The sequence below is a fragment of the Scytonema sp. PCC 10023 genome (assembly GCF_963920835.1).
Lineage (GTDB): Bacteria > Cyanobacteriota > Cyanobacteriia > Cyanobacteriales > Nostocaceae > Kalymmatonema.
On the sequence record NZ_CAWUDP010000018.1, the window covers coordinates 1 to 57,671 of the forward strand.

Below are 57,671 nucleotides of genomic sequence, written 5' to 3' on the forward strand. Positions count from 1 at the left end.
CCGCCTGCGCCGCCACCGAAGCCGCCTGCGCCGCCACCGAAGCCGCCTGCGCCGCCACCGAAGCCGCCGATGCTGCTAACATCAAATCCGCCTGCACCGCCACCGAAGTCGCCTGCGCCACCATTGAAGACGCTTTGACCGCCAGCCTGGCTAGCTTGGTTGCTCACGTTGTTACCAAAGCCAGGGTCAAACGGGTTGTTGCCACCAGAACCAAATGCTTGACTTGTGGGTAAGTAGTTCTCACCCAGTGCTTCTGTGAGCTCCCCGTTAACCTGGTTCTCAATACCAAACCTTATGTCCAATCCAGATGTCCCTGCATCACCAAACTGACTGCCACCGCTAGCGTCACTACCAGAAGTGTCGCCACCAGCGCTGCCGGAACTGCGAGTAACAGGCTGACTGCCACCGCTAGCACCACCAAAGCCGCCGGTGCTACCGCCACCAGAGGGAGCGCTGCCACCACCAGTGCCAATAGCAGCCCAAGGGTTGATACCACCAGTAAGCGGGCTGCCTTCGGCATTCGGGTTGCCAAAGTTAGTAAACGGACTACCGCTACCGGCACCACCAGCGCCACTGGGAGCGCCACCAGAGGTATCACCACCAGTGGCACTTCCAAAGCCTTGTAATACGGCGTCAGGAGAACCGGTTGTGTCGATCACGCGACCCCAGGGAGATCTCTCCAGCACACTCGCGCTACCAGTATCAGTAGTAGATTGGTTGCTAGTATCAATGTTTTCAGTTGCCATTACAAAGAATCCTCCGATTTTCAGGGTAAAAATTGCGTAAACACATGAAGAGAGAACAGACAAAAATAAGTCTGCTAGTTTACAATTCCTGGTTTATTGTTATTGCCAAAATTGATGCTGATTTCTTAGTTTAAGAAAGCCTATGCTTTGTCTCGTAAAGGCTATTCACCCTGTTTTTAGATGATGTATAGAGAACAAAATCAAACTGTAAACAACGCTACCTTTCTATATAAATATTAAGTAATTTCAAAGAGAAACTCAATACAGTTTCTTTTGATGTATTTGTCCAATTTTTAGATATGTTTATCTTTTTTGATAACAAAAAATACAATCTAACAAAAACAGTTAATATCAAATTTTGTAAAAATTTGTCAAGGGATTAAAACAGTGAACAGTACCAGCCGCAGTGACGCTTTCTCGGGCTGGTGTGGTTGTACTGACACCAACGCTTTCTGTGCTCTTGGTGTGGTGTTTCCCCCGGAGGATGAAACTGATAACTGGTAACTGATAACTGGTAACTGTTAATATCTATCCTACATTGAAAAATAATGGTGCTAGGTTTAAGTAATCTCAAATCTTGCACCATTATTATCATTTATCAACAAATAAATTTCCTAGGCGAGATCACGAAAACGCAAAGTCTATAACTAAACAGAAGCCACTAAACTAAGCTTCTCTGGCTCAGACCAGCGACCCACGACTTTGCCCAAAACTGACATTTCCTGAACCAAACGGTCAAACTTTTCAGGAGTTAGGGACTGTGGTCCATCAGATAGAGCTTTGGCAGGATTGGGGTGAACTTCAATCATTAATGAATCTGCACCTGCTGCGATAGACGCCAGTGCCATTGGTGTAACGTACTCAGATTTCCCTGTACCATGACTGGGGTCAATCATGATGGGTAAATGTGTCAGTTGTCTCAACACTGGAATAACAGATAAATCCAAAGTGTTGCGAACATATTTGGAATCAAAAGTTCTAATACCCCGCTCGCAAAGAATCACATTTGGATTTCCTGCTGCCAGAATATATTCTGCTGCCATGAGCCATTCATCAATCGTGGCGGACATCCCACGTTTGATCAGTACAGGCTTATCTTGAGCGCCCACCTTCTTGAGCAACGAGAAGTTTTGCATGTTCCTAGCTCCGATCTGGATCACGTCAGCAACCCTAGATAGTGCAGGTAAATCAGCAGCATCCATAAGCTCTGTGATGATGCCCAAACCAGTCGCTTCACGGGCTGCTGCTAACAAGTCTAATGCACTCTCACCATGTCCTTGAAACGCATACGGCGAGGAGCGAGGTTTGTAAGCGCCGCCACGCAGAAACTTGGCTCCAGCAGCTTTAACGCGCTTTGCCGTCTCCACAATCATGGCTTCATTTTCAACGGAACAAGGCCCAGCAACCAGCACCACAGGATGCTGTTCACCGATATAGACAGGACCGTTTGGTGTGGGAACAACAACCTCACTGCCTTCGCCATGACGGAATTCTCGACTAGCGCGCTTGAAAGGTCGTTCAATTCGCAATACTTGCTCAATCCAAGGGCTGTTATTCTGTATCTGCATTGGGTCTAAAGTGGCAGTGTCACCAATTAAGCCCAAAACGATTTTGTTCTGTCCGACACTTTTTTCCACAGTGACACCCCAAGTGTCACGCATTTCTTGGCTGATGCGAGTAATTTCATCAGCAGGTGTGCCATTCTTGACGATGATAATCATGCCTTTTACCTCTTGTGTTGTTTAGCTAGTAATCCGCTACGCCGCCGAGTCATTAATTATTAGTGATTAGTTATTAGTCATTGTAGAGACGCGCCATGGTGAGCCAGCGCTGCAGGACAGTATTCCTCGTGCCGGCTCTGGCGTCGCGTCTGTACATCTTTGTCATTAGTTATTAACAAGAAACTAATGACTCATTTGACTAATTACCGCAGAAATTCAGCGAGTTGTTCGAGCTTTTTCCAAGCTTCTCCACTTTGCAGAACTTCCTTGGCAATGCCAATACCTTTTACATAAGCCTCTTCTACAGTGTTGGTGTCATCAAGCACTTCACCAACATGAAGTGCTAGTGCTGCATTCAAAGCAACGACATCTTGTTGCGCCTGCGTACCTTTACCTTGTAGAACTGCTTTCAAAATTTCAGCGTTTTGTTGAACTTCTCCACCTTCTAACGCCGTAATTGGCGCAGGAGTTAGACCGAGTTCCTGAGGATTGAGTACGGCTGTGTGTACTTGTTGGTCTTTGACAACAGCTAAGTCACTTAAATCTGCCAATCCAGCTTCGTCTAACCGTTCGCGTCCGTACACGACAATTGCACGACGCGTTCCCAGTTGCGATAAAGCTTTAGCTATTGTTTCGACCAATAATGGGTCAGACACGCCAATAATTTGCCCTGTTGGTCGCATCGGATTCACCAATGGACCCAGCAGGTTGAAAACGGTACGGACTTTCAAAGTTTTGCGTAAATCGGCAACCGCTTTGAGTGCTGGATGCCATCCTGGAGCAAACAAAAAGGTGATACCGACTTGATCAACTGCGGTTTGAACTTTTTCAGGATTGGCGCTTAGATTAATACCCAAAGCTTCTAATACATCAGCGGAACCAGTCTTGCTAGACGCTGAACGATTGCCATGTTTAGCAACTTTTACCCCTGCGGCTGCGGCAACAAAGGCAACAGCTGTGGAAATATTAAACGTGGATGCTCCATCTCCACCTGTACCGCAAGTGTCTATTAAAGGAGGCGCAGAGGCTGGTTGTGAAGATACATCCGCGTGTCCTCCTGAGGACTGGGATTGTAAAACACCAGCCATACCCACCAGCTCTTCTGTGGACACTCCTTTGGATTGGATTGCTGCCAAAATTGCTCCCGATAGGGCTGGAGGAACTGTGTCTGTGAGCCAGCCCTGCATCAGATCCGCAGCTTGGGTAACAGAGAGCGATCGCCTATCCAACAATTGTTTGAGTAATCCAGACCAATCGTAAGATTTAAGAGTTTCGGCGGTGTTGTCAGTGCTTGCTTGAGTTACAGCTGTCATTTTCTCAACTGTTAATAATAGTAGTCACTAGCCATTAGTCACCAGTCATCAGTCAAAAGTCAAGAGTAGTTCTTTTAACCGCTTCGGGGTTCGCCCTTCGGGTTCGCCAGTTCCCTAGGTTGGGAGACCCGCCTTCTCCTAGCGGAGACGCTGCGCGAACAGGACTGGTCTCACCAGTCGCCTGCTGTCGGGAAACCCTCCAAAGGGCGCTGGCTCACTTTTGACTTTTAACTTTTGACTTTTGAGTTTGGACTAAGGATTGAGAACTTTAGCAACAGTTTGCACATCCTTGTCGCCTCTGCCAGAGCAGTTTATGACGATTCGGGGGCTACCATCCAACTGAGGACACAGCTTTTCTAAATAGGCGATCGCATGAGCGGTTTCCAAAGCTGGAATAATTCCTTCTAGTTGAGACAGACGCTGCAACGCCTCCAAAGCTTCAGTGTCTGTAACACTGTAGTACTCAGCCCGACCAAGTTCTTTGAGATAGCTATGCTCAGGACCGACGCCAGGATAGTCCAAACCAGCACTAATGGAATGTGCTTCGACAACCTGACCATCGTCATCTTGTAGTACATAACTCATAGCACCGTGCAACACCCCGATTCGTCCCAGCGTAAGGGTTGCTGCGTGCTTCTCGGTGTTAACACCTTCACCCGCCGCTTCAACTCCAATCAAGCGCACAGATTGCTCATCCACAAACTCATGGAACAGCCCAATTGCATTGGAACCACCACCCACACAAGCCAAGAGAATATCAGGTATTCCTCCCCATTTCTCTTGAGATTGCTCGCGAGTTTCTTTGCCAATCACAGCGTGGAAGTCGCGCACGATCATTGGGTAGGGATGAGGACCTGCAACAGAACCGAGGATGTAGTGAGTTGTTTCCACATTTGTCACCCAGTCCCGAATTGCTTCAGAAGTTGCATCCTTGAGGGTTCCAGTACCAGCTTCCACTGGACGAACTTCTGCCCCCATCAGCTTCATCCGAAACACGTTAAGGGCTTGGCGTTGCATATCATGGATGCCCATGTAAATCACGCATTGCAAACCAAAACGAGCGCACACGGTTGCAGTTGCTACCCCATGCTGACCGGCTCCGGTTTCAGCGATAATGCGCTGTTTGCCCATGCGCTTTGCCAGTAACACCTGACCCAACGCATTATTGATTTTATGTGCACCTGTATGGTTTAAATCTTCCCGCTTTAGATATATTTGCGGTCCTGTACCATCAGGTTTAGCGTAGTGTGCTGTGAGACGCTCGGCAAAATATAAGGGAGTGGAGCGTCCCACATAGTCCTTGAGTAAATTTTGTAACTCTTCTTGGAAACTTGTATCGTTGCGGTATTGTGCATAAGCTGCTTCTAGCTCACTTAATGCAGGCATTAAGGTTTCAGGAACATACTTACCGCCGAACTTGCCAAATCTCCCAAGGGAGTCTGGTCTTGCACTAGAAGATGCAATTTGATTGATATCTGAGATGCTGACCACCGATTCAAACCTCTTAGCTTGCTAGTAATTTTTTAGGAGTCTTAACAATTCTTCAGTTGTTTTTGACTGTTGACTGATGACTGTTAACTGTTAACTGTTGACTGATGACTGTTAACTGTTAACTGTTAACTGTATTTAACCCACCGTTTGAAGAGACGGGCGGGCGATCGCAGCTTTCAATTCTTGAGAAAGTTGTTCAATAGCTTGCAGTCCTTCAGCGGGACTACCATTTGCTAACCTTTGCACAAAGGCACTGCCAACAATGACGCCATCTGCGCCCCAATCCATTGCTTGACGCGCCTGTTCTGAGCCAGAGATGCCAAAGCCAAGACCAATTGGTTTATCAGTTATGGTTCGCATTTCGTTTAGCAAAGTCTTGACACGATCTTGCAATTGGGAGCGAACACCTGTCACACCAGTGACACTGACAAGGTAGATAAATCCTTGAGAAAACTTGGCGATCGCCTCAATCCGCTCTTTGGAGCTGGTAGGAGCGACAAGTAAAATGACTTCTATGCCAAATTCGGCAGCAGTGTTAATAACCTCTTCTGCTTCTTCTAAAGGCAAATCTGGAACAACTAATCCCTTGACCCCAACTTCGGCGATTTGTGCCAAAAACGACTTCACACCACGATTGAGGATTGGATTATAGTAAGTAAATAAAATAATCGGTGCTTGCAAGTTTGGGCTTTCTTGTGCAACTATCTCTAACACGTGCTCTAATTTAGTTCCCTTTTGCAAGGCACGAGTCGCTGCTGCTTGAATCACAGGACCATCTGCAAGTGGATCAGAGTAGGGAACACCCAATTCAATAAAGTCCGCACCATTGCGGTCTAAAATACGTAAAGCTTCTCTTGTAGTTTCTAAATCAGGATCGCCGGCTGTTACAAAGGGAATGAGAGCGCACTGGTTATTACTTCTTAAAGATTGAAAACGTTGGGAAATGGAAGTCATCAGATTCATGCACCTAAGTAATGGGTATTGAATTTGTCGTCAGGGCTTAAGCCCTAACTACGAGCCAGCAACTTGTACAACAATCTTACCGTGTACACCGACGCCCCCTTCCTCAAGTTTTTGATGAGCCTGAGCAACTTGATTGAGTGGAAAGGTCATTCCAACCACAGGTTTGATTTGACCCCGTTCAATCAGCTTTTTCAAAGCTTCGAGTTTAGGGCGGGCATTTTCTAAGTGTACAAAGTGAACTGTAATATTTTTGAAAGTAGCAGGGCTGAGGTCACCTTGGACGCCTGTGACAGTCACAGCGCGACCATCAACTTTAGTTACTGTCAGACTTCGGGCTAAAAGTTCGCCTGGTACGGTAGAAAAAGTGACATCGACTCCTTCGCCACCCGTTTCTTTCATGATGATGTCGATAAAGTTTTCGTTGCGGTAGTCAATAACTCTATCTGCACCGATAGACTTTACCAAATCAAAATCATAACTGCCGCAGGTTGTGTAAACATAAGCACCTGCTGCTTTGGCAATTTGGATGGCGAAAGAACCTACACCTCCTGCGCCACCGTGAATCAATACGGTTTCGCCTACTTTTATACTTGCTCTGTCAAACAAAGCAGCCCATGCCGTACCCCCAGCCACTGGCACACTCGCCGCTTCTGTATGCGACAAGTTTGCGGGTTTTTTAGCAACAATCAACTCATTTGCTACATTATATTCGGCATTTGCACCCTGACCATCCAGGAGCCCTATGGCGTAATAGACTTCGTCACCTACCTGAAAATCTCTGACGTTTTCTCCAATTGCCTCAACGACTCCTGAAACATCGTAGCCGAGAATTGCAGGTAGTTTTATTCTTGGTCCAAATAGTCCTCGACGTATCCCACAATCAGCAGGATTAACTGAAGTTGCATAAACCTTGACCAAAACTTCGTTTTTACCTGGTATCGGTTTATCCGCTTCTGTTTGAGCAAAAACTTCTGAACCTCCGAAGCCCGTTATCACCATAGCTTTCATGGCTGTTTTTCCTTTGTCACTGTGACTGCTAGGAGTTGAGTAGACTACGCACAGCCTGCTCTAAATTAGCTTGTTTCACTAATGACTCTCCTACCAGAACAGCACGGGCACCCGCCTCAGCCACAAGAGATAAATCTGCAGAGGTATATATACCAGATTCGCTGACGATGGTAATACCAAAGCTTTGCAAATGCGATCGCCGCTGTTCGAGTAGTTGCGCAGTCAGTCCAAGATCCACTGTAAAATCTTCGAGATTACGATTATTGATCCCCACCAAGCGCAAATCCTCAAGCTTTAGCACTCGATCCAGTTCCGCTAAGGTATGAACTTCTACCAAAGCTTTCATTCCCAAATCGTGAATCACGCGCAGAAAGTCTTGGAGTTCCTCATCGCTTAGGATAGCAGCAATCAGCAGTACAGCATCTGCACCTGCAACCCGTGCATAATAAATTTGGTAGATATCAATGATAAACTCTTTGCACAAAAGTGGGAGTGCAACTTGCTGCCTGATATTACGCAAGTTGTCAAAACTGCCTTGAAAGAACTTAGAGTCAGTCAGAACCGACAGACAAGCTGCGCCACCTTGTTCATATGCTTGGGCGATCGCCACTGGGTCAAAATCAGCCCGCAGAACTCCACGGCTTGGTGATGCTTTCTTGACCTCTGCAATCAGGCTTGGGTTATGAGGACTTTGCTTTAAAGCAGCCAGGAAATCTCGTACACTCGGAGCAGCAGTTAACTGTTCTTGCAAAGTCGCTAGTGGCAGTTCTTGCCGCATTTGTGCAACTTCTTGCTTTTTATACCACACAATCTCTTCGAGAATGTGGCGTGGACGGACATTTGCAGTAGCGCCTGAGTAACTCATAAGGTGGGGGAGATGAGGGAGGGAGGGAGTGAGGGAGTGAGCGAGCGAGGGAGAAATGATAATTTTTCACCCTTGACTCTTGACTATTGACTAATGACTAATGACTCTTCAGTTTGGGTGTACGCACGTACTACATTTTTAATAATTGCCAAACCAAGTTCTCCTGCTAGCGTCATGATGGATTCTGGATGAAACTGCACAGCCGCTACAGGAAGTGTTTGATGCTCAATTGCCATGATCACATCGTCATCTGAAATTGCTGTTACCTTCAGTTGTGCTGGCAATTTTTGCGGTAGGGCAAACAAGGAATGGTATCTACCGACAGAAAATGATTGTGGTAAATTCTTGAAGAGAACAGAATTTGAATCGCTGACAGAAATTCGTGAAGATTTACCGTGTTGAGGATAGTTGAGAACTCCTAGTTCTCCACCAAACGATTCAACAATGCCTTGTAGTCCCAAACAGACTCCAAAAATCGGAATTTGCCGACGCAAGCAAGCTTGTACAGTTTCTGGAACACGAAAATCACTCGGCTTACCAGGACCAGGAGAGAATACAACTAAGTCTGGGCGTTCTGCGTCAAACAACGATTCTGAGAAGCCATGACGTAGTGTGGTGACTTGAGCGCCAGTTTGGCGGATATAATTTGCGAGTGTGTGAACAAATGAGTCTTCGTAGTCAATGAGTAAGATCCGCTTACCAGACTCGACATTGGGAATGCAGGCGCTCAATTTTATTGGGCTGCATTCTTCCGGTTTTATCCCCTGATTCGTACGGCGAATTGTCTCAAATAAAGCTGCTCCTTTGGTCATTGTCTCTTGTTCTTCTGCTGAAGGCAAGGAGTCATACAGAATTGTCGCGCCAACTCTCACCTCGGCGATTGAGTCTTTTAGCCGAATTGTTCGCAAAATCAATCCAGTGTTAAAATCGCCATTAAAGCTTAAGTAACCAACGGCTCCACCATACCAGCGTCGAGGGCTACGTTCGTAGTTTTCGAGAAATTGCATCGCTGAGCGTTTGGGTGCGCCTGTCACTGTGACTGCCCAAGTATGGCTCAAAAATGCATCCAAAGCATCAAACTCAGGTCGTAGTAATCCCTCGACATGATCCACTGTGTGGATCAAATGGCTATACAATTCTATTTGGCGACGACCAATCACTTGTACTGAGCCAGGTTCGCAGATTCGCGATTTGTCATTGCGATCCACGTCGGTACACATAGTCAATTCTGCTTCTTCTTTACCAGAATTGAGCAGTTGACGAATTTGCTCCGCATCATCGAGAGCATCTTGTCCTCGACTAATCGTCCCACTGATTGGACAAGTCTCTACGCGCCTACCTTCTACTCGTACAAACATTTCTGGGGAGGCACCGATAATATACTCTCCACCTAAATTAAATATAAACCCATAAGGACTGGGATTGATTTGTTGTAATGTTTGAAATAGTGTGCTGGGTGGTTCAGAGCAGGATTCAAAGAAGCTTTGAGAAGGAACGACTTCAAATAAGTCTCCCCGACGGAAGTAATCTAGTGCGACTTCTACTTGGTTTCCATACTCTCCTGGCTTATGGTCAGATGCTTGAGCCGGAACACGGTGCTCTCCTTTATAATCAATAGACTCTCCTGTTCGTGGAAGATTTTTGGTAGTGCCGTGCGCTGTTTCAAACTCGTACTGTACACGATATGCTTGCTGTAAGTAGTAGTCAACAACTATCAGTTCGTCTGGTAAGTACAGTACCAAATCCCGCTGATCAACAGGACGTTCCAGACGCTGAGGAATTGGCTCAAATTGGAACACCAAGTCATATCCAAACGCTCCATACAGTCCTAAATGCTTGTCTTCATCACTAGAAAAAGCATGGAGAATATCGCGGATAACTGTAAATGCTGAGGGTTGCTTACTACGCTCTTCTTCTGCAAATAGTTGGACTGCTGGCTGCACAAAGCCAACGATGCAATCATTGTTTAACTTAACTTCCTGTAGTTGAGAATGCGCTGACAATCGGTTAAAAAGCACTGGTAGAAGCACTTTGCCTCTGTTGTTGAGCGCTCTTAGCGTGAAGGTTCTCTCGCGTGTTATTAATTCCAATGGTGGATTGACAAATCCAATCGCCCATCTTTTGTATCGCCCTGGATATTCATAGCTGCTTTTAAGCAAACCACCACGCTGGGAGTCCAAGTGAAACAAGATTTCATCTAGAGCCGTGTCCATCTGTACTTCGCTGATGGCGCGAGATACACCTATGCCGCCAAGAGTTGTGTACGAGTGAGAATCAACAATCATGGGCAATTTCTATGAAGTAGTCATGAGTCATGAGGAGCCAGTACTGCAGGAGGGTTTCCCGACCTAGGGCTCTGGCGTTCATCAGCCAATAGTCAAAAAGACCATTGACTTTCAATGAGTTTTGTGTTTCTATCAATTTCAATCACAAAAACTCGTAGTACAAAGATAATACAACAAAGAACTGGGAGCAAAAAGGAGGATACATAACTTGTCCCCAAGTGGCTCTTGTTGCAGTTATCTATTTCAATAAGAACCGTATTGCCAATAGAAAACGAACTAGCAAACCTGTTTTGATACCATCTTGCATTCAAACAGGTAACAGATTACCATCAACAGTCAAAACAGAACGGCAAACATTTAGATTTGAATGCTACTCGGTATGAGATTAGCGTATCTAAATGTTAAGCGTTGATACATGAACAATTTTTTGATAGTTGTGTCAATTTTTTTGGTTTTACTTTGATACTTAAGTATAATCCCTTGGAAAGGATGAAGGCGTTTTGCCGCTTCCACCTAGGGTTAGAAATTTTTCTTTCTTTGGAAGTAGATGAATCACCAGCTTGCAAAGCAAGTATTTATTATGATATTATAGGTGACATTTTATATAAGAACGATTCAGTATTGGGGATTAGCGATTGGCGACCTTTGAAAAATCCCATCTTTTTGGGTTCCTAGTGCCAAGAATACGGTGGGGTGAAATTCTCGTCCTTAATACTTCCCATTCGCCAGTTCCCAATCCCTAGTCCCCAGTCCCTGTTAAAGTTCTAGTCAACACCCCTTTCTCGCGGCTCGGGGCTTCTAGCCTCAGACCGATAGGATTAGTTGACCCGACGCGCGTACCTTGCGTACTACGTTATTGGTAAGCGTTTAAGTTCCTACCTACGGATGCGCTCTGGCCAGTCTGTAGCTCTAGAAATCGCGGATTAAACAGGTGTACAGTCTTTATGCCAGTGTCCTCGATATAGCACCGACCAATAACAAAGTCTCGGCTCACATTACCCCGAAAGGGAGGCTCTACGGAGCAACACCGTTATGCGTACAGGTGAGTCCAGTCCTGTTCGCGCAGCGTCTCCGCTAGGAGAAGGCGGGTTTCCCAACCTAGGGAACTGGCTCTCCCGTTGGGGTGAACGATTCGAGATGGTGAGCCAGTACTGAAGGAGGGTCTCCCTCCTTGGAGGTACATGGCGAACCCGTAAGGGTAATTGTCCCATCGAAAGTACACTACAAGAGTACACCGATTCAAGTAACCCCAAGGCGGTAATGGTTCATAAATATAAAGCCGTCAAACGAAGGACGGGGTTTCAGACCCAAATTTTCGATGAAGATGTTTGAGGATTAAATTACAAACATCTGTCGCTGCGATTGATTCAGACTCAAGCAACTGAGTTTGATGGGTCATAAACAACGGTCGATTTTCAGGAGCAGTAACGCAACCATGAGAACCGCGTACTAAGCTAGCATCTAAGGGAATAACATCCATTAAGTAGCGAAAACCAAGCTGCTTTTTCAGAAGTTTTAAACCGATTTTGAATTTGGGAAGTTTAATACGGGGATCAACGAATAATTCTACAGGATCATAGCCAGGCTTACGATGAATATCAACTGTTCTGGCAAAATCAGGAGCACGATTGTCATCGAGCCAGTAGTAATATGTAAACCAAGCATCTGGATTGGCGATCGCCACCAATTCTCCTGACCTTATGTGATTCAAACCATAACCTGGCTTTTCCTCTTCGCCTAAAACTTGAGCAACGCCTTGAGTGTCTTCTAAGAGCGATCGCACTTTGGGTATGTAAAATGGATCGTTGACATAAACATGAGCAATTTGATGGTCAGCGACAGCAAATGCCTTACTTGCTCCTGGATCAAGTAGTTCTCGCCCCAATTCCTCGCGCACCGTTAGCAAACCTTGTTCCCGCAGTACCCGATTGAGGTGGACGGGTTGCGAAACGGGTGTGATACCGTATTCTGACAAAACAATAACTTGAGCGCCGCGGTTTTCGTAGTATTGAATCAAATCGCCACAAACGGCATCAATTTCTTGTAAATCCTTGGTGACTCGGTTATCTTCAGGACCAAACTTTTGCAAGCAGTAATCTAGATGAGGTAAATAAATCAGTGTCAGCGTCGGGTTGGAACGTTCTTCCACCCACTTAGCTGAAGAAGCGATCCACTGGGTAGAAGCAATGGATGTGTTGGGACCCCAGAAATTGAACAAAGGAAACTGACCTAGTTCGGATTGTAAGGGCGATCGCCATTCTTGTGGCTGTGTATAAATATCGGGTAATTTTCTACCATCAGCCGGATACATTGGTCGCGGGGTCACTGTATAATGCGCCGACGAGTACATATTGTACCACCAGAACAAATTGGCGCAGGTAAAGGATGGGTCTAGCGATCGCGCCATATCCCACACTTTAGGAGCTTGTACAAGTTTATTAGACTGTCGCCAAAATTTCACTTCACACTCGTCGCGAAAATACCAGCCATTAGCAACAATCCCATGTTCATTTGGCAACTTCCCTGTGAGATAAGTTGCTTGAGCTGTGCAAGTGACAGCAGGTAACACGGGTGCAACTGGAACGACTTTCCCAGAAGCCGCCCAACTTGACAGCGACGGTGTATGCTCCCCTAACAGGCTAGGTGACAATCCTACAACGTTAAGAACAACTGTTTTATTCATAATATGGTGTCAATAAATTTATTATGAGGAGAACATAGAACTTAGAATTTTTTTGTGATCGCAGTTCATCAAATCTGTTGCAAAAATTCCATATTAGAGTATTTCAAACCACACATAAACATAGATCCATACACAAAAGTCATCTGTGTCCATCTGTGTCCATCTGTGGTTTATTTTTAAATTAACTTTTACCAGAGGTTGAATCACAATCACAATTGAAATGCTTCTAGAGCCTTAACACAACGCCTAGTAAAATAGTGCGTTACCAACACCGCTAACGCACCGTAAACATATTTTCTTTACCAACAGCCTTTAACAGTTGATCAACTCCAAAGAGGCGCTATTCACTAACAATTTTGATAACACCCACTCATACTCGCGTTGGATTGATGCTGCTAAATCCAGCTTCATCTGTTGAGGCAACACTTCCCAAGTGTAAGTTTCAATTTCCAGGTGGTTGCAAGCAGGATGGCTATGTAGCAAATTTAACACATTACTAATGTCGTCTTGAGTAGACTGAAACAGCTGGTAATCGCGGATAAAAATGGGGACGTGGAAGTGAATCCGCCATTCACGATCTGTAGTATGCTCCAAATCTGGCAGAGCCTTTTCCAAATCTGAATAATGACGTAAGCGTCCAGCGCTGTCGCGTGCTATAACTTGGTGTAAATACGTAGATTCAGCAAAAGGTAACAACCGCTCTTTTACCAGGCGGCGCTGTTCAATATCAGTAGGAATGTCCACCTGCAAGGCAGCACTGATTTGAATTTTACCAATTTGAATTCCTGCGGCTTGAAATTGCTGGAAAACCGAGACAGGGTTTTCATACTCCACAGCAAAATGGCAGGTATCATAACAAACGCGCACGTGTTCTAATATAAGAGCCTCAGCTGCTTGTTGAGAAATCCTTAAATGCGTTGCTAAATATTCTCCACCAATAGGCAGTAAATGCGTTTGGAAATAATCAACGACTTCAGCAGCATTTTCTATTAATCCATCTGGTTCAGGTTCAAGATCCAAGTGCAAAACTTTTCCCGTGTCACGTTTAATACGTACCATTTGAGCTACCACCCGTGCTATGTTGAGGCTAGCGCTGGTTGTAATGGAAGCTAAGAAAAGTGGATTGCCTTTGAACCAGGGCTTATATGACAACGGCAGTGTAGAAATGCTGCCCTCTTTACCAGGAGGCAACAGTTGTGCCAGGATGTTTACCAGTCGTAAAGTATAGTCCAACCGCTCCTGCTTTGACCAATCCGGTGCATAAACTTGGTCTTTCACGACTTGCCTATGAAATCCACCGAAAGGAAAACCATTTAAGGTAAACACGTATAAGTCTTGATCAGTCAACCATGACTGAAACTCAGCCAAGGCGTTTCCTTGCAGCAGTTTTCTTGTGGCAACGTCTGCCAAACGCAATCCAATCCCAAATGGTTTGTCTGAGGAAAGCTGTGCTTTAAGTGCAGGAATATATTGCTGTAAGTTGGCAAATACTTTGCTCCATTCTTCACCAGGATGAATATTTGTGCAGTAGGTTAGGTGAAAACTGTTATTTGTATTTGTCTCTATTTTCATATCTGTTCCTAGTTCCGCCTCTTACCTTTCACGCTCACTTGTCAAAAATAAACTCTCAACAGAGTTTATTGGAACCGCAAATGCACGCAGATGCACCCAGATAATTTATCTGTGTTCATCTGTGTCCATCTGTGGTTTTTTTATAAATTTCAGCCGCTTCACATGGCACATTGCCAACCTGTGGCGGGTAACGAAGAATCGTAAAATTCGCTCAGCAACCAAATTGCCTGCCTAAATAGAGAGATATCTACCTCATGAACTTCAACACCTTTTCCTATGCGTTGCAAGAGCGTTAAAGTCAATTCTCCACCCAAGTGTTCGCGAAATTCAGTCAGCCCTCGGAACAAGCAACGGGGATGTTCGAGTTCTATCATCTGTTCTGAGAGTTCCGGCACATACAAGGTAAAGCCTAGTGACAACAGGGTATTTAATATCCGCCGCCACTCTAACCGAGAAAGCAGTCCTACTAGGTAGGAATAGGTAGCATCTAAAGCAATGCCGATCGCTACTGCTTCCCCATGACGTAGTCTATAATTTGTTAGCTGCTCAAGTTTATGCGCTGCCCAATGACCAAAATCTAATGGACGAGATGAACCTTTTTCAAAGGGATCACCGTTGTGAGCAATGTGATCCATGTGCAACTGCGCACAGCGGTAAACAACGGTTTGCATCGAGTTCAAGTCTCGACACACGAGCGCGTGGGCGTGAGTACGAATGTACTCAAAGAAGTCAGCATCCTTAATCAGCGCCACTTTTATTGCTTCTGCGATTCCAGAACGCCAGTCACGGTCATCCAGAGAAGTCAAGAAGGTAAAATCATTTAAAACTGCATAGGGTGGGGCGAATGTCCCAAGAAAATTCTTTTTGCCAAAGGCGTTGATTCCATTTTTAACGCCGACACCAGAATCATTTTGTGCCAACACTGTCGTCGGAATGCGAATCAGACGAATTCCCCGATGCGCTGTTGCTGCTGCATATCCAACTAAGTCCAACATTGCACCTCCACCAATTCCTAATATGTAGGAGTGGCGGCAAATTCCTGCTTCATCAATAATTTGCTGAATTTTTGAGAGTTCATCTGGATCGTTTTTGGCTTCTTCTCCTCCTCGGACAATGATTGGATCAGCAGCGAGTTTGAGTGTGTCTGAATAGCGATCGCAATACGCAGCTATTTGCTTAAGCAGCGGACGCCGAGACTGTAATAATCCTGAATCTACAACTGCTAAAACTTTTTTTGGTCCAGCTTCCCCATCACCAGCAATCACTTGTGCCAATAAGGAATTTCTTATATCAAACACACCTGTGGTAAAATGCACTCCGTAGTTGAAGGTTACCGTGAAAGTTTGTTGAATGGGCTGCAGATTATTAAATGTAGTCTTCTGCCTGATGTCTACTACCATATTTTTGCGGATATTTCTATAAGTGCGGCACGATTGAGAGCTTGTTGGAACACCTCTGGTGAGTGTGAACCGTCAACTTTAACTTTGTTGTTAATAATGTAAAAAGGCACGCTCGTGATGCCATTAAAACGAGCAAATGTTGATTCCGCTAGAACCGCATCAAGCGCAGCATCACCGCTTAATTGCAGTCGTAGTTCAGTAGAATCCATGCCAGCCTCTGTGCCAATAGCAACAATAACGTCGAGGTCACCGAGGTTCAAACCGTCTTCAAAGTAAGCTTTGTAAACTGCTTGCACAACATCGTTTTTGATGTGATCTGGTGCTAGCGTAATCAACCGATGCGAAAGGGTACTATTAACAGCGAAACGAATTTTGTTGAAATCTAATTTGACTCCTGCGGTATCACCCACATTTTGCACGTAGTCAAATAGCTGCTGAAGTGCTTGCGGTTGTATACCTTTCCTCTCCTGCATATAAGAGCGAAATTCGTAACCACCAGCAGGAATAGAGTTATCTAGGAGAAATGGGTGCCAGCGAATTTTGACTGTTTCTTGAGATTGTGCCAAGGCATCAAAAAGATGCTTATGACCGATTCGGCACCACGGGCATACGGTATCGTGAAAGATGTCGATCAGCATGGTTTTCCTGACTCAGCTTCGGAGAACTGATGTTTTCCTCGTTAAAAAAGCTTTGAGCATTTTCAAATTCCTCGATTAATGCAGCTCGGTCTTTGCGTGCAACTAACCTTGCCAAGCGGTTGTAAGTATCAGCTAACTTAGCAATTGACTGGCATCTGTCTTGCGTAGCGAGCATAATGTCCACACATAAGTGTGGGCTTTGGGCAAACAAACGCTTGATGATGTCTATTTCTTGGCGGTAGCTTGGGCTTGACATGGACAAACTGCGCTCTATGTCAATCCCTTCTTGGGCTAAGAAAACACCAACGCTAAATCTGGAGAAGTGCCTGGTTGCCTGAATAATCACCATCATGTAATCGTGTTCTTCAGGTGTAGAGACAATGACTTCGCCGCCCTGACTCTTAATAAAATCTAATAACCACTCAAATGAATCGTTGTTGCGACCTGGACAAGCGACTACCTTTTCTTCGGCAAAGGATTTGACATTTGGACCAAACATCGGATGTAATCCCATGACTGGACCACAATGGTATTCCAGCATCGCTTGAACGGGCTCAGTTTTGATACTTGTGATGTCACAAAGTGCTGTGGTTGGGGCAAGGTACTGAGCTGCACGCTTGATCACATCTACTGTCCACTTAATCGGAACAGAGAGGATCACAAGTTCAGCAGAACCTAGCAGCTGATCTGCGTATTCCCAATCTTCGTTTTCGAGAATACTCACATTGTGACCAGCTGCTGTCAATTGCTGGGTGAAGAATCTACCCATCCTACCACGTCCACCGATGATGGTGATATTTCGGGGTGTGGCTTTGTATGTTGGCGATGAAGCAACACTCGAAACGGCTGCATGACAACCGTTGACTAAATTTGTCCAAATTGATTCCGGAATACCCGCAGAAGCAAGTAAGGATCGGACTTGATCCAGTTGCTCCTCGGCAGAAATTTTTGATGCTGTCAGAAGAGATAGGCGATCGCGCAGCAGCTCGATCAGGCATTGGTCGGTTTGCTTGAGCTTTTCTGGGATCATGATTATTTAGGAAATCAACGATGGGGGAACTGTAAGTCCCCACTTAAGTGGGGATTGGGGGAGATATTCTCAAGCTCTGACGCCGAGAATGATTAATAATTAATGAGTTAAATATCGATAATAGATTCGCTTGAAGTTAATTTTGGTAGCATCCCGACAGTTGGTGATTGAGAGCTTGTGTCAATCACTTCAGTGAATAATGCTTCGTACTCAACTAACGCTTGCTCGAATGAATAGCGTTCAACAGCAAACTGTCTTCCTTTGTGACCTAGCTTTGCAACTTTTGCTGGATTCGTATACAAATCCATGATTCCATCTGCTAGGGCTTGCGGTGATTCTGGTGCTACAACTACGCCACCGCCACTCTTGCGCACTGCTCGCGCTGCTGTACCAGAGGCGGGAACTGAGGCGATAATAGCACGACCACTAGCTAACAACAATGGGATTTTGGAAGGCATATTGAAGGAAATCACATTGCGCTTTTGCACCACCAAACCGACATCCGCCGCTGCCAACATTTCGGGTAGTTTTTCTCGTGGTACTAAAGGTAAAAGCAACACGTTATCAGCCCCACATTTTTGGCAATATTGCTGCAATCTTTGCAATGCTCTTTCTTCTCCAGCAATAACAAAGACGATTTCTGGAATATGACACAGCCGAGATGCGGCTTCAATGACTGTCTCTAATCCTTGTGTCAGGGCAATGTTGCCAGAGTAAACCACAACGAACTTGTCTTGTAGTTGATAGGCAATGCGAAATGGGTTGCTCTTTTTTGGTAAGGGGCGGATAAAATTAACGTTCACCCAGTTGGGAATGCAGACGATTTTTTGCGCTGGTACTCCCTTCTCGATTAAATTTTCAACAAACCCATCGGCAATAACGCTAATGGTGTGGGCGCTACGGTATGCAAATTGCTCTATAGCTTGCAAAGCGCGAATCATCCATTTGTTTGTGATCAGCCCAACGCGCACAGCGGCTTCTGGCAATATATCCTGTACATTCAGTACGACTGGGCAGTTATATAGCCAACCTAGTAGTGTTGCTGGTAGGGTAACTAGCAGTGGCGGTACTGTCAGGAGAATAACATCAGGTCGCCAACCGTTGAGTGCTTGTGGCAAGCTTGTGAATACAAAGCTTAACTCCAATAAGAGCCTGTCTATGAGATTGGGTTTAGACTTAATTCGCAGGTAACTCCGCTGAATGGTTACGCCATTTTTTCGTTCTGTAACGTACCACTTACCGCGATACTCTTCGTAAATCTCGCGCTGGGGATAATTCGGCATTCCCGTAATCACTCGCACTTCATGACCTTGCTTTACCAGTCCTTCTGCCAGTTCAGTCATTAAAGGAGCAATTCCAATCGGCTCCGGATGATAGTTGTAAGAATAAATGAGAATCCGCATTATCCGTTTCTTTGTTACGTGAAGTCAGGTCAAAAGTGTGAGCTTTTTTGTTTTCGCACAAGATGCACGGTGACTCGCGGTGGCAGAGTAGCATATATCCTGCGTACTCGCTTCTTTTGGTCTTTTGTTATAATTTTAACGCGTGCTTCAGGTAACAGCAAAGATTTGTGACAATGCCATTGAAATTGGTAACAGGATTAACACCAGCAATCCGTATGGCAAGCTAGCAAAACCAGCAGCGACTGTAGCATCTAAAACAATGAGTGACAGGACTCCTGCGCGCACAGCCGTACGGATGTTTTCTGGAGTCGGTTCACTCACAGCTTTGATAAAAGGAAGTAATACCCGGGCAGCTAGCAATACAACGAAAGGCAAGACTGCAAGCAGGTGATAATTTTTTAACAAGCCTAAGCCCAGTAGTCCGGCAAGAACTGTACTGATGAGCACGAGTGTAATGATACCAGTACTAGTTTTGCCTCCATGAACTTCACCGCGGCTGAGAGTTGTTATAGCAGCAATGTAAACAACGGGAATCAAAGCTAAGAACCAATAGTTTGATACCATTGGTGATACTGCGCTAACGCCAAGCAATAAGTTGCCGCCGCGACAGACGCCCATATTGATGGGACCAAAAATAGGATCATGCTTGCTGTAAGCATCGTAGAGGATGGCAGCAGCAGCGATGCCAAAAGCTAGAACCGCACTCAACCAACTCACTTGAGAGGCTGCTAGTATGCCAGCACTCAAAAGCAAACTTCCTAAAATCGATGCTCCTATACGTGATGCTCTACCACTAGGAATAGGTCGCTCTGGTCTTTCTATAGCGTCTATTTCCGCATCAAATACATCATTAAAAATAATACCACCGCCATATAGACCTGTGGTTGCTAGAAGTAACCATGCCAACGCCATCAAATTAGAGGAAGATGAGGAAATTGGCAGATCAGGAGATACGGAAATAAAGACAGCACAGCCAGAAGCAGCGAATCCAGCTAAGATATCTGCCCATGCGGTGACGATATTAGCAGGTCGCATTAGCTGGAGATACGCCCAAATGCGAGGGGACGAAAGTGTAACGTTCATGGTGAGGAGGGGGAGTGAGTGAGGGAGTGAGGGAGTGAGGGACAAGAATTTTTGACTCTTGACCCTTGACTCTTAACTAATAAATATTGACGTTTTACTCAATTAATGCATATTCGCGGGTGGGGGACTCGACGATGGGTTTTTGTCCCCGAAGCACGGAGTTCCCGTTGAATAGCTGTCGTTGGTCGATGGGGGTTGGGTTGAGCCAGTCTGACTCTTGAATTTGACCGCTTTGGCTGTAAGCAGCAAGGGCATTTTCATAACAGACTGCTCGGATATGCGCTTCTGGAATTCCTCTTTCTTGCATCAGTTGGGCAGTTTTGGGGACGGCGAGTGGATCGCTGACTCCCCAGTCAGCACTGCTGTCTACGATGATGCGATCGCATCCATATTGGCGCACAACTTCAACCATACGAGCATTCCCCATTTTGGTATTGGGGTAAATTGTAAAAGCTGCCCAGAAGCCTCGATCCAAAACTTCCTGCACAGTCTCTTCGTTGTTATGATCCATAATTACCTTTGATGGATCTAACCCATGCTCGATACACACATCCATAGTGCGACTGGTGCCCGCCTTCTTGTTACGGTGCGGTGTATGAATCAGCACCAGCATATCGAGTTCTTTTGCCAATTCTAACTGTAGACGGAAGTATTTGTCTTCTGCCTGTGTCATATCGTCATAGCCAATCTCACCAATGGCAACGACACCCTCTTTGCAAGCATATAAAGGCAAAAGTTCCATGACTTGCTCTGCCAATGGTTCGTTATTGGCTTCTTTGGAGTTCAAGCCAATCGTGCAATAATGGCGGATACCAAATTGGGCAGCCCGGAACCGTTCCCACCCGACTAAGCTGCTAAAGTAATCTTGGAATGAGCCGACGTTGGTGCGGGGTTGTCCAAACCAAAAGGCAGGTTCTATCACAGCTACAATGCCAGACTCCTGCATCTTCTGGTAATCGTCGGTTGTGCGGGAGCTCATGTGGATGTGAGGATCGATATACATCATGCGACTGGTGTTCCTAGTTATAAAATAGGTAATGAGCTTGTCTTAAATACTTACAAGGAAAGAGTTAAGCTGTTCCAAGTAAGATGCCCTGCTTGAATTTGAGCCTGTAGATTAGGATAACGAGCAAGGAGTTGTTGAGCATCTGGTAAAGGACACTCAGCAAGAGCGATCGCCCCTGCGGCTTGTTGGACTGGATCGTTCGCTTGTATTACGCGCTCCAAATCCGCTAACATCGCATGGTTGGCAAATCGCCCCACCAGTCGCCAAAGTTCGGGAGATACTGTGCGGTGGGCTGCCCAACGTTCGTGGGCATAATCAACCAGCATCTGAGCTAGTTCTGGATTTGCACGCCGGTCAAGTCCTTGAATAAGATGTAAAGGGCTGCCCACAAATAGGGCTTTCAAGACTATCTGGTTCCAAGCAACGTCACCCAGATACTCTGCTGGATAGGGATTTCGCAACGCCACAGCATTGAAGACTGCTGTCATATTGCTGCGAACTCCCTCAGCTGCACGAGTGCGAAACTTTTCTGGATACGCTAGAAGCGGTAAAGCCTGATAGAGTGCTATTAACTCTCCCATATCGGCGGCTGTAAAAACTCGCTCCAGCGTCCGGACGTATTTCTCTTCGTTGTCCTGCGGTAAACTCAGTACCAGTAAGGTGCGAGCGGCTTGATCTACGCTCCAATAACTGGGAAACCAACCTGTCCGGGCTGCTAAAGCTGCTTCTAGTTCTTCTAGTGTCAGTTGTAAATCATGTTTACCTGTATAACGAGGCACAGCGCTAAACGCACTGAAAAACATTGAGGTATTGACACCGCTTTTAATCTGCTCTATCTTCTGTTCTAGCCAGGTTAAACCTTGGGTAGAAATGCGCTGAGTTAGCCAGCGATGCAGTAAGTCAATCGCACTAAGTGTTGTTTTTTCTAAATAACTTGCAGAAACCATTACTTTATAATTATTTAGTTATGCGATGGAGCTAAAAATTTTAGGAATTCGTTCCCAGGCAATGCCTGAGAACGAGGTTAAACAAAGTTAAGGTTGAGGAAGTACAAAATTAGGAGTGCTTAAACAGCAGCTTTTTCCAGTTATGCCTTTAGGGCAGTTGCTGTCTTTTGTTGCTTCTTCCGCAAGGTAGCAGTAGCGCCAATACCCAACAAACCTAGACCTAATAGTGAGGCTGGTTCGGGGACTTTGGTTGCGCCATCTTTAACAACGTTTAACACTTGGACACGACCTTGGAAGAAATCGCCCACATAGAGCTTGTTATCTTTGAGGGTTGTGCCACCCGTCCAGTTAAATCTGCCGGGAGCGAGGTCGAGGGGGTTGCCAAAAGGAGGACCAGTTAATGCTGGAGGCGGTACAGGGTTACCTGATGCATCGCGGGCATTTTCACCGAAGGAAGTCAAGAAGTTACCGTTTTTATCAAATACCTGAACGCGGCTGTTGATAGAATCAGCTACATAAACATTCTCTTCCTCGTCCACTTCGATGCCAATTGGCTGAAGAAGCTGTCCAGGTCCGCTACCTGCTGAACCAAATGCCAACAGAGGATTACCATTTGGATCGAGTACTTGAACGCGGTTGTTATACTGGTCAGCTACAAAGATATTTCCACTAACTGGGGAAATTCTTATACCTGCTACACCTTGGAACTCACCAGGTGCAGTGCCTCTGGTGCCACCAATGACACCAAGTGGCTGCCCGTCTGATGTATATTTAAGAATCCTTTCGCCGTTAAAATCACCAACGTACAAGTTGCCATCTTTGTCAAATGTCACACCAGATGGTCCAAAGAACAATCTATCGTTTACCAGAGGGGTAAATTGTCCATTTGCAAAGGATCTAATAAAGTTACCCTGAGAATCGTATTGATTGATGCGGTTGTTGCGAACATCACCTGCATACAAATCCCCTGTTACGGGATTAAAGTCTACAGTTGTTGGCTCATCAAACTGTCCGGGTCCTGTGCCGCCGGAGCCAATTGCTCCAATATACTGACCGCTAGGATTAAATATTTCAATTTTGTGACCGATGTCGTAGTTAGAAGTACCATCCGGGTTAACACCGCGTCCGTTAGCTATGAGGGTATTCCCTTGGCTATCTACCGCTATGCCTTGGGGAACAAATAGTTGCCCAGGACCGAAACCAGGCTCACCTATAGAGCGATCATACGTTAAGGTTAATGCCATAGCTTGGGCAGCGGTTGCTGCAACCATAAAGCCGGCACTGAATAAGGCAAGTGACAGATTTTTGACTAATCCCATAGTGAATATTCGGTGTTATGAGTTATACTCTTACTTAGGTTTATGTCGTTCCCAGACCGAGTCTAGGAATCCCGAATTTGAGCTGTTGCCTTTTTGAAACAAAACTTTCAATTTAAGGCAGCAGCCTATTTCTTATGCATTGCTAAGCAATGCCTAAGAAACAAACAAGGAATTAGATGGTTTCAACCTTATCCAACAGCTCTTGTTGGCGCTTGCGCTTCATTGCTTTTGCGCCTAAAGCAGCAGTTGCTAATAAAGCAATTACAGAACCGGGTTCAGGAACTTTTGCTGCGCCACCAGATTTGAGAGCAATCTTGACAAGTTGTCCGCCTCGTTCTCCTGGTGCAAGTCTGGCGCGGTTTGAAGTATATAAATCACCATCAGGACCGAAAAATAATCCAGAAGCCGCCTCTAGTCCATTACCACTGATGATAGTTTCGCGAGTACCATCAGGAGCAATTTTGATGATAGAACCACTGATATCATCGATGATATTTCCGCCCTGTTCAATAGCCTTCCATTCTGACTGATTGATGTGTTGCAACGCATACAAGTTGCCCTCAGAGTCGTATGCAACACCAGTCAACTGTGTAAATCCATCAGCGATGGTTTGTATTGACAAATCATCTGGGTTAACTGAATAGATACGTGCTTTTCCTTCTGGATAAGGGAAAGCAGTGTATTCAGAAAGTGTTAAGCTACCATCGGGAGCAACTGCGATACCAGTGGGAACTGATTGAGCGTTTGGATTAAATTGAAGTGCTTCCTCTGTCAGACCTTCAGGAAGAGTAGGGTATTCAAGGGTACTTGGGTCTAACTGTTTCGTAGGTAACGCAGCGACTTGCTCAATACCGCTACCATCGAGTCCCACCCTGTATATAACGTTAGAACCCCCATCAACCACGTAAGCTTTATCACCCTTAATTGTGAAGCCATAAGGGTTGTTAATCACATCAGAGCCATCGGGGTTATTTACGGCTTCATACTTTGCAAAATCGGCAATACTTGTCAGTGACCCAGTGTTTAAGTCTACTTTGTAGAGTTGTCCCAGAGCAGGTGATCCTAACACCTCATCACGCAAGTTCGGGTCACCAGCTAAGCCATATAAAACATAAGCGTTACCTTTGGAATCAAATTTGAAGTCCGCAGGACCAGCACCTTGTTCTCCAGAAGGCGATAATGCCAAAGATGGGAGATTCGAGAGTACAGTTGTTTTTGTACCGTCTGGAGCAATTTTGACAACGGCACCAGTGTTACCAGAACATAAAGGAATATATCCGGCGCTGGGTGATGGTATACAGTTGACTCCGCCGTTTCCATCTCCTCCGGAACCACTTTCTGCTAGATAAATATTGCCCTGTGAATCCCAGTCAAAATTCCGTGGGTTGTTAAGCTGGTCAGCAACTACTGACAGCGATGCAGCTTTTGCAGCTTCCGTTCCACAAGTAGTGGTAACACAAAGGGAGAGAAATGTAAGAGCAAATGACTTGAACTTCATACTTATTTACGATCGAGTGTTGGTAGTTTGTGGAGTTGTGTACGGTGTCAGGGATAAAGAGTCCCAATGACTGGGATGTGGAAATCAAGCATCCACGGCAATATAGCCTCCCTATTGAGAGGAACTAGCATTGTCAGCTTGAAACTTGTTACCCAATTTGCAGGAGTCTTGCTCTTGTGTTGGGGAGAGACAGACTCTTATCTGTTGGTCATGACTTCATAGCAGCTTCACACAACAGAACTTGGATTCTCAATTTTGATGACTTGCCCTTTTCCTGGCATGCCGCCTCGGTTGATCAGATAAAGAGCATCATCAGGACCAATAGTCAATGCACTAGGTAGCTCTAGCCCATCACCACTGAGAACAGCTGTGCGATCGCCGTCCTGTCCTATTTTGATCAGGCTTCCTTCTGGTTTTCCTTTCCAGCCTGAGGAATTCATATGTTGCAAAGCATACAAGTTACCTTGGGCATCGAAAGCTAAGTCAATGAGTTGCGTAAAGCCATCCGCATACACTGTTAGTTGACCATCAGCATCCAATCGGTAGATTTTTGCTTGACTTTCTGGAAAGGGAAACCCAGTGAATATACTGATGTAATAAGCACCATCGGGACCTTTGACAACGTCTGTGGGTACTGATTGAATTGCAATCTGCGATGGTAGCGCATCACGATAAGCACTAGGAGGTGGCACATGTCCCCGGTCAAAATTCTGCGAGTTAGAACCTGGGAAAATTGGATTCGTCACTGTCTGCTTGGGAAGCACAGCGATCGCCTGTAGATGACTTCCATCAGTTCCGACACTCAGCAGGTCGTTCGCACCCGCATCAACGACAACAATTTCGTCTCCATCTATTAATAGAGCCAAGGGATTGCTAACGACTTCACTGTCATCAGGATTATGAGTCAGTTCATAGTTAGCGATATCGGCAACAGTTGTCCACGAATTTGTATTGAAGTCGGGAGCGATGATTTTTCCTAACTCAGTGTCACCTAATGCCGTATTGCGTAAGGCTGGATTAGCAGCATAGCCTAGTAAAACATAAGGCTTGCCTGCAGCATCAAATTTTATATCGTGAGGACCGGCGGCTCCACTACCATCTGGAAATGCGACAGAAGGCAATCCTGTCAGTATACGTTGGACTGCACCATTCTCAATTTTTACTATAGCACCACTGTTACCGTAATATAAATCACCTTGACCACTAGGTGATGGAATGGATGCCGCATCTCCCCCTATTCCTGCCTCTGTAATATAGAGACTACCGTCAGGACCAAAGCTCAGACCTTTCGGATTCTCAAGACCGTCGGCAAGCACCGTAAAAGATGTAATAGTAAGTTGCTTCAGTTCCATGTGTCACAACAGAGGTCGGCTTTGGATTTTACTTGTATAATTTTGCATTGCTGATAATAAGCAATGACGGCACTTACACCCTGAATATATATTTATTTAGTTATGTATTAGTTGTTAATAGATAGTTGTTAGTCGTTGTATTCACAACTAACAACTGACAAGTCACTACTTAGCGTGCGGCATATAGCTCAAACCTTGAGCTAAAGTATCCACGTTGCCAGCTTTGCCTTCCAAGATACGCTTGATATTCAAGCTCTCAGAGCCAAAGTCTTCGATTTGGAGTTTACCGTGAGCTGGTTGCTCACCTACTTTCCAGAAGGTGATCCGATGCTGGATGAAACCAGGAGCTTCTGGATCCCGGAAAGCATGGGAGGTTGGGATCAGCAGCACCGGACAGCGCTGATAAAATCCGTACTCTGGATAAAAGAACTCATACTCCAGCAAGTACGATTTGTTAACAGGTTGCAGGCGCTGAGTTACTTTCACCTTTTGACCGTATTCATCGCGAAACTCGCCAGACTGACCAGAAATTTCGCCATCGGCTTGCAGTAGGTGTGCCCAATCATCCATGTTTTTGAGGTCTGACAAATACTCAATCCCCATCTCTATTGGGGCATTAACATAGATGGTGTCGGTGTCAACGTAGTAACGTCCTTTTGCTGCGGTCTTAAGACCAGCTTTGCGTTCCAAATTACCTTTGAGAGAACGACACTCGGAAGTGTGTACCGTGTGAATTCCCTCCATAATCAAGGGACTACGCCGCTTAGGATCGACAAAGCTGACCCAGTGTAAGTACACGCCCTTTTCATCTGTTCCCGGCTCAACATAGTCGGCAGGAAAAAGCAAGACAGGGTAAACCTGATAATATTTCTGATACTCTAACCCGCAGTGCCACTCAATGCCGTAAAAATTTGGATGATCCAGTCTTTCCACGTGATAGTAAAGCTTTGTCTGGTAGCCAGAGGCAGTTCCGAGCCAGGTATCTTCGTCGATTTGCTCTTCCATGCGGCTATAGAGAGTCCACTCGCCTAAGTTTTTTAGCTCAGCAAGGTATTCATAGGCACTCTCTGGAGTCGTTTCGATGTAGGCAGATGTCCCAAATGTATTTCTTTCAGTTACCATTTGTCACTCCTTTAGACCACAGCTAAGGTCTTGAGATGTCTGGCTTTGCGGATTCTGTCTTCTGCCAACTGCTTAGAAGCATCGTTGGTAGTGATGTCCTGCTTTTGTGCTCTATCAAAAATTTCAAGCAGCGTGTCGTAAATGTTACGCACTTGCTGGAAAGCTCTTTCTTCGTCGTAGCCAATCATTTCGTTGTAAACGTTGATTAGCCCGCCTGCATTAATCACATAATCAGGAGCATAAAGAATCTCTTTCGCTGTGAGCATTTGACCGTGGAGCAACTCAACTCCCAACTGATTGTTTGCAGCACCAGCAATCACCGACGCTTTAATGTGAGGAATCGTCTCACTGTTAAGAATTCCCCCTAAAGCACAAGGAGAAAGCACATCAACATCTTGGGAGTAAATTTCGTCTGGCTCTACAACAGTAGCACCAAAAAGACGCTTTACTTCCTCTGTTTTTTCTTTGCTGATATCAGTGACAAACAGTTTTGCCCCATGCTCGTGCAGGTGTCGGCAAAGATTTTGACCGACATTCCCCAGACCTTGAACTGCAACTTTTAGCCCCTTAAGGTCAGAGGTTTGCAAACGAAACTCAACAGCAGCTTTGAGACCGAGAAAAACTCCCCATGCTGTCACAGGAGCAGGTCCACCTGACCTTTCTTCTACCCCAACGACATATCTGGTTTCTTGACTGATTGTTCTGACATCATCAGGGGTCAGATTTACATCTTGACCTGTAATAAAACGTCCATTGAGTCTTTCAATAAACCGTCCGTATGCTCTGAACAGGTCTGGATTCTTGTTTTCAGGATTGGCAATGATGACTGCCTTACCTCCACCAACTGGAATGCCTGCACAAGCCGCCTTATAAGTCATACCACGGCTCAGACGAAGAGCGTCTTTTAAAGCAGCTTCTTCGTTGGCGTAGGGCAACAGCCTTGTTGCGCCCATTGCAGGTCCCAAACTCGTGTCATGGATGGCAATGATTGCCTTGATATTTGGGTCTTTGCCATGACAAAAGAGCACTTGCTCATGACCCATTTCTGTAACAGTTTCAAATAAATTCACCCTTGTTGTCTCCTCGCTCACCTCAGCTTGACCCCTTAGGGATTGGTTTTGCCAATCCCCGTTAGCATTTAGACATTTGGAAATGAAGCTTGTGGAAATGAAATATGCAATTCGGTCTTTTGAGCCGGAGTTGACTTTACTCCTTGTGATGCCAGACCGGCGTTGCGTCCTTTGGATGGGGCGCGTCTATCTGCGTCAATCACGACATCAATAACGATTGGACCCGTCGCTGCCATTGCTTGCTCTAGCGCCGAGATCAGATCAGACTCTTTGTTGATGCGGATTCCTTCGGCTCCCATACCACGAGCAATCATGGTAAAATCTGCCTGCGGAATTGTTGCATCTGCACCTGTGAGTCCCAGCATTCCCATGCCTTGATGGCTCATGTTGTAGCGGGCATCGTTGAGTACAATCCAAACAGCGGGGATCTGGTATTTGACAGCTGTGCTGATTTCGTTATTCATCAGCATTGCGCCATCGCCAACAATGGCAACCGCTTTGCCATGACGTGCTGCTGCTGCTCCGACGACTCCGGCAACAGCATGACCCATTGCTCCGACTCCGGTGCTGATACGGTAACGGTTTGCGTTTGGAAATCGTAGCAGATGCGTTGACCAAAGGAACGAGTTACCACACTCCGCCAGCACTATAGCGTCACTGCCTTCGACAATGACCTTTTGAATTGCCTCCATCAAGACCTCTGGTCTAACTGAAGAGTCTGAACCTGGAGCGATTTCCTGCCGTTCTGGACGAGGTAGCCAAAAAGCTGCTACGGCACTACTTGCTAGAAGGTGTTCATGCTCCAACAATGCCTTGACAAATGCTTTGATATCAGACTGGACAGCAAAGGTTTCGGCTTTTGAATAGGCCACCCCGGGGACTGTTGGGTCAATGTCTACATGCACGAAGCCTCCTGGGGGAACCAACGCTTGACTCCAGAAGGAAGTCGGTTCGCTCAAACGCGTTCCTAGTACGAGTGTGCGTAAAGGAGGTTGCTGTTGTAAGTAAGTAAAGACGGAACCATGACCGCCCAAACCAGTCACACCCACAAACTGAGGATGATCTTCGGGAAAGATGCCTTTGCCACGAGGTGAACACATAACTGGTGCCCCAGTCAATTCCGCAAGTTGGCGAATTTCTTCTGCTGCGTCACGAGCACCAAATCCTACCCAAATCGCAAACGGTCCCTCAGAGAGTAACTGTGCACATTTAACAATTGTTTCTTGACTGGGTGTTGGTAAAGCAAAATCAATTCCTTGGAATATGTCGAGATCATCAACCGGGCTTGTTTGCACAGCTGTAGGAACGCTCAAATGGGCGACGAAACCTCCTGGTTGCGACAGACCCAGAGCCAGTTTGCGAAAAATCTGTGGAAGTTGTGCAGCGCTTTCCACAGTGGTAGCATAGTTAAACAGCGCTCCTGAGGTAAATATTCCCTCAGTTGGCAGAGTCTCGGTGCTGGTTTCTTGAATAGCCCACCGTCCGCGCTGTGGGGAGGAGGTGCAAGCTGACAGCAAAATCACTTTTGCACCCTCACCTCTAGCAGCGAATAATCCAGTTAAGGCATTGGTGATCCCAGGTCCTGCAGTGGTGAACACTACAGTAGGATGACCACTGGCAAAGTAGGCTTCAGTCGCTGCAAAGGCAGCTCCTGCTTCATGACGGAAGTTCAGCACTCGCAAAAGGCTGTTCGATAGCGCTCCCCAAATTCCTGCCATCGCACCTCCGTTGACGCCAAAGGCGCTGGATACCCCTAAGGCTTCCATCATCGTGGCGATCGCATTTGCGACCGTTAGCGGTCGCTGTGTTGGTTCTTGCACAACAGGTGCATTTTTGGACTCACTATTCTTAGAGTCACTATTGAGTTGGTCTTTGGAAGAGTGTACTCTACCATTTAGCTCCGACTGTGTATTGCCGTTTGGTTGGTACACGTCGTATGGCTGAATGCCAACTTGAGATGTTGTCTGAGTATAGTTGTGGCTCATTGCGTCTACGTACTCCCTGATTGTTGGAGAGGATGCCAGTTAGCTTACTCAGGCTGCGTTTGCACTCACAGCCTTAAGTGTGTGTTATGCCAAATTCCGTATCTTTGCGTACAAGATTCAACCCAGATTTATGAACACTGGGAACGGTAAGTCACCGCTTTTTCGTCAGTAAAAAACTCGTACGGTAGGAGTTAAACAATTTAGGCTGTGCTTATGGAAACAAGCGTACAGAAGCTGAACACTTTGCTGCAATGAATAATCTTTTGATTGAGTTGTCAATTTTTTTGCTGTTGTTTTTCCTAATTTTGACGCCTGATCAGCCCGGTTGAACAAGAGTTTTCTACCTTTTGGTAGTTTACGGTCTGTTTTTTCTTTTTTTGTTTTCATTTATACAATGTATCTGACTGACACAACAAAAACCAAGGATAACTTGTGGATTATGTAGCGATAAAAAATTCACTTGTTTAATTTTAATAAAAATTTAATATTTGTACTTGATTCTGCTCAAGCCACTAACAATGATTGCGAGATTGTTACCGTCAAACTCCTGTAAACTCAAGCTTATGTTCTTATTGATACTGTTAATTGTCACGCTTTATATATCTTTTGATAGATGATAAAAATATATTCCTAAGGGTGAAAGTATAGGCTATTTCTTAGGACAGATGATTTTGTAAAGTATTTTGTAGTTGAATTCATCAAAGAGTTAAGAAAACAAATGAAACTAATGAGTCAAGAGATGCCCGTAATAATTTCACTGTTTGTCACAATCTCTGGTAAAATTAATCCAAGTTAGGCTTAGGCGCGTTTTGCGTTTGTGAATCACGATAGCCGTGAACAACGAAGAGTGAACAGTTATCACTTTTGCAGGTAAGACACGTATACAAGCCCTGAAATTGATGTAGGGCAACGTTGATAAAGATGTTCAGGATGAAATACCCTGACTCGAATTCTACGCAGACATAGATAACTTAATATCTCTTTTTTGGATATGAATAATATCTATGTGTATATGACTTGCTACTTCAAGCAGGAACAGAGGCACCATATAGTTTTTGTTGTTTTGAGAAAGTGTTGAAGTGAGGAATTTAAATTTTGTGTGAAGATATATTAATTTTCTAAGGACTTTGATAATTTAAGGTTGGGGAAAAAAACCTAATAGCAAATATAGGAACTTTTAATGACGAGCCCGTTGAGCGCAATAGTGCCAAATGATACAAGGGGAGCATAAGAAGGGCTATGACCTTTGGCGACTACATGTTATCTAACGCTAATTCTTACTCAGTGCTACAGCCGGAAGAAGAGTTAAAACTGGCACAGTATCTCATGAACCAGGTTGCAGATGCTGTTTTCTATGTCGGGTCGAATGCAAAAATTATCTACGTCAACGATGCGATTTGCCGAATGATAAAGTATTCCCGTGAGGAATTACTTTCAATGACGCTGAAAGATATCGACATAGACTTTTGGCCCAAAAATTGGTCAGAGAAATGGACAGCGCTCAAACAACAAGGTTCCCTCACCTTCAAAACTCGATATCGAACAAAAACAGGTCGAATATTTCTGGTAGAAATTACTATCACTTATGTAGAACATCAAGGCAAAGAATTTGGGTGTGTTTTTGCTCGCGATCGCAGTGATGAATTAGTAGACTTAGGCCTGCAACGGTATGTCAACAAAACCGCTAAGCCAAAGGAGGAGTTACAGCAAGAAGTTATTGAATATGAAAGGACACAAACGGAACTAGAAACATCTCTTTCTCTACTTCGTTCTACATTGGAATCTTCTGCAAATGCCATACTTGCAGTGAACTTTCAAGGAGAAATCCTTTGCTACAACCAGAAATTTCTGGAGATGTGGCAATTCCCAAAGTCGGTTAGCGTATCTAGGAAATGTAGCACAGCCAAAGCCTTCTTTGAGAATAAAGTTAAAGACCCAGAGGCTTTTCGTCAAGCTATTTGGGAAATGTCCAGCCAATCAGATAAAGAAAGCTACGAGTTAGTGGAATTGAAGGATGGCAGGATATTTGCACATTACTCAGAGCCACAGCGGCTTGGAGACAAAATTATCGGTAGAGTGTGGAGTATCTGGGACGTTACTGAATCGAGAAAAACAGAAGAAGCACTTAGGCGGAATGAAGCCCGGTTCCGTACTTTAGCAGAAACTACAGAAGCGAGTATCTTCCTGATTTCTGACAACAAGCAGATTTGCTATGTCAATCCAGCTGCAGAGAATCTGACTGGATATACAACAAAGGAATTGGTGAATAATTTTAATATTGATCGACTGATTAAAGGCAAAAAGCTTAGGCAGGTTCATAAGCACGATGGATCTGCTTGTTGTGAATATCAGGAGATGCAGATTCTGACAAAAAACGGTGTGAAGCGTTGGCTGGCTTGTACAGTGGGACTGCTTGATGGAGTGCTGGATTTTGCTGGTCACTCAGTTGAATTAGTCACAGCGATCGATATCACAGATTATAAGCAGGCAGAGTCTGAGGTTCGTCAAGCTCTTGAGCAAGCAAAACGACTCAGCGAACTCAGAGAACGCTTTGTCTCTATGCTTTGCCATCAATTCCGCACTCCGCTCAACGTTGTTTCATTCTCTGCTGATTTACTCAGACGTCATATTCATCAATGGACTGAAGAAAAAAACCGCTCGTATCTAGATTTGATTCAAGTCGCAGTTCAACAAATTAGTGAGCTACTAGATGAAATTCTCTTATATGGTCAGGCAGAATCTGCGAGGCTGGAGTGTGAGCCAAGACCACTCAACCTGGAAATGTTTTGCAGAGATGTTCTAGCACAGGTGCAGATAGCGAGTGGAGACCAAAAAGGGATCAGCTTTGTCAGCCAAGGCAACTGTTCTACTGCTTATTTAGATCCAAAGCTCCTACAGCATATATTAACTAACTTACTCTCGAATGCTATTAAGTATTCACCTAATGGTAGCGCGGTGACTTTTAAACTTTGCTGCCAAAGTGAAGAAGCAATTTTTCAAATAAAAGATTCAGGTATTGGTATTCCGGTAGTAGATCAACAGCAAATATTCGAGCCGTTTTATCGTGGCAGCAATGTTGACAGTATACCGGGTACTGGACTGGGTTTGTCGATTGTGAAAACCCTAGTAGATTTACATGGCGGTCAAATCGCTGTCGAAAGTGTAGTTGGCGTTGGCACGACTTTTACTGTCAATCTGCCCTCAAGCTCTTAAGCGTCATCCAATACTCGGCCCAGAATTCAGCAATCCTTAACTCCCTCAAATTCTACCAATGAACATGATACAAGAGTCACCAAAAAAAATTCTGATTATTGAAGATGATGCAATGACCCGCAATATCTTCTTGGACGGTCTTCAGGCTGAAGGTTTTGAGACCATAGGCGCTCAAAATGGTATTGTTGGTATCCAAAAAGCGCAAGAGCATCAACCCGATTTGGTTATTTGCGATGTCATGATGCCTAATATGGATGGTTTTGGCGTTCTAAAGATGCTGCGCCAAGAGCCAGTGACGGCAATTATACCCTTTATCTTTCTCACTGGTAGCGATAGCAAGTCATCTCTTCGCAAAGGTATGGAGTTGGGAGCAGATGATTATCTTACCAAGCCTTGTACTGTACAGCAGCTACTCAAAGCTATAGCAGTCAGATTAGAAAAGCAATCAAAACTCATGCAGTATTGGTATGCTGCTTGCTGCCAAAATCTTGCACAACCAGTTGCAGCCAACACCAGATCATCGGCATCAGAATCAATCTTTCCCAGCGTTCCACAACTCAAAGAAGTTTTCGATTACATTGAAGCCAATTATCACCAAGGTATCACTCTATGTGACGTAGCTGAGGCAGTTGGTTACTCTTCGGCTTACTTAACGAATAGAGTTGCAAAAATTACAGGAGAAACAGTCAACGGCTGGATTGTTAAGCGTCGGATGACAGCAGCACGTTCCTTACTTCAAGAAACTGACCAAACAATCGAGCAAATTTCTTCAGCTCTTGGCTATCAAAATGCGTGCCATTTCTCCCGCCAGTTTCGTCAACACAACGGGATTCCTCCCCAAACTTGGAGAAAAGAGTATCAACTGATGCGGCGTAGCACAGTCGAAGTCTGAAAACCAATGAAATAGGAAAACAAGACACCTTGAGTCGTTACCGTGCTTCAACTAAATAAGATAATGATGCAGCACAATAGTACCAAAGCTACATTTCTCAAAGTAGGTTATGGGGTCAGGAAGTGGGCTTACAAAAAATGATAGAACTAACCCTACCAGACTTACCATCATGACTTTAGAACATCCAGCTTTCACCCAATCCAGTAAAAAGTAAGAAGAAAAGACCCTACAGCAGTTGCGAACAAATCTCTTCGTGCTCAGCATCTCAGTTCAAGGCTTTCTTCGCGGAAACATTTTTGTAATATTAAGCTATTTACTGCTATTAAGTAAGTCGGCGGGGAAATTTATAACTATGTAACGAAAAATTAACTAATCAGATTGGAGTTAAATTTAACACGCTGTGTGCTGTAGTTTCCTCTTTCCCCTCTAGCCTGAACACCATCAATTACCGTATAGGCTAGGTCTAACTCATCGTCAAACATTTTCCCTGCTAGTTCGCTTTTTTTGAGATGCTGCCACTCCAGTTCAATTGGATTCATCTCAGAGCAATACTTAGGTAGAAAGAAGATGTATAAACCCTGACTTTCCCACTTTGACCATAACTGTTGAACTTCTTCACATCGGTGTATTGAACCGTTATCCTGTACTATTACTCTGGTACGTCCAAGCTCTTCTGCTTCTTGAGCTTCTTGCTCCATCATCTGGATATATGATTTGCGATTAACACCCCCAATAACTAAACCGTAAACAAAGCTGATTAAAGGTTGAAGAAGTCCAATAATACTTAATCTACGACCACGACGCTTTGTCTGTTCTAAGCATTTTTGCTCCCCTCGTTGGTAATAGGTATAACTTGGCTCGCTCCACATGCAGAAACCTGATTCATCCAAATACTTCAGCTGTATCTCTCCAGTAGCAGCAGACCATTCCAGCATATCTAGGTCTGCTTGCTTGATTTCTCTGGTTTTTGGATCTTGCTTTCCCTTGTGACTTTTTCTCGTTCGTTTCCAAATCACCCCCTTTTTTTGAGTACCCGCCTTAACCTGTCGGGACTCAATTTAACTTGGCGTTAGCGAAGCTCCTCCTCCGGAGGCTCGCTTTCTAGTTTTTGAGCTAGTTGAAGACTATTGTATGTACGAGGTTCTTTCCTCAGGCATTCTTCCAAAAAAACTATGTCCTCTTGCTTATACTTTGTTTTTCCTCCTCTACCTGATAGCTCCCAAAGACCATCTACACCTAGCTTCTGCCATTTATGCAACACCTCTCTCACTGTTTGTGGAGTCCAGTTAAAGTGAGCAGCTATTTTTTCAACGTACCAGCCATGTGCATTTAACCTGATTACCTCTGCTCGGTCTTTGACTTTCTGCGGTACATCTTCTCTTCTCAGGTTTAACAAGGTTTTATCTTGCTCACAAGTCAGAAAGACCCTTAAACGAGCGCCCATATTTCAATAACCTTGGGAGGTGCATTTTCCGTATTTATTTATCTTTACATAGTTTGGTTTTTTCGCGCCGACTTACTTAGCATGAATTAACACACTTAGCTCTAAACGGTGAAATAGGCAAGTAGACTGTTTGTCCTGAGGATGTTGTACTCACTCTGGCTTGTCCAGAATGTCTGGGTTAAAAGTATCAGGGATAAGGCGGTTGCTAAGAAAAAATTCTCAAAAGCCTTATCCCTTTTTGCTCGAAATTGAGCAAAGCCGCTGTTCTGGCGGCTTTGCTAACGTTGTGGTGATTTTTTTTATCGAATTTTCTAAATATTTTCTAAATATAAGTCTATAGAGTAATTGTAGATAGTAGACGTTATCACTTATATATGATACGGTAGAGATCCAGCTCGTGTCATTCTCAACGTGATTTCGTTAGTCTGTAAAACATCTGTGTGCAATATGATGGCGGCAGCCCAATTGACAAAATGGCTGCAACAAATTCGTCATAGCGCTCGAGGAAGCGCTTACTTATTTGCACCGATGGCAGATTTTAACGTCATGGCAGAAGTTGGAGACACTCCACCATAATTTAGTTTTACTCAAATAAAAACGCCAAGAGAAATTCAACAACAGTTATATTTTCAAGTAAATCAGAGGAGAAATTCAAACTCCTTTGCAATAACTTGAGGAAATAATATAGTTGTGTTGAACAAGCAGTTGGTTGAACTGCATCTTTTGGAAACGTTTAGAGCTACTCAGCGGGTAGTCCCATCAACAAGAATAACTGTATCGGTAGTTGCGTAAAAGTTTTTATCTTAAGATTCTCTGACAAAGATAAAATAAGCCTGTTTATATTTGATGGTTGATACTTCCACAAAGTTAATACAAGGCTTTTAAACTTGCTCAGAGAAAAGATTAATAGTGTATCTACTTATAATATGGATACCGTTACAAGTTTTTCTTGCTAGCAAACACAATTCAACTATACGTTGTGCATCTAACTAGAGGGATTTGACAATACTTGCATGAGTTCTTCAAACATTAGGAGGTTATGAGGAATTCTCCAGATGACTCCACTTCAAATCCAGTTGATGGGTAGAAATACCAGCATCAGCGGAAACGCAAAGAATGAAACACGAGTTGGGATCAAGACCATACAAACTGAATTCTTGTCAAAAAGCCTTACCTAAGGATGACGCACTTATGAATAGAGAGCAATCTTCATCAAAGTTACAACGTTTGCAAGAACTTTTAGCCATTAGTTTAGTAGGAGGTGTTCCAAGCATTATGTTGGGACCAAAGCTGCGCAATATAGTATATAGTACTATCTTTGGTCGGATGGGTAAAGCAGTTTATATTCAAGAGGGTGTTGAATTTCTTAGTACTTCTTGTATCGAAATCGGCAATGGAGTGTTTATTTTTAAAGGTACACGTCTAGATGCACGACGACACCAAAACAATAGAATTTTTTTGGACAATGGAGTAGCTATTGAACGTAACGTTAATATTGGGTGTTTGGGGAACACTAGCATACACATTGGTCAAGAGACTTTCATTGGTCCTGGCGTTTGTATTGCTGGACCTGGAGACATCAAAATTGGCAAACGCTGTCTCATTGCAGCAAATGCTGGTATCTATGCAAATAACCATAATTTCTCAGACCCGATAGAGCCAATTAAATACCAAGGTATTTCTCGCCAGGGAATTGTCATAGAAGATGATTGCTGGCTAGGACATGGCGTAGCTGTCTTAGACGGAGTCACCATTGGTGAAGGTAGCGTCATTGGTGCAGGAGCAGTTGTTACCAAAGATATCCCCCCGTTCTCAGTCGCTGTGGGGGTACCTGCAAAAGTTATTAAAACCCGGACTAGGAAGGAACTGGTGAACAGCAGAGACTAAGAGATAGCAGCAACTAACAGGCTTTGGGTAAATGCAAAGTCTGTTAGTCAGACATGACGTATCTCACAAAAATATTCCTGAAGATTTATCATATAGTACACCACCTTTTCTTTCATAATATTTAAGTAAATTTCTAAGTAAGTTTATCAAGTAATTGTTTGTCTGATTTTCTGTTATGAAGAATTGTGGTAAACCATTTATTATGAAGTGTAATTTCACAATGAATAGCAAGCAAAGTTTTTTTCGGCGGAAGCATTTACCAGAAAATTTATTGACTAACTTGTTAGGTAATATCCCCACTAGGGTTGTCGGCAGTAACTTACGAAATCTGCTCTATCGTGATATTTTTGCCCGTATTGGTAATTCTGTTTATATTGAAGACGGCGTTAAATTTCTCAACACCTCGTGTATTGATATTGGAAATGAGGTGAAGATTCTACACGGTGTTAGTATCAATGCAAATGGACACCCAAACAATAGAGTTTATCTTGGAGATAAAGTCACCCTTGAGCGTGGCATTGACATCAGGGCAATGAAAGATACCCATATCCACATTGATGAAGGTACATTTATCGGTCCTTATGTTTGCTTGGCAGGTCCAGGAAATATCAAAATAGGCAAGTGGTGTCTTATTGCAGCCCACGTTGGGATATTTGCTAATAATCACATTTTTGATGACCCAACGGAAATTATTGAAAACCAAGGAGTTAGCCGTAAGGGTATTGTAATTGAGGACGACTGTTGGCTAGGACATGCGGTGACTGTATTAGATGGCGTGACTATTGGTAAAGGTAGTGTCATTGGTGCAGGAGCAGTTGTGACTAAAGATATTCCCCCGTTTTCAATAGCTGTGGGGGTACCTGCAAAAGTCGTTAAAAGCCGTAAGGCAAAGGAAGTCCTTTCCTCAAAAGACTAACAGCAAATCTATGTGTCTATTTCCCAACAAATAAGGGACTTCCAAATTAAAAAATATCCAACTTTTTCTTGTGGGAGTGGCATTAACAGTGAACAGTACCAGCCGCAGTTATCAGTTAAATACGAGTGGTCGCGCGTCCCCCACCAAGAGCACCTTTATGCGTTGGTGGCGGTGAGCGCATCCCCCAAAGCGCCCGCCTGACTGACTGATAACTGATAACTGATAACTGATTTAAGCGCCCGTCCTATTAACCGGGCGGGCGGCGACGCCCACCCCACAAGATGAATAATTTATTTCTTGGAAATCCCTAAGTTAAGCGTCTTATAGCGCAATACGCTAGGAATGTGGTTTTCAGCGCCTGATGACATCTGTAGAGACGTAGCCCTTCGGGTTCGCCAGTCGCCTGCGGAGGGTTTCCCTCCCGCAGCGCTGGGCTCACATACTACGTCTCTACAGGCATGGAATTGTCATAAATAATCCTGAACTGAACGATGAGCATTGTGTGGGATACGGAGTAGGTTACATATATTGTTATCAAATCATGACAATAATGTTAAGTTTTTAAACAAAATGTATGTTAATTGTAATAAAAAAATATGATTTTTGAGGAGAATATCGTAGTTCCAACAGCGGAAACGCAAGAAGATGGCTGATTCTAACCTTTAGGGCTCTGATCCTTAAAAAATTCCCTTGGGGATCTTGTCGATTTACAAGGGTTTCCACGCAAAAACAGCAAAAAAGTCCAGAGACAGAAAAGCTGCCATAACCTGTAGAATTTTTAACATTACAATTTGAAAAAATTAATTACGTTACATTCCATGAATTCTTCCACAAACCAAGTTTACCCTGTTATTTGGCACAACGACTCAGTTTCACTGATCGACCAAACCCGCTTGCCTAACGAGTACACATTTGTCGAAATTCACCGTTGCTCAGATATGGCGCAGGCAATTAAAACTATGATTGTCCGAGGTGCGCCTGCGATTGGTGTCGCTGCAGCATACGGAATGTATCTTGGCGCAAGGGAAATTGAAACTAACAACCGCGATGAGTTTTTGAACAGCTTGGAGAAAGTGGCACAACTGTTGCGTTCTACTCGTCCGACAGCGGTGAACTTATTTTGGGCAATTTCACGGATGATGAAAACCGCCTACGAATCTCTTGGAACAATAGAAGACATCAAACAAACTCTCTTGCATACTGCCCAAACGATCAACGCGGAAGATTTGCAAACTTGTTATGCGATCGGCGACAATGGCTTGGCAGTCTTGCCTCAAACTCCAGAAAAATTAACAATTTTGACACATTGTAACGCAGGAGCATTAGCAACCGCAGGTTACGGTACGGCTTTGGGTGTTGTGCGTTCTGCTTTTCGAGAAGGGCGTTTAGCGCGGGTGTTCGCAGACGAAACTCGTCCTCGCTTGCAAGGTGCAAAACTAACGACATGGGAATGTGTCCAAGAAGGCATTCCAGTCACATTAATTACTGATAGCATGGCGGCTCATTGCATGAAGCAGGGTTTGATTGATCTTGTAGTTGTTGGCGCTGACAGAATTGCGGCTAACGGAGACACAGCAAACAAAATTGGTACGTATAGTTTAGCACTCGTAGCTAAGGCGCATAACGTTCCTTTTTATGTTGCTGCACCCCTTTCCACCGTTGATTTTTCTTTATCCAGCGGTAAGGAAATTCCCATTGAGGAACGCAATCCAGAGGAAATATACAAAGTCGGCGACACCATCCTCACACCAAATAGCGTAGAGTTTTACAATCCAGCTTTTGATGTCACACCAGCTGAACTGATTGCAGCAATTATCACAGAGAATGGGGTGTTTGCTCCAGGGGAGTTAGCAAACTCTCGGGTCAAGCAAGTTGCTTAACCGCAATTTTTATGATCGTTGAAGTCAAACAAAGCCTGCGCTCACAAACAGTAGACAAGGTTTGGGCGCAGGTCTCCCTATTGCTGTATCTAAGAGTCAGTGAAGTACCCACCACTAATTCGGAGTACCGAATATAGTGGGGGCTTCCTGTCTCACAGGTCGATGCCACGTTGGGAATGTCACTTTGGGACATCCGGGACTAAACCCGGTGATGGTCTTACTCGTCCTCTCTACTCTTGCGAGCTTTATCTAGTACTTGTTCATTCCAACCGCTTCTAGGCAAGACAACTACGAGTTGGCAAGTATTAGAACCCAGGCAGCCGCCCTCCTTCCGAAGGCAGTAAAACTTTTTTGTACATTCCTGTGTGGCTTATCTTTTACCGCAGGGCGTAACCGATGCGTACCAGTGACCGGAATCTTTCCCCCTTTCTCTCGCACAAGCGTCTTGGCAAGCATCCTTTCTGCTACTGTCGCCGTTTGTTGTGAGTCGAGTGGGTGGGTCGCAACCACTTATATAATACAACGTCCTTTCGTTTTATTCCGGGGAGATTGACAACTCCTCATGCATCTTTTCCCGCACTTTCCCGTGAAAAGTATAGGTCAAAGATGCAATCGTCGCTGTCCGCCTTCTTCAATCCCGGCGCGCTCACGGAGTACCGCTATAGCGCGGGACGAGGGGGCGATGAGTTAAGAATACAATTTATCCCCAGTCGCTGAATCAAATACAAATAACTTATCTAGATCTAATTTTAGAGAAAGGCGATCGCCCGGATGAGGACGCACATCTGCACCCGTCTGAATATTCAGCATCACACTCGAACCTGGTAAACCCCCACGAATCAACGTTTCTCGCCCCAGAGGTTCCACCACCTTCACCTCAACCACCAGTTCTCCCAACTCTTGGCGCTCTTGGCGTCTTGGCGGTTCATTTAAATAAATATCCTCCGGACGAATTCCCAAATCAAAACTTTGCCCCGGCGCAGGGCGCAAACTCTCCCGCATAGAATCAGGACAAGGTAACACCTGACCACCCACATCAAAACTATCACCAGTGAATTTGGCAGGTAGAATATTCATTGGAGGATTACCCAAGAAAGTTGCCACCATGCGGTTAGCTGGTTGGGAATAGATAGTTTGGGCTTCGCCGATTTGTTGAATTCGTCCCCGGTTGAGAACTACAATCTTGTCAGCCAAAGTCATCGCTTCAACTTGGTCATGAGTGACATAGACAGTCGTAATTTCCAATTCCTGATGCAGCTGTTTCAACTCTGCTCGCGTATCATCTCGCAATTGGGCATCTAAATTAGACAAAGGTTCATCCAACAAAAACACTTGTGGTTGACGGGCTATTGCTCTTCCTAATGCAACCCGTTGCTGCTGTCCGCCAGAAAGTTGTTTGGGTTTGCGATCCAACAGATGTTCCAAAGAAAGCGATCGCGCCACAGCCATCACTCTTTCTTGAATCACTTTGGCGTCAATTTTCCGCATCTGCAACCCAAAAGCAATGTTTTGCGCCACCGTCATGTGAGGATATAAAGCGTAGTTTTGAAACACCATCGCCACATCTCGCTGTCGGGCTGGGATATTGTTAACTTGCCTATCCCCAATGTAAAGTTTGCCAGAGGTGACAGTTTCCAAACCAGCGATGCTTCGCAAAATAGTAGACTTACCACAACCAGAAGGTCCCACTAGCACCCAAAACTCACCATCGGGAATTTCAAAAGAAATGTCCTCGATCGCGGTGACGTTATTAAATCTACGCTTAATACTTTCTAGACGAACGCTTGCCATTTTGGGATTTGTCCTTTCTCAGTAATGACTAATTCCAAGCAGGGTGAGAGAGTAAAGAAGCAATGACTCGCACTCCACGCAGTTGGTTAGACAGAGGTAAGTGTCCCCGGGGAGCGTTGAGGTTCCAGGTAAACTCGTTAGGATACCGCGTCCAGTTATTGCCTTTTTTCCAACCAATTTTCGTCCAAAGATTCTCCCAGTTTTTACCCAGCCCCAGCCAAATTTCTCGCTGTACACTAAAGCCAAATTTCCCTTCTGAGTGAACTAACCACAGGCTGTTGATGGTTTTGAGATCCGTGATTGGGAAATTTTCTACTTCGGTAAAGTACAACCATTTTCTTTGCACCGCCGCTGATCCTGCTAGTTCACACATTTTTTGGAGAGTCATGCGATCGGCTGCTTGAAAATCTTGAGTTGCAAGTAGCTGTTGCAGCGGGCTGTAATCAATACCACCGTCTGAGGTTAGAGGTACAATCCCAAAAGGGAAATAACTTTGCAAAAATTCTTTTGCCTTGGGTGAATCAGAGTTATACAGAACCTGGTATGCTTTGCCATCTACCGAAGTTGCCGGATTTTCTCTACGTTCAAATAAAAATTCCATCAGCACATCCAAGCCCGTATCTCCCAAATTCGCTAACTGTGGGATCACCTGCTGTTGGACGCCAATAGACCCAGCGACTAACGGTTGGCGGAGGGAGTCGATGTCATTAGCAGTGCCTGATACAATCAATGGGTCTGTCATGCCATTTCTCGTGGAATGCAATTGGGTGAATAAGCTATTGGCTATCAGATGTTGTGGACGGATGTTGCACTGATAGCGAAGAGTAGTTTACAGGAAATTGCCAAGAATGCCCACTCATTCTTTTTACATTTACTAGGTAAATGGGTGTCGGTACATTTTTGAATTTTAAATTTTGAGTTTTGAATCAATTTTCTTTAAACTTGTACGAGTGCAATGCCTTCCCCTACCTCCTGCCACCTAATCCGTTTCTTCATACCCAGTCAACATAGTTACTTACCTAACAGTGGGATTCTAACACTGCCAACTCTTACTCAGTCACCGAAAATCAAAGAGCGGAAGCCCCTAAATTCTATTTATGGGGATGAAGCTCGACGTGCAAGAAGATTGCACGCCAAACTTATCCTTAAACTCCCGTTGCCGGGAAACCCTTTCGGGTAAAGTTTGCCTCGCTAATCTTTAGAGTCGGCATATCCAAACGACACTAGCTTAACTCCCATAAACTTGTTTAATCGTCTGGTTCCAGAGCTACAAACTGGCAAGCATTTGTAGGTGGGACTTTTAGCACTTTCTCTAAACGTAGTCCAGTAAAGGACTGAAGCTGGTCAGGTTGCGTTAACCACAAGCCCCCGAATTTATTCGTGGGGTTTGCACTCAACTAGGAGTTCCTGACGCTGATGGTCATCTCTGTTGGTCGCGCCATAATATTTTGCTATATATTCAAAGAGTACACTAATAAAGCGTGCAAGCTATCAGATAGCAATGCTTTAGCCTAATTGCATGCACGTGTACCCAGGATGCAAATACGGGAAAGAAAAGCTCTGCGCCTCATCAACCTGATAAATTTATCAAAACTTCTTAAAAGACACAGCAAAATCTGCTAGCCTTCCAAACATAACTCTTTCTCCTTTGGGAGATAAATCCGAAGGGTAGTATGTTGCAGCGTAGCCATCAGGAGTGATTAATGTACGACAAAATTACCCCCCCTACAACAGGAGCAAAAATTACCTTCAAGAACGGGGAGCCGATTGTTCCTGACAACCCGATTATCCCTTTTATTCGAGGCGACGGCACGGGGATAGATATTTGGCCTGTTACCCAAAAAGTACTTGATGCTGCGGTAGAAACGGCATACAAGGGCAAGCGGAAGATCAGTTGGTTTAAGGTTTATGTTGGTGATGAAGCTTGCGACTTATACGGAACATATCAGTATTTACCTCAGGACAGTTTGACGGCAATTAAAGAATATGGTGTTGCCATCAAAGGACCTTTAACAACCCCGATTGGCGGTGGTATACGTTCCCTCAATGTTGCCTTGCGGCAAATTTTTGACCTTTATGCCTGCGTACGTCCTTGCCGTTACTATGCAGGTACGCCCTCACCTCATAAAAACCCAGAAAAACTTGATGTGATTGTCTATCGGGAAAATACCGAAGATATTTACTTAGGAATTGAGTGGCGACAAGGAAGCGAAATAGGCGATCGCCTGATTTCCATCCTGAACAACGAACTGATTCCCGCCACACCTGAACACGGTAACAAGAGAATTCCTTTAGACTCAGGGATTGGCATTAAACCGATCAGCAAAAAGGGTTCCCAGCGTTTGGTACGACGTGCCATCAAACACGCCTTGCAACTGCCCAAAAATAAGCAGATGGTGACCTTGGTGCATAAAGGCAACATCATGAAGTACACCGAAGGCGCTTTCCGCGATTGGGGTTACGAACTGGCAACCAGCGAGTTTCGCAGTCAAACCATCACTGAAAGGGAATCTTGGATTTTGAGTAACAAGGAGAACAACCCCGATATCTCCTTGGAAGAAAACGCCCGACTGATTGACCCAGGGTTTAATGCTTTAACCGAAGAAAAGCAAGCTCAAATTGTCAAGGAGGTCGAAACAGTTCTTAACTCAATTTGGTTAACTCACGGTCATGGTCAGTGGAAAGACAAGGTGATGGTCAATGACCGAATTGCCGACAGTATCTTCCAACAAATCCAAACCAGACCGGATGAGTATTCCATTCTGGCGACGATGAATTTGAATGGTGATTACTTGTCTGATGCAGCCGCAGCGATTGTTGGCGGGCTGGGAATGGGACCAGGGGCAAATATTGGTGATCAATGTGCCATTTTTGAAGCCACCCACGGGACTGCACCTAAACACGCAGGGTTAGATAGGATAAATCCTGGTTCGGTGATTTTATCCGGTGTGATGATGCTGGAGTATTTGGGTTGGCAAGAAGCGGCTGATTTGATTAAGAAAGGTTTAGGGGATGCGATCGCCAACCGTCAAGTCACTTACGACTTAGCGCGTTTGTTGGAACCGCCAGTCGAAGCCTTAAGGTGTTCTGAATTTGGCGAGGCGATTATTAAGCACTTTAGTTAGTGCATTGCTCAAATGCTAGTCTCTCCCCCACTGGGAGGGACTAAACTACATAATCTCGTCTCCACTTAATATAAGCGTGTGGAAGTTCGTAGTGAGGACTTTAGTCCTCTTTATCCACAAAGCAAAAGCTCTTGTTTTTACTACAAATAACTTTTATTATGAACAATTAAGGGAAATGATATAAGCCCTACAACTCCTTAGAGGAAACGTTTTCTTTAATGAAACGGTGGATCAAGCGGCAAGGCCAACAAAAAGCTCCACACAGACTTACCGAGGCAATAGCGGCGACAACTCGCCAACTCGGGCTAGTTGGAGTGGCTGAGTCTGTTGAGTGGTCTTGTATGCCTTTAGCTAGCTCTGGTGCTGAATGAGATAGTTGACTGGCTGTAGTGACCCCTTCAATCGCCGCTCCAATGAGATAAGCTACCAGGGCAATTCCTAGCCAGTGATTTATCATGTTGTAGTGGTTAAACTCTCTTGAAGATTCTTAGCAGTGAGCAATCATTCAATTTGTTGCGTTAAGTTAATGATTGCCTTGCCCAAAGGATAGCCGACCTTCAGCCGTGTCGCGAATCAGAGGCAGTTTAGATTTGATGTAAGTATTGAGGCTGCCATCTGTTTGCGCGTCAAGCCCCTGCTTGGCTTTTAACTGCTGGAGGAGTAATTGTACTAAAGCAGCATCGTCAAACTGGAGCAAGGTTGTGACTTGGGTAGACTCGATTACCGCCCAGATTTGTTGGATCATTTTGGCTGTTATCATGAGTCTTTGACCTTTAGATGAAATTTAAGACTTTCTTTATAATGACACAATTTTGCAATTCGTGCTTAGTTTTTTCTCAGGATTAATCAATCAACACAACCAAACACACCTTAGGAGTGGTTGTGTTGCAAAAAGTGGCAGCGTTTGAGCAGACGATAGTTATGCTTAGTATGGGCAAATATAGTCGAGCGAATTCGTCCACTGTCTAAAAGTTAAGTGGCTTAAGCCCTGTCGTTATTTCTTGCAAGCAATAATATCTCTGAGTCAAGCAGTTTCCTAAATTCCGCCAATCAGGCGAATACCTCCGACTGCCAATGTTGAGACAGTCATTTCTGACCTTTAAGAGCCTTTCTAAAGTTTTGACGATAGGATTTACTTGTCATAAACAAAGCTGGCCACAATAAAGCTAGACCAAGACGATTAGGCAAAGTTCGCTGGAAGTTAGTCCGGTTAAATCCACTCAAGAACTTCCAGATACCACCTGCATAAACCACCACTAACCCAAAAATGACTAATTCCATTCAGCACAACTCCACAAGCAATTGGTTACAATTTGAGTTAAGCTTTACCTACACCATATTGGCACTTCATAACGACATCGAAAAACAATCTCGCTCTTCCAAAAAGTTAGCAGAGGCAGAAACCGCTGGTAAACAGTTTGGCTACTGTTGTCTTCGCTATCGTAGTGAGTTGATACATCGTTATATCAAGTTTAGAGTAGCTCATTGCATTATAGCTATCTACCCTTCAGTCCTTAAGCAGCAGACAAAGAAAGTCAAAAATAAAAACTAAAAAACTCTTTTAACTTTTAGTGACTGTACAAATGCGCCAAAACGCGTCTGTACACCTTTGTCCTTGTTGATTTTGTACAGATAAACAGGGTAGTGTGACGAGTAGATATTATCAATCCTGACCAGATGCATCTTGCGAAAGTTCCCTAAACTTGAAGATCCATAGGAGACTAAAGAAAATACATCTCATTTTATGGATATTAACCCAGCAAGTGGTGCAAATAGCTAAGGAGGATTTATGCGTGCAGTACTGATGGCAGGAGGTTCAGGAACGCGGCTTCGTCCGCTCACTTGTGACCTGCCCAAACCAATGGTTCCCATTCTAAATAGACCAATTGCCGAACATATCATCAATCTTCTCAAACGGCATCAAATTACAGAAGTCATTGCTACATTGCATTATTTACCTGATGCCATGCGAGATTACTTTCAAGATGGCAGCGACTTTGGCGTGCAAATGACTTATGCCGTAGAAGAAGACCAGCCTTTGGGTACCGCAGGTTGCGTAAAAAATATTGCTGAACTTCTTGACGACACCTTTTTAGTAATTAGCGGCGATAGCATAACCGATTTCGACCTGACAGCAGCAATTGAATTTCATAAACAAAAAAAGTCAAAAGCGACTTTGGTTTTGACTCGTGTCCCCAACCCAATTGAGTTTGGGGTGGTGATTACGGATGAAGAAAATCGGATTAACCGATTTTTAGAAAAACCCTCTACGAGTGAAATTTTTTCCGACACCGTTAACACTGGTACTTACATTCTAGAACCAGAAGTATTGGAATACTTACCGGCAAACCAAGAATCTGACTTCTCGAAAGAGTTATTCCCTCTGCTTTTGGCAAAGAATGAGCCAATGTATGGTTACATTGCTCAAGGTTATTGGTGCGATGTCGGTCACTTAGATGCCTATCGCGAAGCTCAGTATGATGGATTACATAAGAAAGTCAAACTTGACTTTGCTTATAAAGAAGTTTCGCCTGGGTTGTGGGTAGGTCAAAACACTTATATCGACCATACAGCCGAGATTGAAGCCCCAGCAGTCATTGGGGATAATTGCCGCATTGGGGCAAGAGTACAGATTGAAGCCGGAACTGTCATCGGAGACAATGTTACTATTGGCGCTGACGCTAATCTGAAGCGTCCGATTGTTTGGAATGGAGCAATCATCGGCGACGAAGCACATCTGAGTGCTTGTGTTATTTCCCGTGGTGCGCGTGTAGACCGTCGCGCTCATATCTTGGAAGGCGCTGTGGTTGGTTCGCTTTCGACTGTGGGAGAAGAAGCTCAAATTAGCCCGTTTGTGCGCGTTTGGCCCAGTAAAAAGATTGAGTCTGGGGCAATTTTGAACATTAACTTGATTTGGGGTAACACCGCGCAACGCAATTTATTTGGGCAACGAGGTGTCCAAGGACTCGCTAATATCGATATTACCCCAGAATTTGCCGTCAAGTTGGGAGCAGCATACGGTTCCACCTTGAAGCCGGGTTCTCGAATCACAGTTTCCCGCGACCAGCGCAATGTTTCTCGCATGGTTACGCGGTCATTAATTGCTGGTTTGATGTCAGTAGGTATCGATATTCAGAACCTAGACGCCACAGCGCTCCCAATCGCTCGCACAGTGATACCCACAATGTCGGTGGCCGGCGGAATTCACGTGCGGGTGCATCCAGACCGCCCTGACTACATCCTGATTGAGTTCCTGGATAGCAAGGGAATCAACATCACCAAATCCTTGGAAAAGAAAATCGAAGGGGCTTATTTCAAGGAAGATATGCGGCGATCGCAAATCCATGAAATTGGCAATGTTGCCTACCCCAGCCAAGTGATGGATCGATACTGCACTGCTTTTGAGAAACTTTTGCATATTGATACAATTCGTAACAGTCGGGCAAAAGTCGTCATTGACTATGTTTATTCGGTATCTGGTGCAGTCTTGCCGCAAATGTTAGATAATTTTGGTGCTGATGCGGTGGTACTGAATGCCAGTCTGAATAAAACTGCTATGTCCACAGCCGACCGCGAAGCGCTTCTGACTCAGTTGGGTCATGTGGTCGAAGCTTTGAAAGCTAATTTCGGCGTCCAGGTTTCGGCGAATGGAGAACAGTTGATTTTGGTTGATGAATCTGGCATTCCTATTCGTGGGGAAATGTTAACAGCGCTGATGGTAGATATGATGTTAACAGCTCACCCCAGAGGAACTGTGGTCGTACCAGTTCATGCTTCTAGTAATGTAGAACAAATTGCCCGTCGTCACGACGCTAAAGTAATTCGCACGAAGGCAAACCCTACAGCATTAATGGAAGCTTGTCAGAAAAATTCCAATGTGGTGTTGGGAGGTAGTGGCGACATTGGCTTTATTTTCCCACAGTTGCATCCAGGATTTGATGCTATGTTCTGTGCTGCCAAGCTGATTGAAATGCTCACGATACAAGAGCGTTCTCTCGCCACTGTACGCTCAGAATTGCCGCGTGTGATTCACAAAGCTCATACAATACGTTGCCCCTGGACTGTCAAGGGAGCGCTGATGCGTTACTTGGTAGAAACTCACCCAGCTCAAAACTTGGAGTTAATTGACGGGGTGAAAATTTGTCAACCTTATGATGACAGTTGGGTGTTGGTGTTACCAGATGCTAGCGAACCAATTGTACATTTGTATGCTAACAGTAACGATCGCGACTGGGTTGATGAATCATTAAGACAATACCGCGCTCGCGTGCAGGCGTTTGTGGAAAGAGAACAGGAGCAAGTGGTTGCTGAGGTGTAATTCGTTCTAAACTTAACAGAGCAGGAGGAAACCCAATATGCTGCAAGCATATTGGGTTTTGTTGTTGGTTCTAGTTTTATTAACGGTTAATTTGGATGATTCCAACATGGTTTCGGCAATTAACAATAATAACTATAGGTTTTTTCAGCACTACATTTAATACTTGTAACCTAAAAGCATCAGCCCAAATAAACCCCGATAATTCTCTTGGTGTTGAAGGCTCTCGTGTCAATTCCTCGGTCGAAAGAGAGATTATTGAAGGTGGTGCAATTCGTAGTGCTAACCTATTTCACAGTTTTACTGATTTCAACGTTGGCACACAACAGCAAGTTTATTTTGCCAATCCCAACGGAATTCAAAATATTATTAACAGAGTTACAGGGAAAAATTCCTCCCAAATTTTAGGAACTTTAGCTGTATTGGGTAATGCCAATTTATTTTTAATGAATCCAAATGGGATTATTTTTGGAGAAAATGCTCGTTTAGATGTGGGCGGTTCGTTTATAGCTTCCACAGCCGATAGTTTTGTATTTGACAATGGTTTTAACTTCAGTAGTTCTAATCCCCAAGCACCACCACTACTCACAATTAATGTTCCTATAGGTTTGCAATTTCAAAGAGCAAACAAGAGTGGAATTACTGTTAACGGTTCTAATTTAACAGTCCCTACAGACAAAACTCTAGGACTGGTCGGATGAGATATTACCATAAATGGTGGCAGAATATCCGCTGGTGGTAATGCATTTGTGCTTGTTCAAGGGTTTCCAGTCCCCAGCACACCAGGAGGAAAAATTGAATTGGGTAGTGTCCTTCAGGGTGAAGTGACTCTGACTCCTGGGGACAGAGGTTTCAGTTTAGGTTATACCAAGGTGCCAAACTTGAGGCAAAGGTGTTAAGAAGGCAGAAGTACGAAGGCAGAAGGCAGAAGGCGTCCCCACGAATGAATTCGGGGGATTTAATAAAGTTGCTACGCGTTTATTTTTCTCCATAAATAAATTCAGGGGCTTTAAACCTTATGGCAGAGAACAGAGGACTTATTTTTGTATCAAAGCTTACCTTCTTTCCTTCTGCCCTCTGCCCTCTGCCCTCTGCCTTTCTTCGGTAATTTAACCGTCAATGCTGACTCAGTGGAGTTACAAAGCAGCAATCCGCTCACCATCTATGATTTTGTTACTATTAGAACAGTATTAGCTACTGGTACTTTTAGTGACGGAGATGCTGGTGATTTAACGATTAACACCCGCTCCTTAGTGATACGAGAACAGGCAGGAATTCTCGCGGGTACAATAAATAAAGGTCGAGGTGGAAACATTACCGTTAATGCCTCTGAAGGTGTGGATATCACTGGACACGAGACCCTTATTATACCAGAAGTAGGAAATGCCCCTGCTAATACTGGAATCAGAGCAAGTACCTACCGAACCGATCAAGCCGGAGATGTACGGGTGAGAACACCTAGTTTGCGACTGCAAGATGGTGCCCAAATGACAGTGAGTAATTTTGGTTCAGGTAGGAGTGGGGTTATAGAAATTAATGCTGGTTTAGTGGAAGTTAGGGGTAGTTCACCCGATGGAGGTCTCAGCAAAAGTAGCATATCTGCATTCAATGCTGGGCTTTTGGGCAGAGGAGTGGGAGGAAGTATCAACATCAATGCAGATAAGTTAATTGTCCGAGATGCAGGTAGGGTGAATGCAGAAAGTCGGGGAAATGGCGATACAGGCAACTTACAGATGACTGCCAAGGAAATTTTACTTGATAATGGTGGGAGATTGATAGCTGCAACGGTAGAGGGAGAACGGGGAAATATTTTCCTGAACGCAGATAGCATAATTATGCGACGTGGCAGTAACATTACTACCAATGCCACAGGAAATAATACAGTTGGTGGCAATATTAGAATTAACACCGATGTTTTAGCAGCTTTGGAAAATAGCCACATCACCGCCAATTCCACTCATTTTCGTGGTGGTAATATTATCAACACTCAAGGGCTTTTTGGTACAGCTTTGCGAGTGCAACCTACCCCCAACAGCGACATCACCGCGACAGGTAAAAATTCATTCGACTTTGCTGACAAGCTAAACTCGATGGCTAGACAAGCCGCGGCAGAAAGAACAGCCTTCGCAATTAAAAGATTCTTTGATAATTGCAAAGCTAAAAAACCTGGTAAAAAAGGGTATTCCAGGTTTCAAAAGAACAACCGCTCAGTTGAGTACAAGACGAGCGGATGGAAGCTTTCAGAAGACCGTAAGCGCATTACTTTTGGTGATAAATGCAATATTGGTCAAATGAAGTTAATAGGAACCTGGGATTTGCATTTTTACCAAATCAAGCAGATTAAACGAGTCAGAATAGTTAAGCGTTCTGATGGCTATTACGTTCAATTTTGCGTAGATGCAGAACGTAATATTGATATTCAGCCTACAGGTAAAACCATAGGCTTGGATGTCGGGCTAAACCATTTCTATACTGACTCTTCTGGTAATGCTGTAGACAATCCAAGGTATTTACGTAAGTCCGAAAAATCATTAAAAAGGCTACAAAAAAGAGTTAGCCGCAAAAACAAAGGTTCTAATAATCGCAAAAAGGCTATTAACCGTCTTGGTAGAAAACACTTGAAAGTGTCACGTCAGCGCAAAGACAACGCTATTAAGCAAGCGTTGTGCGTGGTTAAATCTAACGATTTAGTGGCGTTTGAGAAACTCATCGTGAAAAACATGGTTAAAAATAGCCGATTAGCTAAGTCGATTAGTGATGTTAGTTGGTCTTTGTTTACCCAATGGCTAGAGTATTTTGGCAAAGTGTATGGTCGTGTTGTAGTGCCTGTCGCGCCGCAATTCACCAGTCAAAACTGCTCATCTTGTGGTGAAACCGTGAAAAAATCACTGTCTGTGCGTACCCATGTTTGCAAATGTGGATGCGTGCTAGACCGTGACCACAACGCGGCAATCAACATACTAAACAAGGCGCTAAAGCAAACTGGCTACGATTTAAATACGGTGGGGCGCACCGAAATTCACGCTTGGGGAGAGATGTCCCTCTACTCAGATTTGGTAACAAGTTTGAGCAAGGACACTCGTTGAGCCAAGAATCCCCACCCTTAGGCTCTGCCAGGGTGGGGAGCGTCAAGGAAATATCGCTTGCTCAGTTTCAGGGTCAAAAAAGTGAATTTTTTCTAGTGCTAAAGATAACCAAAGTTGTTCGCCGACACGCACAAAACGCTCTGGAGGAACTCGCACTTGCACTTCGTTTGCCCCAAAAGCAGATTTCTGAAAACCTGGTTCGAGAAGCCGTGTAGAGAGATATGTATCATTTCCAAGATTCTCTACTAATTCCACTTGGACTGGTAGATTTTTATTTGCAGCGACGCTCAAAATTAAGTGTTCCGGGCGAATACCTAAAATGAGGGTTTGCCCATCGTATTTTTGCAAAGCATTACCCCAAATTTCTGGTAAGGTGAGGCGAAAATCACCATTGGTAATCAGCTGGGGAGCATGGAACTGCACAGGGATAAAATTCATGGGTGGTGAACCAATAAATTCAGCCACAAAGCGGTTTGCTGGACGATTGTAAAGTTCCAACGGCGGCGCAACTTGTTGCAATTGACCGTGATTGAGGATTGCAATGCGATCGCCCATCGTCATAGCTTCGGTTTGATCGTGCGTTACATAAATCGTCGTCACACCCAACGAGCGTTGGAGTTTCACAATTTGGGCGCGGGTTTCGGCGCGGAGTTTGGCATCTAAGTTAGAAAGCGGCTCATCCATTAAAAATACTTGAGGATTACGCGCGATCGCTCTTCCCAATGCGACTCTTTGCCTTTGTCCACCAGATAGTTGCTTGGGTAGGCGATTTAACAGCGGTTCAATTTGCAACAGTTGCGCAACAGTACGCACTCGCTCATGCACCACCCGTTCTTTGTTAGAAATATACCTCAGTCCCTTAGGTAGCGCCCTTGTCATCCCCACCAACAAGTTTTCAGCCCAATTACGAAGATGGGATGAGGAGGATGAGGAGGATGAGGGGGATGAGGGGGATGAGGGGGATGAGGAGGATGAGGAGGGTTTTAGTTCCTGATCTTCCCCAGTTTTGAGGGAACGGCGTCGCAGTCCAAAAGCGATGTTGTCATAAACTGTCATGTGGGGATACAAAGCGTAATTTTGAAACACCATGGCGATGTCTCGTTCCTTGGGGGGTAAATCATTGACTAGGCGATCGCTCACCCAAATATTGCCTCCTGTCATCGCTTCCAACCCAGCAATTAACCGCAGCAGGGTGCTTTTTCCACAACCGGAAGGTCCCACCAGCACCATAAATTCACCATCTGCTACCGTTAGGTTAATCCGCCGTAAAACATTGACACTTTCCCCACGCTGAACAATATCGCTTTGCTTTCCAGATTTGAGAGATTGTGTTTGAGATGCAACACCTTCCCCTTTACGAGGGGGAAAACTTTTATAAACGTTTTCTAAAATAACTTGCGCCACGAGAATTTAAGATAACTGTATAAGATAACTGTAATAGTCATCAGTCATTAGTCAGAAGTTATGAATTTACAAAAGACTAACGACAAATAACAGACGTTTAGCGCCCATGATACACGCTTGAAGAGAATACGAAAAGGTAAAGGCGAGTACTCTACCTCACGTTGCGTTCTAACAACGAGCGGTTCTGGTGAGGGAATTGCTTAGTTTCACTCATCCGTCGTCAGAAGCAATACCACAATCTACCTTTCCCCCCTTATCAGCTGTGCCAGCTAGCCCTAAACTGTAGGTGAGAGTTGAAAGGCAGTCGGGAGAAATAAGAGTGAAAAGAGTTTTGGCAATAATCCTTGGAGGGGGTGCAGGTACCCGCCTTTATCCGCTCACCAAACTACGTGCAAAACCAGCTGTACCTGTAGCAGGGAAGTATCGCTTAATCGATATCCCTGTTAGTAACTGTATAAATTCCGAAATATTCAAAATTTACGTTCTGACTCAATTCAACTCGGCTTCCCTAAACCGCCATATTGCCCGTACATACAACTTTTCTGGCTTTACAGAGGGTTTTGTGGAAGTCTTAGCTGCACAGCAAACGCTAGAAAACCTCAACTGGTTTCAAGGTACAGCTGATGCGGTTCGCCAATACCTGTGGCTGATGGAAGAATGGGACGTAGATGAATACCTCATCCTCTCAGGTGATCACCTGTATCGCATGGATTACCGTCAGTTCGTACAACGTCACAGGGAAACAGGAGCTGATATTACTCTCTCGGTGCTACCCATTGATGAACGCCGCGCTTCTGACTTTGGTTTAGTGAAAATTGATCAGTCCGGTAGGATCATCAATTTCAGCGAAAAACCCAAAGGTGACGCTTTAACCAAAATGCGCGTCGATACGACTGTGCTGGGATTAACACCAGAACAGGCTCAAGAACAGCCCTACATCGCCTCGATGGGGATTTATATCTTTAAAAAAGATGTTTTGACTAAGCTGTTGAGAGAAGGTTCACGGACTGATTTTGGCAAAGAAATTATTCCTGAGGCCTCAGCAGATCACAACGTTCAAGCCTACTTATATGATGGTTACTGGGAAGACATTGGAACAATCGAAGCATTTTATCATGCAAATTTAGCACTGACTGAGCAACCTCATCCGCCCTTTAGCTTCTACGATGAACAAGCGCCAATTTATACCCGCGCTCGTTACTTACCACCGAGTAAACTCTTAGATTGCCAAATCACAGAATCGATGATTGGTGAGGGTTGCATTCTGAAAAAGTGCCGTATTGAACATTCGGTGTTGGGAGTGCGATCGCGCGTTGAAGCTGGCTGCGTTATCCAAGATTCTCTGATCATGGGGGCAGATTTTTATCAACCCTTCGCTGAACGCCAGTCAGACTGCAAAACTAACGAAGTGACTTTGGGTATTGGTGCTAACACCACAATTCGTCGTGCCATTATCGACAAAAATGCTCGCATTGGCTGTGATGTGCAAATTATCAACAAAGACAACGTCCAAGAAGCTGAGCGTGAAAATCTAGGCTTCCACATTAAAAATGGTATTGTTGTCGTGCTGAAAAATGCCGTCATAGCCGATGGAACGATAATTTAGTCATCAGTCATTAGTCTTTAGTTAATGGTTAGTAGGCGCGTAGTTAGTAGGCACGTGGCTAGTGGTTATTAGAACAACTATTAACCATCAACTACCAAATGTAGAGACGCGCCATGGCGCGTCTCTACAACTAATGACACAGGACAAAGGACAGATGCCTCACTTAATTTTGTTAATTGGTCTTCCTGGTAGCGGGAAGTCCACTTTGGCAAAGCAATTGCTAACAGAATGCCCTTGGAGGCGACTGATTTCTACGGATGCTATCCGGGGGCAACTGTTTGGCAATGAAGCTCTTCAGGGACCTTGGCTGCTGATTTGGCGGCAAATTCAGCGGCAATTTCAACAAGCCGTAGCTGCAGGTGGTACAACAATTTACGACGCTACCAATGCCCAGCGACGCCATCGCCGCGAAGTTATCGCCCAAGCGCGCGAAGTTGGCTTCACTCACATTACCGGAGTATGGGTAAGAACCCCAATATGGCTGTGTTTAGCACGCAACAAAAAACGGGAACGTAAAGTCCCAGAAGACGTCATCTTGCGTATGTATCGTCAACTTCGCGATGCCCCTCCAACCTTAGAGGAAGGGTTTGATAATTTTATTTGCTGTACCCCGGAAGTTCAGGAGTACGGGAATTGCGCTCGTCAGGTGAGCAAGAACCGCACTTGAATTTCTTTAAGATTTGATAATTTAATATCAGAGTGTATGTACTGGAATTATATCTGATGTACTATCTCGACTTTAATATTAAAAAAAATATAACGGAAATTTTTAGAGGAGGCTGGTAGATGGCTGCAACTGACTTCAAGGATTATTACGCAACTTTAGGCGTTAGTAAAACTGCCAGTCCAGAAGAAGTTAAACAAGCCTTTCGTAAATTAGCCCGAAAATATCACCCTGATGTTAACCCAGGCAATAAACAAGCCGAGGCACGCTTCAAGGAAATTAACGAAGCATACGAAGTTTTGTCAGACGCCGACAAACGCAAAAAGTACGACCAATTTGGTCAATATTGGAAACAAGCGGCTGAAGGTGGCTTCCCGTCAGGTGCTGGTGTTGACATGGGTGGTTTTGACTTCAGCCAGTATGGTACTTTTGATGAATTTATCAATGAGTTATTAGGGCGCTTTGGAGGCGCTAGCCCACGCGGTGGGCGGCAAAGTTATTACCGCACTAGCACTGGTGCACCTGGTGGTTTTAACAACTTTAATGATTTTGGTTTTCAAGATGTAGGTACTGCTGGCGCTACTCAAGATAGCGAAGCCGCGATCGCCCTAACTTTTTCCGAAGCATTTCATGGTGTACAAAAGCACCTAAATCTTGGTAACGAGGTCATAGATGTCCGCATCCCCGCAGGTGCCAAACCTGGCAGTCGTCTGCGCGTAAGAGGCAAAGGACCAGTCAGCCCTTTTACGCAACAACGTGGCGATTTATATCTAAAAGTCGAACTTCAACCGCACTCTTTCTTCCAGTTTGAGGGCGAGAACTTGGTATGCGAAATACCAATTACGCCTGACGAAGCCGTTTTAGGAGCCTCAGTTGAAGTACCCACACCCGATGGTGCAGTTACGGTGAAACTTCCTGTGGGAGTGCGTTCTGGTCAATCCCTGCGCT

The 57,671-nt window shown here is 44.6% G+C and carries 43 protein-coding genes and 2 pseudogenes (1 of these 45 running past the window's edge); 15 read left to right on the forward strand and 30 right to left on the reverse strand.

Annotated features, from left to right (window positions below):
* From ACM0OZ_RS13030 to ACM0OZ_RS13065, 8 genes are all read right to left on the reverse strand, one after another.
* The coding region (locus tag ACM0OZ_RS13030) for a hypothetical protein (RefSeq protein WP_414583252.1) at nt 1-746 on the reverse strand (746 nt) is incomplete at its 3' end.
* A gap of 647 nt (nt 747-1,393) precedes the next feature.
* Complete coding sequence (gene aroF, locus ACM0OZ_RS13035) at nt 1,394-2,467, reverse strand: 3-deoxy-7-phosphoheptulonate synthase (protein ID WP_414583253.1); 1,074 nt, start codon at nt 2,465-2,467, stop codon at nt 1,394-1,396.
* A gap of 203 nt (nt 2,468-2,670) precedes the next feature.
* Nucleotides 2,671-3,780, reverse strand: coding sequence for an anthranilate phosphoribosyltransferase (trpD, locus tag ACM0OZ_RS13040; RefSeq protein ID WP_414583254.1), 1,110 nt, complete (start codon nt 3,778-3,780; stop codon nt 2,671-2,673).
* A 252-nt stretch (nt 3,781-4,032) separates the two neighbouring features.
* Nucleotides 4,033-5,271, reverse strand: a complete 1,239-nt coding sequence (trpB, locus tag ACM0OZ_RS13045; protein ID WP_414583255.1) for a tryptophan synthase subunit beta — start codon at nt 5,269-5,271, stop codon at nt 4,033-4,035.
* 135 nt (nt 5,272-5,406) lie between these two features.
* Nucleotides 5,407-6,225, reverse strand: coding sequence for a tryptophan synthase subunit alpha (trpA, locus tag ACM0OZ_RS13050; protein WP_414583256.1), 819 nt, complete (start codon nt 6,223-6,225; stop codon nt 5,407-5,409).
* Nucleotides 6,226-6,282: 57 nt separating this feature from the next.
* Nucleotides 6,283-7,242 carry a zinc-dependent alcohol dehydrogenase family protein gene (locus tag ACM0OZ_RS13055; RefSeq protein ID WP_414583257.1) on the reverse strand — a complete coding sequence of 320 codons (960 nt, stop codon included), beginning with the start codon at nt 7,240-7,242 and terminating at the stop codon, nt 6,283-6,285.
* A gap of 28 nt (nt 7,243-7,270) precedes the next feature.
* Nucleotides 7,271-8,107, reverse strand: a complete 837-nt coding sequence (gene trpC, locus ACM0OZ_RS13060) for an indole-3-glycerol phosphate synthase TrpC (protein WP_414583258.1) — start codon at nt 8,105-8,107, stop codon at nt 7,271-7,273.
* Between the two features lie 83 nt (nt 8,108-8,190).
* A complete protein-coding gene (locus ACM0OZ_RS13065; protein WP_414583259.1) occupies nt 8,191-10,392 on the reverse strand; it encodes an anthranilate synthase in 2,202 nt (733 codons plus the stop codon).
* A gap of 1,032 nt (nt 10,393-11,424) precedes the next feature.
* Between ACM0OZ_RS13065 and ACM0OZ_RS13070 the strand changes: the two genes are divergently transcribed.
* Nucleotides 11,425-11,547, forward strand: coding sequence for a hypothetical protein (locus tag ACM0OZ_RS13070; RefSeq protein ID WP_414583260.1), 123 nt, complete (start codon nt 11,425-11,427; stop codon nt 11,545-11,547).
* A 127-nt stretch (nt 11,548-11,674) separates the two neighbouring features.
* Here the strand turns inward: ACM0OZ_RS13070 and ACM0OZ_RS13075 are convergent, their stop codons facing one another.
* The 15 genes from ACM0OZ_RS13075 to scyA form a co-directional block, all read right to left on the reverse strand.
* Nucleotides 11,675-13,075, reverse strand: a complete 1,401-nt coding sequence (locus ACM0OZ_RS13075) for an alkaline phosphatase family protein (RefSeq protein WP_414583261.1) — start codon at nt 13,073-13,075, stop codon at nt 11,675-11,677.
* A 312-nt stretch (nt 13,076-13,387) separates the two neighbouring features.
* Nucleotides 13,388-14,647, reverse strand: coding sequence for a metabolite traffic protein EboE (eboE, locus tag ACM0OZ_RS13080; RefSeq protein ID WP_414583262.1), 1,260 nt, complete (start codon nt 14,645-14,647; stop codon nt 13,388-13,390).
* Between the two features lie 158 nt (nt 14,648-14,805).
* The gene (locus tag ACM0OZ_RS13085) at nt 14,806-16,047 is read right to left on the reverse strand and encodes a 3-dehydroquinate synthase (protein WP_414583263.1); all 1,242 of its coding nucleotides are present in this window, start codon (nt 16,045-16,047) and stop codon (nt 14,806-14,808) included.
* Nucleotides 16,041-16,685 carry a DsbA family oxidoreductase gene (locus ACM0OZ_RS13090; protein WP_414583264.1) on the reverse strand — a complete coding sequence of 215 codons (645 nt, stop codon included), beginning with the start codon at nt 16,683-16,685 and terminating at the stop codon, nt 16,041-16,043. Before ACM0OZ_RS13090 ends, ACM0OZ_RS13085 begins: the two co-directional genes overlap by 7 nt.
* Nucleotides 16,630-17,715 carry a bifunctional chorismate mutase/prephenate dehydrogenase gene (tyrA, locus tag ACM0OZ_RS13095; protein ID WP_414583265.1) on the reverse strand — a complete coding sequence of 362 codons (1,086 nt, stop codon included), beginning with the start codon at nt 17,713-17,715 and terminating at the stop codon, nt 16,630-16,632. Before tyrA ends, ACM0OZ_RS13090 begins: the two co-directional genes overlap by 56 nt.
* A 107-nt stretch (nt 17,716-17,822) precedes the next feature.
* On the reverse strand, nt 17,823-19,118 hold the full coding sequence (locus ACM0OZ_RS13100) for a glycosyltransferase family 4 protein (RefSeq protein WP_414583266.1): 1,296 nt from the start codon (nt 19,116-19,118) through the stop codon (nt 17,823-17,825).
* A gap of 147 nt (nt 19,119-19,265) precedes the next feature.
* Nucleotides 19,266-20,201 (reverse strand): UbiA-like protein EboC, encoded by a 936-nt coding sequence (gene eboC, locus ACM0OZ_RS13105; RefSeq protein ID WP_414583267.1) that lies wholly within the window; start codon nt 20,199-20,201, stop codon nt 19,266-19,268.
* Between the two features lie 94 nt (nt 20,202-20,295).
* The gene (locus tag ACM0OZ_RS13110) at nt 20,296-21,207 is read right to left on the reverse strand and encodes a TatD family hydrolase (protein ID WP_414583268.1); all 912 of its coding nucleotides are present in this window, start codon (nt 21,205-21,207) and stop codon (nt 20,296-20,298) included.
* A 50-nt stretch (nt 21,208-21,257) separates the two neighbouring features.
* Nucleotides 21,258-22,154: an EboA family metabolite traffic protein gene (locus tag ACM0OZ_RS13115; protein ID WP_414583269.1), complete on the reverse strand. Its 897-nt coding sequence runs from the start codon at nt 22,152-22,154 to the stop codon at nt 21,258-21,260.
* 140 nt (nt 22,155-22,294) lie between these two features.
* Complete coding sequence (gene scyF / locus ACM0OZ_RS13120; protein ID WP_414583270.1) at nt 22,295-23,473, reverse strand: scytonemin biosynthesis PEP-CTERM protein ScyF; 1,179 nt, start codon at nt 23,471-23,473, stop codon at nt 22,295-22,297.
* Nucleotides 23,474-23,645: 172 nt separating this feature from the next.
* On the reverse strand, nt 23,646-24,971 hold the full coding sequence (locus ACM0OZ_RS13125; protein ID WP_414583271.1) for a ScyD/ScyE family protein: 1,326 nt from the start codon (nt 24,969-24,971) through the stop codon (nt 23,646-23,648).
* Between the two features lie 227 nt (nt 24,972-25,198).
* Nucleotides 25,199-26,323, reverse strand: coding sequence for a ScyD/ScyE family protein (locus ACM0OZ_RS13130; RefSeq protein WP_414583272.1), 1,125 nt, complete (start codon nt 26,321-26,323; stop codon nt 25,199-25,201).
* Nucleotides 26,324-26,488: 165 nt separating this feature from the next.
* Nucleotides 26,489-27,445: a scytonemin biosynthesis cyclase/decarboxylase ScyC gene (gene scyC / locus ACM0OZ_RS13135; protein WP_414583273.1), complete on the reverse strand. Its 957-nt coding sequence runs from the start codon at nt 27,443-27,445 to the stop codon at nt 26,489-26,491.
* A gap of 11 nt (nt 27,446-27,456) precedes the next feature.
* Nucleotides 27,457-28,515: a tryptophan dehydrogenase ScyB gene (gene scyB / locus ACM0OZ_RS13140; RefSeq protein WP_414583274.1), complete on the reverse strand. Its 1,059-nt coding sequence runs from the start codon at nt 28,513-28,515 to the stop codon at nt 27,457-27,459.
* A gap of 68 nt (nt 28,516-28,583) precedes the next feature.
* Nucleotides 28,584-30,500 carry a scytonemin biosynthesis protein ScyA gene (gene scyA / locus ACM0OZ_RS13145; RefSeq protein ID WP_414583275.1) on the reverse strand — a complete coding sequence of 639 codons (1,917 nt, stop codon included), beginning with the start codon at nt 30,498-30,500 and terminating at the stop codon, nt 28,584-28,586.
* 1,239 nt (nt 30,501-31,739) lie between these two features.
* Between scyA and ACM0OZ_RS13150 the strand changes: the two genes are divergently transcribed.
* Both ACM0OZ_RS13150 and ACM0OZ_RS13155 read left to right on the forward strand, forming a co-directional pair.
* The gene (locus ACM0OZ_RS13150) at nt 31,740-33,713 is read left to right on the forward strand and encodes a scytonemin biosynthesis sensor histidine kinase (protein WP_414583276.1); all 1,974 of its coding nucleotides are present in this window, start codon (nt 31,740-31,742) and stop codon (nt 33,711-33,713) included.
* 64 nt (nt 33,714-33,777) lie between these two features.
* Complete coding sequence (locus ACM0OZ_RS13155; protein WP_414583337.1) at nt 33,778-34,605, forward strand: response regulator; 828 nt, start codon at nt 33,778-33,780, stop codon at nt 34,603-34,605.
* A 365-nt stretch (nt 34,606-34,970) separates the two neighbouring features.
* Here ACM0OZ_RS13155 and ACM0OZ_RS13160 read toward each other — a convergent pair.
* A pseudogene (locus tag ACM0OZ_RS13160) lies at nt 34,971-36,049 on the reverse strand (IS630 family transposase).
* A 447-nt stretch (nt 36,050-36,496) separates the two neighbouring features.
* Between ACM0OZ_RS13160 and ACM0OZ_RS13165 the strand changes: the two are divergent.
* The 4 genes from ACM0OZ_RS13165 to mtnA all read left to right on the forward strand — a co-directional run bounded on the left by ACM0OZ_RS13165 (nt 36,497) and on the right by mtnA (nt 40,732).
* Nucleotides 36,497-36,625 (forward strand): hypothetical protein, encoded by a 129-nt coding sequence (locus ACM0OZ_RS13165; RefSeq protein ID WP_414583277.1) that lies wholly within the window; start codon nt 36,497-36,499, stop codon nt 36,623-36,625.
* A gap of 615 nt (nt 36,626-37,240) precedes the next feature.
* Entirely contained in the window at nt 37,241-37,936 is a 696-nt protein-coding gene (locus ACM0OZ_RS13170; RefSeq protein WP_414583278.1) for an acyltransferase, read from the forward strand.
* A gap of 220 nt (nt 37,937-38,156) precedes the next feature.
* Entirely contained in the window at nt 38,157-38,852 is a 696-nt protein-coding gene (locus tag ACM0OZ_RS13175) for an acyltransferase (protein WP_414583279.1), read from the forward strand.
* A gap of 818 nt (nt 38,853-39,670) precedes the next feature.
* Nucleotides 39,671-40,732, forward strand: a complete 1,062-nt coding sequence (gene mtnA, locus ACM0OZ_RS13180) for an S-methyl-5-thioribose-1-phosphate isomerase (protein WP_414583280.1) — start codon at nt 39,671-39,673, stop codon at nt 40,730-40,732.
* 687 nt (nt 40,733-41,419) lie between these two features.
* On the opposite strand, the gene ACM0OZ_RS13185 is transcribed toward mtnA, so the two are convergent.
* Both ACM0OZ_RS13185 and ACM0OZ_RS13190 read right to left on the reverse strand, forming a co-directional pair.
* Nucleotides 41,420-42,523 carry an ABC transporter ATP-binding protein gene (locus tag ACM0OZ_RS13185; RefSeq protein ID WP_414583281.1) on the reverse strand — a complete coding sequence of 368 codons (1,104 nt, stop codon included), beginning with the start codon at nt 42,521-42,523 and terminating at the stop codon, nt 41,420-41,422.
* A gap of 28 nt (nt 42,524-42,551) precedes the next feature.
* Nucleotides 42,552-43,265 carry a GUN4 N-terminal ARM-like repeat domain-containing protein gene (locus tag ACM0OZ_RS13190; protein WP_414583282.1) on the reverse strand — a complete coding sequence of 238 codons (714 nt, stop codon included), beginning with the start codon at nt 43,263-43,265 and terminating at the stop codon, nt 42,552-42,554.
* Nucleotides 43,266-44,226: 961 nt separating this feature from the next.
* On the opposite strand from ACM0OZ_RS13190, the gene ACM0OZ_RS13195 reads away from it, so the two are divergent.
* On the forward strand, nt 44,227-45,648 hold the full coding sequence (locus ACM0OZ_RS13195) for an NADP-dependent isocitrate dehydrogenase (protein WP_414583283.1): 1,422 nt from the start codon (nt 44,227-44,229) through the stop codon (nt 45,646-45,648).
* A 187-nt stretch (nt 45,649-45,835) separates the two neighbouring features.
* Here the strand turns inward: ACM0OZ_RS13195 and ACM0OZ_RS13200 are convergent, their stop codons facing one another.
* The 3 genes from ACM0OZ_RS13200 to ACM0OZ_RS13210 form a co-directional block, all read right to left on the reverse strand.
* On the reverse strand, nt 45,836-46,105 hold the full coding sequence (locus ACM0OZ_RS13200; protein ID WP_414583284.1) for a hypothetical protein: 270 nt from the start codon (nt 46,103-46,105) through the stop codon (nt 45,836-45,838).
* Between the two features lie 66 nt (nt 46,106-46,171).
* Nucleotides 46,172-46,408: a hypothetical protein gene (locus tag ACM0OZ_RS13205; protein ID WP_414583285.1), complete on the reverse strand. Its 237-nt coding sequence runs from the start codon at nt 46,406-46,408 to the stop codon at nt 46,172-46,174.
* 326 nt (nt 46,409-46,734) lie between these two features.
* Nucleotides 46,735-46,929, reverse strand: a complete 195-nt coding sequence (locus ACM0OZ_RS13210) for a hypothetical protein (protein ID WP_414583286.1) — start codon at nt 46,927-46,929, stop codon at nt 46,735-46,737.
* On the opposite strand from ACM0OZ_RS13210, the gene ACM0OZ_RS13215 reads away from it, so the two are divergent.
* The 4 genes and pseudogenes from ACM0OZ_RS13215 to ACM0OZ_RS13230 all read left to right on the forward strand — a co-directional run.
* Nucleotides 46,916-47,200 (forward strand): hypothetical protein, encoded by a 285-nt coding sequence (locus tag ACM0OZ_RS13215; protein ID WP_414583287.1) that lies wholly within the window; start codon nt 46,916-46,918, stop codon nt 47,198-47,200. The genes ACM0OZ_RS13210 and ACM0OZ_RS13215 overlap by 14 nt on opposite strands.
* Nucleotides 47,201-47,437: 237 nt before the next feature.
* Nucleotides 47,438-49,966, forward strand: coding sequence for a sugar phosphate nucleotidyltransferase (locus ACM0OZ_RS13220; RefSeq protein ID WP_414583288.1), 2,529 nt, complete (start codon nt 47,438-47,440; stop codon nt 49,964-49,966).
* Between the two features lie 95 nt (nt 49,967-50,061).
* Nucleotides 50,062-50,664 carry a filamentous hemagglutinin N-terminal domain-containing protein gene (locus tag ACM0OZ_RS13225; RefSeq protein WP_414583289.1) on the forward strand — a complete coding sequence of 201 codons (603 nt, stop codon included), beginning with the start codon at nt 50,062-50,064 and terminating at the stop codon, nt 50,662-50,664.
* 1,362 nt (nt 50,665-52,026) lie between these two features.
* Nucleotides 52,027-53,049: pseudogene (locus ACM0OZ_RS13230) on the forward strand (RNA-guided endonuclease InsQ/TnpB family protein); the annotation flags it as partial.
* A 42-nt stretch (nt 53,050-53,091) separates the two neighbouring features.
* Here the strand turns inward: ACM0OZ_RS13230 and ACM0OZ_RS13235 are convergent.
* The gene (locus ACM0OZ_RS13235) at nt 53,092-54,453 is read right to left on the reverse strand and encodes an ABC transporter ATP-binding protein (RefSeq protein ID WP_414583290.1); all 1,362 of its coding nucleotides are present in this window, start codon (nt 54,451-54,453) and stop codon (nt 53,092-53,094) included.
* 319 nt (nt 54,454-54,772) lie between these two features.
* On the opposite strand from ACM0OZ_RS13235, the gene ACM0OZ_RS13240 reads away from it, so the two are divergent.
* The 3 genes from ACM0OZ_RS13240 to ACM0OZ_RS13250 form a co-directional block, all read left to right on the forward strand.
* Nucleotides 54,773-56,059 carry a glucose-1-phosphate adenylyltransferase gene (locus ACM0OZ_RS13240; RefSeq protein WP_414583291.1) on the forward strand — a complete coding sequence of 429 codons (1,287 nt, stop codon included), beginning with the start codon at nt 54,773-54,775 and terminating at the stop codon, nt 56,057-56,059.
* 154 nt (nt 56,060-56,213) lie between these two features.
* Nucleotides 56,214-56,726, forward strand: coding sequence for an AAA family ATPase (locus ACM0OZ_RS13245; protein WP_414583338.1), 513 nt, complete (start codon nt 56,214-56,216; stop codon nt 56,724-56,726).
* 119 nt (nt 56,727-56,845) lie between these two features.
* Nucleotides 56,846-57,671 carry the 5' portion of a DnaJ C-terminal domain-containing protein gene (locus ACM0OZ_RS13250; RefSeq protein WP_414583292.1) on the forward strand. It continues 170 nt past the right edge of the window, so 826 of the gene's 996 nt are visible here — the first part of the coding sequence; its start codon is at nt 56,846-56,848; its stop codon lies off the right edge, out of view.

Excerpts from the sequence above, each read along its gene's own strand:
- aroF (WP_414583253.1), bottom strand. The coding sequence starts at position 2,467 with ATGATTATCATCGTCAAGAATGGCACACCTGCTGATGAAATTACTCGC.
- trpD (WP_414583254.1), bottom strand. The coding sequence starts at position 3,780 with ATGACAGCTGTAACTCAAGCAAGCACTGACAACACCGCCGAAACTCTT.
- trpA (WP_414583256.1), bottom strand. The coding sequence starts at position 6,225 with ATGACTTCCATTTCCCAACGTTTTCAATCTTTAAGAAGTAATAACCAG.
- ACM0OZ_RS13055 (WP_414583257.1), bottom strand. The coding sequence starts at position 7,242 with ATGAAAGCTATGGTGATAACGGGCTTCGGAGGTTCAGAAGTTTTTGCT.
- trpC (WP_414583258.1), bottom strand. The coding sequence starts at position 8,107 with ATGAGTTACTCAGGCGCTACTGCAAATGTCCGTCCACGCCACATTCTC.
- ACM0OZ_RS13065 (WP_414583259.1), bottom strand. The coding sequence starts at position 10,392 with ATGATTGTTGATTCTCACTCGTACACAACTCTTGGCGGCATAGGTGTA.
- ACM0OZ_RS13070 (WP_414583260.1), top strand. The coding sequence starts at position 11,425 with ATGCGTACAGGTGAGTCCAGTCCTGTTCGCGCAGCGTCTCCGCTAGGA.
- ACM0OZ_RS13075 (WP_414583261.1), bottom strand. The coding sequence starts at position 13,075 with ATGAATAAAACAGTTGTTCTTAACGTTGTAGGATTGTCACCTAGCCTG.
- eboE (WP_414583262.1), bottom strand. The coding sequence starts at position 14,647 with ATGAAAATAGAGACAAATACAAATAACAGTTTTCACCTAACCTACTGC.
- ACM0OZ_RS13085 (WP_414583263.1), bottom strand. The coding sequence starts at position 16,047 with ATGGTAGTAGACATCAGGCAGAAGACTACATTTAATAATCTGCAGCCC.
- ACM0OZ_RS13090 (WP_414583264.1), bottom strand. The coding sequence starts at position 16,685 with ATGCTGATCGACATCTTTCACGATACCGTATGCCCGTGGTGCCGAATC.
- tyrA (WP_414583265.1), bottom strand. The coding sequence starts at position 17,715 with ATGATCCCAGAAAAGCTCAAGCAAACCGACCAATGCCTGATCGAGCTG.
- ACM0OZ_RS13100 (WP_414583266.1), bottom strand. The coding sequence starts at position 19,118 with ATGCGGATTCTCATTTATTCTTACAACTATCATCCGGAGCCGATTGGA.
- eboC (WP_414583267.1), bottom strand. The coding sequence starts at position 20,201 with ATGAACGTTACACTTTCGTCCCCTCGCATTTGGGCGTATCTCCAGCTA.
- ACM0OZ_RS13110 (WP_414583268.1), bottom strand. The coding sequence starts at position 21,207 with ATGATGTATATCGATCCTCACATCCACATGAGCTCCCGCACAACCGAC.
- ACM0OZ_RS13115 (WP_414583269.1), bottom strand. The coding sequence starts at position 22,154 with ATGGTTTCTGCAAGTTATTTAGAAAAAACAACACTTAGTGCGATTGAC.
- scyF (WP_414583270.1), bottom strand. The coding sequence starts at position 23,473 with ATGGGATTAGTCAAAAATCTGTCACTTGCCTTATTCAGTGCCGGCTTT.
- ACM0OZ_RS13125 (WP_414583271.1), bottom strand. The coding sequence starts at position 24,971 with ATGAAGTTCAAGTCATTTGCTCTTACATTTCTCTCCCTTTGTGTTACC.
- ACM0OZ_RS13130 (WP_414583272.1), bottom strand. The coding sequence starts at position 26,323 with ATGGAACTGAAGCAACTTACTATTACATCTTTTACGGTGCTTGCCGAC.
- scyC (WP_414583273.1), bottom strand. The coding sequence starts at position 27,445 with ATGGTAACTGAAAGAAATACATTTGGGACATCTGCCTACATCGAAACG.
- scyA (WP_414583275.1), bottom strand. The coding sequence starts at position 30,500 with ATGAGCCACAACTATACTCAGACAACATCTCAAGTTGGCATTCAGCCA.
- ACM0OZ_RS13150 (WP_414583276.1), top strand. The coding sequence starts at position 31,740 with ATGACCTTTGGCGACTACATGTTATCTAACGCTAATTCTTACTCAGTG.
- ACM0OZ_RS13155 (WP_414583337.1), top strand. The coding sequence starts at position 33,778 with ATGATACAAGAGTCACCAAAAAAAATTCTGATTATTGAAGATGATGCA.
- ACM0OZ_RS13165 (WP_414583277.1), top strand. The coding sequence starts at position 36,497 with ATGATGGCGGCAGCCCAATTGACAAAATGGCTGCAACAAATTCGTCAT.
- ACM0OZ_RS13170 (WP_414583278.1), top strand. The coding sequence starts at position 37,241 with ATGAATAGAGAGCAATCTTCATCAAAGTTACAACGTTTGCAAGAACTT.
- ACM0OZ_RS13175 (WP_414583279.1), top strand. The coding sequence starts at position 38,157 with ATGAATAGCAAGCAAAGTTTTTTTCGGCGGAAGCATTTACCAGAAAAT.
- mtnA (WP_414583280.1), top strand. The coding sequence starts at position 39,671 with ATGAATTCTTCCACAAACCAAGTTTACCCTGTTATTTGGCACAACGAC.
- ACM0OZ_RS13185 (WP_414583281.1), bottom strand. The coding sequence starts at position 42,523 with ATGGCAAGCGTTCGTCTAGAAAGTATTAAGCGTAGATTTAATAACGTC.
- ACM0OZ_RS13190 (WP_414583282.1), bottom strand. The coding sequence starts at position 43,265 with ATGACAGACCCATTGATTGTATCAGGCACTGCTAATGACATCGACTCC.
- ACM0OZ_RS13195 (WP_414583283.1), top strand. The coding sequence starts at position 44,227 with ATGTACGACAAAATTACCCCCCCTACAACAGGAGCAAAAATTACCTTC.
- ACM0OZ_RS13200 (WP_414583284.1), bottom strand. The coding sequence starts at position 46,105 with ATGATAAATCACTGGCTAGGAATTGCCCTGGTAGCTTATCTCATTGGA.
- ACM0OZ_RS13205 (WP_414583285.1), bottom strand. The coding sequence starts at position 46,408 with ATGATAACAGCCAAAATGATCCAACAAATCTGGGCGGTAATCGAGTCT.
- ACM0OZ_RS13215 (WP_414583287.1), top strand. The coding sequence starts at position 46,916 with ATGACTAATTCCATTCAGCACAACTCCACAAGCAATTGGTTACAATTT.
- ACM0OZ_RS13210 (WP_414583286.1), bottom strand. The coding sequence starts at position 46,929 with ATGGAATTAGTCATTTTTGGGTTAGTGGTGGTTTATGCAGGTGGTATC.
- ACM0OZ_RS13220 (WP_414583288.1), top strand. The coding sequence starts at position 47,438 with ATGCGTGCAGTACTGATGGCAGGAGGTTCAGGAACGCGGCTTCGTCCG.
- ACM0OZ_RS13225 (WP_414583289.1), top strand. The coding sequence starts at position 50,062 with ATGATTCCAACATGGTTTCGGCAATTAACAATAATAACTATAGGTTTT.
- ACM0OZ_RS13245 (WP_414583338.1), top strand. The coding sequence starts at position 56,214 with ATGCCTCACTTAATTTTGTTAATTGGTCTTCCTGGTAGCGGGAAGTCC.